Source organism: [Flexibacter] sp. ATCC 35103 (assembly GCF_001975985.1).
Taxonomy (GTDB): domain Bacteria; phylum Bacteroidota; class Bacteroidia; order Flavobacteriales; family Flavobacteriaceae; genus Flavobacterium.
Genome location: NZ_MTQF01000009.1, coordinates 57,672 through 115,342, shown reverse-complemented (window position 1 = coordinate 115,342; position 57,671 = coordinate 57,672). Strand labels below are relative to the sequence as shown.

24 protein-coding genes (2 of these 24 cut by a window edge) are annotated in these 57,671 nt (G+C 34.1%); 3 read left to right on the top strand and 21 right to left on the bottom strand.

The features are described 5' to 3' along the window. From BXU01_RS18345 to BXU01_RS18280, 14 genes are all read right to left on the bottom strand, one after another. Positions 1-71 carry the 5' portion of a fibronectin type III domain-containing protein gene (locus tag BXU01_RS18345; protein WP_083694519.1) on the bottom strand. Its footprint begins 3,028 nt before the window's first position, so 71 of the gene's 3,099 nt are visible here — the first part of the coding sequence; the start codon lies at positions 69-71; its stop codon lies beyond the left edge, outside the window. 3 nt (positions 72-74) lie between these two features. Beyond that, entirely contained in the window at positions 75-5,255 is a 5,181-nt protein-coding gene (locus BXU01_RS18340) for a T9SS type A sorting domain-containing protein (protein WP_083694521.1), read from the bottom strand. Between the two features lie 4 nt (positions 5,256-5,259). Then, on the bottom strand, positions 5,260-7,248 hold the full coding sequence (locus tag BXU01_RS18335; RefSeq protein ID WP_206196628.1) for a fibronectin type III domain-containing protein: 1,989 nt from the start codon (positions 7,246-7,248) through the stop codon (positions 5,260-5,262). Between the two features lie 468 nt (positions 7,249-7,716). After that, positions 7,717-8,727, bottom strand: coding sequence for an isoaspartyl peptidase/L-asparaginase family protein (locus tag BXU01_RS18330; RefSeq protein WP_083694527.1), 1,011 nt, complete (start codon positions 8,725-8,727; stop codon positions 7,717-7,719). 179 nt (positions 8,728-8,906) lie between these two features. Then, positions 8,907-9,815: an ROK family protein gene (locus BXU01_RS18325; protein WP_083694529.1), complete on the bottom strand. Its 909-nt coding sequence runs from the start codon at positions 9,813-9,815 to the stop codon at positions 8,907-8,909. Positions 9,816-9,995: 180 nt separating this feature from the next. Continuing rightward, positions 9,996-11,456 (bottom strand): glycoside hydrolase family 125 protein, encoded by a 1,461-nt coding sequence (locus BXU01_RS18320; protein WP_083694532.1) that lies wholly within the window; start codon positions 11,454-11,456, stop codon positions 9,996-9,998. Between the two features lie 4 nt (positions 11,457-11,460). Continuing rightward, a complete protein-coding gene (locus BXU01_RS18315) occupies positions 11,461-13,746 on the bottom strand; it encodes a GH92 family glycosyl hydrolase (protein ID WP_083694535.1) in 2,286 nt (761 codons plus the stop codon). 245 nt (positions 13,747-13,991) lie between these two features. After that, positions 13,992-16,256, bottom strand: coding sequence for a GH92 family glycosyl hydrolase (locus tag BXU01_RS18310; RefSeq protein WP_083694538.1), 2,265 nt, complete (start codon positions 16,254-16,256; stop codon positions 13,992-13,994). 228 nt (positions 16,257-16,484) lie between these two features. Further along, positions 16,485-18,473 (bottom strand): glycoside hydrolase family 2 protein, encoded by a 1,989-nt coding sequence (locus tag BXU01_RS18305; RefSeq protein WP_255373800.1) that lies wholly within the window; start codon positions 18,471-18,473, stop codon positions 16,485-16,487. 278 nt (positions 18,474-18,751) lie between these two features. Further along, complete coding sequence (locus tag BXU01_RS18300) at positions 18,752-20,269, bottom strand: SusD/RagB family nutrient-binding outer membrane lipoprotein (RefSeq protein ID WP_083694541.1); 1,518 nt, start codon at positions 20,267-20,269, stop codon at positions 18,752-18,754. An 11-nt stretch (positions 20,270-20,280) separates the two neighbouring features. Next, positions 20,281-23,370, bottom strand: coding sequence for a SusC/RagA family TonB-linked outer membrane protein (locus BXU01_RS18295; RefSeq protein ID WP_255373801.1), 3,090 nt, complete (start codon positions 23,368-23,370; stop codon positions 20,281-20,283). A 297-nt stretch (positions 23,371-23,667) separates the two neighbouring features. Beyond that, the gene (locus BXU01_RS18290; RefSeq protein ID WP_083694546.1) at positions 23,668-24,678 is read right to left on the bottom strand and encodes a LacI family DNA-binding transcriptional regulator; all 1,011 of its coding nucleotides are present in this window, start codon (positions 24,676-24,678) and stop codon (positions 23,668-23,670) included. 281 nt (positions 24,679-24,959) lie between these two features. Continuing rightward, complete coding sequence (locus BXU01_RS18285) at positions 24,960-25,928, bottom strand: type I phosphomannose isomerase catalytic subunit (RefSeq protein WP_083694574.1); 969 nt, start codon at positions 25,926-25,928, stop codon at positions 24,960-24,962. Between the two features lie 480 nt (positions 25,929-26,408). Beyond that, positions 26,409-28,511 carry a glycoside hydrolase family 97 protein gene (locus BXU01_RS18280; protein ID WP_083694548.1) on the bottom strand — a complete coding sequence of 701 codons (2,103 nt, stop codon included), beginning with the start codon at positions 28,509-28,511 and terminating at the stop codon, positions 26,409-26,411. Positions 28,512-29,236: 725 nt separating this feature from the next. Between BXU01_RS18280 and BXU01_RS18275 the strand changes: the two genes are divergently transcribed. Next, positions 29,237-30,205: a DUF6252 family protein gene (locus BXU01_RS18275; RefSeq protein WP_083694551.1), complete on the top strand. Its 969-nt coding sequence runs from the start codon at positions 29,237-29,239 to the stop codon at positions 30,203-30,205. A 514-nt stretch (positions 30,206-30,719) separates the two neighbouring features. On the opposite strand, the gene BXU01_RS18270 is transcribed toward BXU01_RS18275, so the two are convergent. The 7 genes from BXU01_RS18270 to BXU01_RS18240 form a co-directional block, all read right to left on the bottom strand. Continuing rightward, the gene (locus BXU01_RS18270) at positions 30,720-31,046 is read right to left on the bottom strand and encodes a hypothetical protein (RefSeq protein WP_083694553.1); all 327 of its coding nucleotides are present in this window, start codon (positions 31,044-31,046) and stop codon (positions 30,720-30,722) included. Positions 31,047-31,053: 7 nt separating this feature from the next. Next, complete coding sequence (locus BXU01_RS18265; protein WP_123774109.1) at positions 31,054-41,622, bottom strand: thrombospondin type 3 repeat-containing protein; 10,569 nt, start codon at positions 41,620-41,622, stop codon at positions 31,054-31,056. Positions 41,623-41,630: 8 nt separating this feature from the next. Continuing rightward, positions 41,631-42,344, bottom strand: a complete 714-nt coding sequence (locus BXU01_RS18260) for a hypothetical protein (RefSeq protein WP_083694559.1) — start codon at positions 42,342-42,344, stop codon at positions 41,631-41,633. A gap of 4 nt (positions 42,345-42,348) precedes the next feature. Further along, positions 42,349-46,074, bottom strand: a complete 3,726-nt coding sequence (locus tag BXU01_RS18255; RefSeq protein WP_083694562.1) for a hypothetical protein — start codon at positions 46,072-46,074, stop codon at positions 42,349-42,351. A gap of 123 nt (positions 46,075-46,197) precedes the next feature. Beyond that, a complete protein-coding gene (locus tag BXU01_RS18250; RefSeq protein WP_083694564.1) occupies positions 46,198-47,685 on the bottom strand; it encodes an immunoglobulin domain-containing protein in 1,488 nt (495 codons plus the stop codon). Between the two features lie 5 nt (positions 47,686-47,690). Further along, a complete protein-coding gene (locus tag BXU01_RS18245) occupies positions 47,691-53,321 on the bottom strand; it encodes a hypothetical protein (protein ID WP_083694566.1) in 5,631 nt (1,876 codons plus the stop codon). Further along, positions 53,318-53,920, bottom strand: coding sequence for a hypothetical protein (locus tag BXU01_RS18240; RefSeq protein ID WP_083694569.1), 603 nt, complete (start codon positions 53,918-53,920; stop codon positions 53,318-53,320). Before BXU01_RS18240 ends, BXU01_RS18245 begins: the two co-directional genes overlap by 4 nt. A 442-nt stretch (positions 53,921-54,362) precedes the next feature. Here BXU01_RS18240 and BXU01_RS18235 point away from each other — a divergent pair, with 442 nt between their 5' ends. After that, entirely contained in the window at positions 54,363-54,965 is a 603-nt protein-coding gene (locus BXU01_RS18235; protein ID WP_083694569.1) for a hypothetical protein, read from the top strand. Then, positions 54,962-57,671: the beginning of a hypothetical protein gene (locus BXU01_RS18230; RefSeq protein ID WP_083694566.1), read on the top strand. 2,921 nt of this gene lie beyond the right edge of the window; the window shows 2,710 of its 5,631 coding nt (coding positions 1-2,710); it begins with the start codon at positions 54,962-54,964; its stop codon lies beyond the right edge, outside the window. Before BXU01_RS18235 ends, BXU01_RS18230 begins: the two co-directional genes overlap by 4 nt.

Genomic DNA, 57,671 nt, shown 5'->3' with positions numbered 1-57,671 from the left:
AATTGTGAATATCCCGCTGCACTAAAAAGTAACAGAACTAATACATATATGTTCTTGAAAAGGTTCTTCATTTTTTAATAGATGATAATTTTTTTAACCAGTGTTTGTTGCCCTGTTTCTAATACTAAAACATACATTCCAGATCCTAATGTGGTCTCAAAATCTATTTCATACTTCTTTTTCCCGGATCCGTTTTTCTGGATCATTGTATTTTGTCCCGTTGTCGAGAACAGTCTTAGATTTACTGAGCTGTCTTTTTCTAAAGTAATGTGTGCTTTAAAATTACCATTACTTGGGTTTGGGGTTACGATAAAATCTACAATAAACTGCGATGTTGTACCTGTATTTGGTAAACCGCTTCGCTGCTCTACGGTAATATTTTTACTGTATACGGCATAACATTCTCCTTGCGTTTGCTCTAAACCAATAGAATAAACACCAGTGGCATCAAACTTAAGTGTGATGTATTTTTCTTTTTGTTCGACTACTTTCACGCCTTTCGGGATGACCCAATTGGTACTTTCGCCAAACGGATTACTGGTATTTATTAAAATAACTTCTTCGTCCAGATAGGCTTGTGAGCTCAATAAAAACTCAGAACTAATCGCTGTCTGGCTTGTTTTTATTACAATCTCGTCTTCGCCAATACATCCTAAACCTGAAGTTACTTTTACGTGATAGGTTCCGGCTTTTGATACATTTATTTTGGCTTCATTCGAAGTGAACCCGTTTGTAGAGGTCCAGCTGTATTGTGCTTTTGGATCTGCAATTGCAGCGTTTAAATCCATATTCTGATCGATACATAAGGTTCTGTCAGGACCTATATTAACTATAACAGCTTCGGGATCTTTTAAAACAAATCTCTTTTTATAGACACAACAATCCGGACAGGTAATAGCAACTTCATAATTTCCTGCTGTAAGATTGTTCAGGTCTTTGGTAGTGGCTCCCGTATTCCATAAATAGCTGTAAGGTAAATTTCCGCCTGTAACATTTAATACTATCGAGGCATCATTTCCTTTATAACAAGTAGGATTTTTGATGGTTTCTGTAGTAAATATTCCGTTAGGATCACCTACAAAAATACTTCCCTGAATGATACATCCTTTTGCATCGGTTGCCTTAACAAAGTAATTGTTTGTGGTAATGTTTTCTATTTTGGCTGTTGTCCCGCCATTCGTCCACTCATAGGTATAAGGCGGAGTTCCGCCTGAAACATGCGCTTCTGCCCAACCGTCATCTCCTGTTGTACAACCTACATCAAACTTGGTAAACGTTAACTGTAATTTTACAGGTTCCGGCATATCTTGTGTGACATCATTTTCCTTTACCAGAATATTATTAACATACGTTCCCAGTTTTATTCCATTTGCATCTTCAATATTCAGTGCATAGATTCCGTTAGATATATTTTCGGCTGTTTCATCATGATCGTTCCAGATAATCCAGGAATTACCAACTTGTTTTTTCCAGGTATAATAATAAGGTAATCCGTTATTTTTATTGGCTGCTAACTGAATTCCTCCTTTGACATGTGCTACTAAAATTCCGTCCTGAGATTCGTCTCTTTGATTGTCCTGCGGATTTGCATCTGTTTCATTTCCAAATTCATTGCTTGCGTTACACGAAATAGTACGAACGACCTCAAAAGTAACTTCAAGCGGATCCGGATCGTCTAAAGCAGTAACAGAGTTTGCAACGGTACAGCTTGTTTTGTTTGTTGCCGCATTATAATTTGCATCACGAACTGTTAAGCTGTACAATTCCTCGCCTACTCCGTTTAGGGAGATGGTGTAAACGCCATTATTAAAACTGGCTGTTGTGGTAGTTTGTACAATTCCTTTACTGTTTTTCCATTCAAACCAATAGGTGTTGTCCGGTAAAATAGTACCTCCGGTCACTTCTGCTACAATTTTTCCGTTAGTCGCTTTGTAAAAACTCGGATCAAGAACTTGCGTATATTTAATAGCTAATGGTGCAGCAGGTTCTGAAATAATAACAGTTGCCTGTGTGGTACATTTTTTAAAATCTGTAACATATACCGTATAGGTACCCACTTTTAGAACTGTATTTTTATCAATCTCTACTCCATTCGACCATTTATATTCATAAGGAAATGTTCCTCCTGTAACATTTGCAGTAGCCCAACCGTCGTTTCCTCCATTACAAAAAACATTTCCTTTAGTAATGGTTACAGACAATTTTGGTGGTTCCTGCATAAATTTTGTAACGTCAATTTCCTGAGTTAATACATTATTTACATAAGTTCCTAACCTGATTCCGTTTCTGTCTTCTACGTTAAGAGCATAATTTCCGTGAGAAAGATTTGATGCTGTTTCGCCTGTAATGTCAGCTAAAGCTATCCAGGTACCATCTTGTTGTTGCTTTTTCCAATAAAAATAATATGGTAATCCGTTATTTTTATCTGCTGCAAGCGGAGTTCCTCCTGAAACATGTGCCTTTAAAATTCCGTCTTGCGATTCATCACGCTGACCATCAGTTGGTGTTGTATCTTTACTATTGCCAAATTCGTTGCTTGTGTTACACGAAATATCACGAACAACCTCAAAAACAACTTTTAAAGGATCCGGTTCGTTTAGTGTCACTTTTGACTCTAATATGGAGCAATTAACGATTTGACTGGTTGCTTCGTCATAATTTTTATCTTTAATGGTTAAAAAATAATCATCAGCCGGAACTCCGTTTAAGGTAATCGTATAAATTCCGTTTTCTACTGCGGCAGTGACAGTTTGTACTGTTCCTGCTGTATTTTTCCATTCGTAATTGTATAATTTCCCATTATTCAATGCTGGATCAAATGGTGTTCCTCCGGTAATTTCTGCTATAATTCTACCATTGGTCGCACCTGAAAAAGTAGGGGTAAAAATTTCTTTATAGGAGATTTTTACAGGAGCTGTTGGTCCGTCAATGACAATACTGCCTTTTACAAAACAGCCATTATCATCTGTTACTTCAACAAAATATTCTCCTTTTACTAGCTTTGCTATTTTATTTTCGTCGATAGTTCCTCCATCTACGCCATACCATGTGTATTTATACGGTGCTTTTCCTTTTGTAACGCTTGCTATTGCCCAACCGTTATTGCCCTCATAACAGGAAACATCTCCTGAGGTAAATGCCAATACAAGTTGTGCAGGTTCTGCAATTTTTTCTATCGCTGGAATTGCTGTTACTAAATCTGTCGTATTATAAGTTCCCTGAACGATTCCGTTTGCATCTTCAACATTTAGCGAATAGTCTCCTTCGCTAAATTCATTAGCAGTAGCTGTTTTATAATCTTCTAACTTATCCCATAATTTTGTTACCGTATTGTATTTTGACCAAGTAAATTTATAAGGTAACCCGTTATTTGCAGGTGCTACAAACTGAATTCCTCCTTTTACGGTTGCCTTTATAATAGCGTCTGACGATTTATCACGATTTTTAACCGGATCTAAATTTGCCGTATTACAAGAAATTCCCTGAATAGTTTCTAATGTTATTTCGATGGGTTCCGGATCATCTAAAATAACCACCAAAGAAGGTATCGCAACAGGATCTAAAGTACAATTTCTTTGATCTTTAACGAATAAGGTATACGTATCTTCCGGTACATTATTTAAGGAAATCGTAACAATATTATTCAAAAATTGTGTGGATGTTTTACTGGCATCTATAACGTCATTTTTACTGTTTTTCCATTGGTACGAATACGAATTTCCGTTAATTAGAGTTCCTCCGGTAACTAAAGCTACAATTTTACCGTTTTCGGCTTTATTAAAAGTAGGATTAAATGGTGTAATTTTAACTAACTGAAGTGCACTATCAGGCTGACTAATAGTTTCTGGTAATACTTTCTCATTATCATCTGCATCCTTTGCTATACAACCTACAGTATCAGTAGAATTTTTTAATTTTCTCACTTTTACAGCATAAGTACCTAAACCAAGACCGGAGATTGTAGTTTTATCACCATTTAAAAAAGTAATCCAAGAACCTGCATTTGATGAATATTGATAGATACCATTATCAATACCTCCTGTAGCCACTATATCAATTGCCCCATCTTTACCACCAAAACAATTAATATCATTTTTTTTGGTAATAGAAAAATCAACCGGAGTAGGCGAGGTTATAATGAATTCCTTCTGGTGTTCAGGATCCATTACATACGTATTTGCACCCGTTTTGTTTGGCTCTTTGTACCAGCCTATCAATGCAATAAGATACTTTCCTTTTGGAAAATCAACCGGAATTTCGTATGTTAAATCATCTCCAATTGTAATTGATTCTCCATCTGGTGTTGAGTAAAATGTTTCTTGTGGTTGACCTGTATCAGGATCATAACTTTTAACAGAGCATCTTAAAGTTTCTCCTGTTACTAATTTTGAGCTAAATTTTATTATTGCCCTTCCATCCTGAGTATCAAAACATCTGGTTTGAACAGCATCGACTGAAGCAATATGCGGAGCTGATTTAGCATAAAGTAATTCGACTCTTGTACCAGTAGCATTTGCTCTTAAAGTGATTTTTTTACCAACTGCTTCAATAGCTAAAAAGTTTTTACACAATATATTCAATGAGTTTTTACCCTGATATTCAGCAGGCAAACTTCTCCAAACATCCCTATAAACCCATCTTATACCAACTCGAACCCTTTCTTGTTCTCCATCAATATGATACATCCAATTAAAATACTTTTGATCTATCCCGGTTATTGGCGGAACAACAATAGAACTTTCCGTACCAACTATATTATTGATAGCAACAGGATTAATTAAATCAATAACGGGATATACATCAACCTGAATATTTCCTGACTGATTTAAACCTAAATCTGAAAAATTAAAATATTGACTGTAATTATCTGTTGTTACTGAAATAGATGCATCGCTATATTGTACATCCTTACATCCTCCAGTTCCTCTATCTCGTTTTGTAGTCCTAATTTTAATTTCTTTTATTTTGTCATTTTCTTTAAAAGTTACAATAGCGGGAGCAAATGTTTGATCTGTTAATCCGTTTCCATTATTTGGATAAGATGCTGACCCCTGAACAATTGTTTTAGCAGCATTATTTTTATCTATAGATGCGACCCATTGTAAACCTCTCGTTACATTATTTCCACACGAGCTTCCATCAGCTCCTACTTGTCCGCTAATTTTTAATGCATAATTTGCGGTTCCGCTTAAATTTACCTGCGCAAAACCAAATCCTGAAACCAATAAAATTATCAATAAGTAAATCTTCTTCATAGGCTTAATATATAACGGTTAGGGTTTCTGCTTTTGCAGGACTATCACTTTCTAAATTAGGAACAAAATGGTATTCGAGTTCCTGATTGATGTTTAAATTTTTATCTTCTAAAGTCAAAACATTGCTGTTCAATTCCTTCCACAACGTTGGCGGAGTTCCTTTTGTATTTTTATAAATACTTACTCCCAAGACTTTGCCTTTGTTTTTTGCATAATCCCAGGTCAGGACTATTTTTTTATTTTCTCTGTCAGCCACTCCCTGCAAAAATGTAATGACTTTGACTGGTGTAAAATTCAAAACATTTACCGTTACGGTCGAATGATCTAATGACGACCAGAGATTGCTTTTGTCCTTAGCCAGAATAGCATATTGGTATATTTTTTTATTCTCTACCTTATCATCTGTAAATTCCTGAATGGTATCATTTATCTGTTTAATTTCCAGCCATTTTTCTTGTCCTTTCTCCCTCCTTCTTAAGCTATATCCTACGACATCTTCGCTATAACTGCGAATCCATTTAAGATGTACTTTGCCATCTTTATTATCGTAATCTTTAAAAATAGGTGCGGCAGGCGGAATTTTATCCGGTTTGTCTAAAGCCAATACATCAGACAAGTCCGAAATATTAAAACGCATATCCTCAGCAGCAAGTCTGTAATACACTTTGCTATTCGTCATTTTCAGGCTTACGCTGTCTTTATAATCAGTACCCACATACGATTGATGGTAGATATCTACAAACTCTTCTCCTTTATTATTGGCTTTTAAAATTCGATATCCTCTTAAATCTTTTTCAGTGTTTGCTTTCCATTTTAACCGAACGACTCCAAGGCTGTCTATTACACCTTCAAGACCTGTAGGCTTTGCCGGCGGAATAGAATCTACTGGCTGAACGAGCATACTTTGAGAGGTTAATCGCTGATTATTTTTGCCTACAACAGAGATGGTAAAATAATTCGAGGGATATAAATTTTCTTTATAATTGAGTTTTCTCTGGGATGGCGGAATAATTTTAGAAACTACTTTATAAGGTCCTTTATCATTATCTGCCAAATTAATTTCGTACCCCTGAATAAAACCTTCTGATGCTGCAGGATAATCCCATTCCAGATTAACTTCGTTGGTGTTTACAATATTATAATCTACCAGTCTTGCCGGCGTTACTATTGCTGCTACTCCTGTTGCCGTAATAGGTTTTGAAATTTCTCCTTTTTCTCCAAATGCTGTGATACCGTATACCCTGTATTGATATACTTTATCGTTTACACTCAGCGTATCAATATAATACATGCTTTTTGACGGATGTTCGTCTTTATCATTCAGGTTGACCAATGGCGTTGCGGCTATTGGGGCAAAATTGATTCCGTCTGAAGATTTCTCCACCATGTATGACGTATAAATTCTTTTAAAGGTTTGGTAGTCCCAGGAAAGCAGTACTTGTTTGTCGTCAGGAACTGCAATAAAATCAGTTGGTGCAGGAAGTGTACTATAATCTTTTAATCCTATCATATAAGAGGATTCCTTAACCTTTGGACTTTCGAAAACACTTACCTGATACGCATAAACTTCATTTTGCTTTACGTTGGTATCCACCAGTCCCCAACCTGCTTTTACTGCTCCGGTAAAACTCATATCTGCGGCGTATAAAGCAAATGTAAAACGCTGATCGAGTTCATCAGCCATATTTACTATTTTAGCCAGATCTCCTTCTTTAGCGGCAGTTACTTCAAAGCTTTCTCCGTAAATAGATTGCGCTATAATAGCGGCATTATTGTCTTTTTGTACCAGGTCCATCCATGAATCCAGCGGTTCAGGAAGTAATGGTTTTGGGGTAAGTACTATTTTTTCAGGTTTTTGTAAAACATTTCCATCACGTAATATGGTGGTTCTGGTTACTATAAATCCTTTTTTATTTGCTTTTTGCCATTCGCTAGGAGAGTTAACTGCCCAGCGTATCAAAATCTTATCTTTTTGTGCTCTTGCATTGACCATAACGGTAGCACGTTTAGTTTGAGAATATGATATCGAAATAAAGAATAATAATAAAAAAAGAAACTTGAATTTAGGCATTAAGATGTAATTTTTTCCATGTTAAAAAAACGCAAAAATAGTATTTTATATCAACTGACAAACAATTATTTATAAAATAAAAAGCATATTAATAGGACAAAATTCCGAAAGTGTTTTTTGATCAAAAAAGTCAATTTCGTAAACCTCATTATTCTAATTTTTTACACTTTTTATCTGTTTAAATTCTTACAAATTAGTTGTTGATAATTTATAAATTATACGATTACGGTTACTAAAATACAAATTTAGGATAAATCTTATATTTTAAACTATTTAAATATTTTATTTTCTAATTTTAACGTTTATAACTAAAACTAACCCCATAAAAAATGCACAAAAATCAAAAAGACCTTTGCGCATTCTAAAAAAACAATACTCTAATTAAGTATCTTATTTCAGGAAATAATCAGCATCGATTAATTTATTTCCTGTATCATCAAAAACGGCATAATTAAAACCGCCCTGAACACAATATGAACCGTATTCTCCGGCTTTGTTCAGGGCAATAAAACCTACCTGAATATCTTTTAAATCTTTATTTCTATTCTTAGTCAGCTTTACGATTCTGGCTACAGCTTCTTCACATGCTTTTTGAGGAGATTTGCCTTGTCGCATTAACTCCACTACTAAATGACAGCCTGTAATCCTGATGACCTCTTCGCCGTGACCTGTTGCTGTGGCAGCTCCAATTTCGTTATCGACGTACAAGCCTGCACCAATAATTGGGGAATCACCAACACGCCCGTGCATCTTGAAAGCCATTCCGCTTGTGGTACACGCGCCAGAAAGATTTCCGTTGGCATCCAGCGCAATCATTCCAATTGTATCATGGTTTTCGATATTGGCAATTGGTTTGTATTTGCTGTCTTTCAACCATTCTTTCCATTCTTTTTCAGATTCTTCGAGCAATAAGTTTTCTTTCTTGAATCCTTGTGATAAAGCAAATTGCAAAGCTCCGTCACCAACCAGCATTACATGAGGCGTTTTTTCCATTACAGCTCTCGCAACAGAGATGGGATGTTTTATATATTCTAAACAGGCAACAGAACCTATATTGGCATTTTCATCCATAATACAAGCGTCTAACGTTACACGACCATCTCTATCCGGACGTCCGCCATAACCTACGCTTCTTTCTTTTGGGTCGCCTTCGGGAATTTTAACTCCTGCTTCGACAGCATCCAGGGCGGTTCCTTTATTTTTTAGAACTTCCCATGCGGCTTCATTTGCCTGAATTCCAAATCGCCAGGTCGAAAGTACAATTGGCTTTTTGCCTTTTTTGGAAACCAGTATTTTTTCTTCTTCTGAATTTGAATCATTTGAATTAAATGATTGCAATGCCACAGCAACTGAAGCTATTGCTGCCGTTTTTATAAAATTTCTGCGATTTGAATGTGTCATATTAAAATATTTTTAAACCATATAAGTTATATAAGATCATTTAAGATGGCTGTTATAGTTACTCAAAATTAAATTATATAAGTAATATTTAGAACATTTCCAGGCATTTATATCTTTCTAAAAAATTAAAGCCAAATTTTCAAAAATTCTTTTACATGAACTTATATAACTTATATGGTTTATAACTTAGCTGTATAAAGCAAACTAACAGCGCCAATTAAAGCTGCCTCTTCATTATCTTTAGAAATAGAAACCGTAATTTCGATTCCGGCTTCTTTAATTTTTTTATGGAAAGCAGGCAGAAAAAATTCGCTTGCATTTGCAATTTTCCCTCCAATAACAAATCCGTCGGCATCAAATTTTTGTAACCACGGAATAACTATTGTGGCCAAATCTTCGCCCATTTCTTCAAATACTTTTACCGCATTTGCATCGCCGTCAACAGCCAGATTATAGATCTCTAATCCGTTGTTTGCATTTTTGCCCGTTAAATTTTTATAACGTCGTAAAAGTCCTCTCGCCGAAACATAATCTTCGGCAATACTTTCCTTAAAAGCAAGGTTATAAATTTCTCCATCTGCCGGCACTGATTCTCCGGCAGCAATTGAAACTCCTTTATCTATAAAACAAGCTCCAAGTCCGGTGCCCAATGTGATTGCCATTATTTTTTTAGACAAATTTTGAGCATCTTTATACACTTCTCCTTTTCCGAAACAAACAGCATCATTTTCAAACAGAATAGGAAAATTGCTTGTCAGGTTAAGCGTCCCCTGAAATAAATAACGAACATTAAGTCCGTAAAAATGTTCATATTTAGACTGGTCCTTTATCCAGCAAATTCCGTTTTCATAATCAAACGGACCGGGCATACAAACTGATAATCCTATTACATTTTCTACTTTAGAATTTTTGATCGAAGTACGGATTGCTTTTTCCCAAATAGACATTACCTCATCTACAGGCAAATTAGAGTCAAATGATTCTTTATGTAATGAAAGATCAACTACTTTCATGTTTTTAACATCTATAATAGCAGTGGTAATATGTGTGCCTCCAATATCAATTCCTACGGCATATTCTTTATTCATTCTTTGTTTTTTTGAATTGAACCATTAAGAGATTAAGAAATTTTAAGTTTGATTCTCATTTTTTAAATCCTTAAGAAACTAAGTCTGACTGCTTAATTTTTCTTAATTTCTTAAGGGTAATTTTTTCCTGATTTTAAAAAACTTAATTTTTACTGATTCTTTAACGGCAGATATTTTATTTTAAAGGTTTTTATCTTTTAAGATTTGGGGATAATGAATGCTGGTATGAACAATCATTTCTCCAAATAGTGTGTTGGCCCACGCAAACCATTTTCTGGTAAACTTTGTTACATCGTCTTTGTGGAAAGATTCGTGCATAAATCCTGTATCGGCGTTTGTTTTAATCAAATTGCTGATACAATGTTTTATTTCATTTTCATCTACACTGGTAATCGCTCTTAAAACAATACTCATTGGCCATATTGTATCTACTCCGGTGTGCGGACCTCCAACTCCTTCGCCCGCTTTTCCTTTATAGAAAAACGGATTATTTTCTGAAAGCACGACTTTTCTGGTATTCAGATAAAGCTGATTATCCGGCTCAATTGCGCCTAAATACGGTAATGATAATAACGAAGGAACATTAGCATCATCCATCATATGAAAACTTCCGTAACCATTGACTTCAAAAGCAATGATTTTTCCGAATTTTGGATGATCGATAATTCCGTTTTCTTCTAATCCTTTCTGAACTTGTCCTTGTAATTCTTTGGCTTTAGCTACTAAATTATCATCTTTTAATGCTGGCAAAGAGAAAATTTCCTGAAGATACCCAAGCACTTCAATCGCAAACATATTACTCGGAATTAAATACCCGAACAAAGTACTATCGTCACTTGGTCTAAAAGTCGAAACGATTAATCCGCATGGTTTTACAGGATATCCGTAACCTCCCAAAGGTACGCCATCTGTAGCCCAAGCTGTTACTCTCTGGAAGTTGTAAGGTCCTTTATCTGTCCAGCGTTGTTGTTCTTTGAAAGTTTGAATAACCAAAAGCATTGCTTCTTTCCACTTACTGTCAAACAAACTGATGTCTCCGGTTTCCTTCCAATAGCCATGCGCCAATCGTATTGGATAACACAAACTGTCAATTTCCCATTTGCGTTCGTGAATTCCAGGCTGCATTTTGGTCATATCATTTTTCCATTCGCTTACCTGATTAAAATCTTTATAAAAAGCGTTTGCATAAGGATCAAGTAAAATACATTTGGTTTGGCGATTGATAACCCCTTTTACCAATTCTGCCAATTTTTTATCTTCTTTGACAAACGGAATATAGGGCCAAATCTGCGCTGTACTATCACGCAACCACATCGCATCGATATCTCCTGTAATTACATATGTATCAGGTTTTCCGTCGATGATTTCAAAATCTACGGTTGTGTCTAATGTGTTTGGGAAACAGTTTTCAAACAACCACGCCAATTCCGGATTTGCAATTTGCTTTTTGATTCTTACGATTGCGGCCTCAACAGCTTTACTCGTAAATTTTCTTTCGGCTAAAGGTGGTCTTTTGGTAATAAAATCTTTTAAGGCGAAATTGAAAGTATCTGAATTCATCCCGAAAACATCGGTTTGAAGTGCTAATAATCCTGCTGAAAAAATCCCTGTGTTTTTTATAAATTTTCTACGTGATTGCATAGTATTATTTTGAAGTTGAATAAGAATATGGATAAGAACTTGCCGAAGTTCCTCTTTGTAAATTAGGTTTGCTAATCATGTCAAAATTTAACTCTCCACCTTTTAATACATCAAAATGATTGATGAAATTTTTGGTATGAATTGCATTGTTCCACTTTAAATCCTGAACATATTTATTGGTTTCAGAATTATTTGGTGCATTGATTACTAATTTTTTTCCGTTTTCTAATTGCAAGGTTAATTTCTTAAATAATGGTGCTCCAAGAACATATTCTTCTGTTCCGGGACAAACCGGATAAAATCCCATTGCTGAGAAAACATACCAGGCAGAAGTTTGTCCGTTATCCTCATCTCCGCAATATCCGTCCGGAGTTGGTTTATACAAACGGTTCATCACTTCACGAGACCAATATTGAGTTTTCCAGGGTTCACCAGCATAATTGTACAAATAAATCATGTGCTGAATGGGTTGATTTCCGTGAGCGTATTGTCCCATATTCATGATTTGCATTTCGCGGATTTCATGAATAACTGCACCATAATAACTATCATCAAAAATTGGCGGAGTGGAGAAAACTGCATCTAATTTTGCGGTGAATTTTTTCTCGCCGCCCATTAAATCAATCAAACCATGAACATCATGAAAAACACTCCAGCTATAGTGCCACGCATTTCCTTCGGTAAAAGCATCTCCCCATTTAAACGGATTGAAATCTTTTGGGAAACTTCCGTCTTTATTTCGACCGCTCATTAAACCAATTGAAGGATTATAAAGATTCTTATAATTCATCATTCGTTTTTCATATAAACTGATTTCTTTTTTAGGGCGATTTAAGGCTTTTGCCAATTTCCAGATCGAGAAATCATCGTAAGCATATTCTAATGTTCTGGCTGCATTTTCATTGATTTTTACATCATAAGGAACATAACCTAAAGTGTTGTAATACTCCACTCCTTTTCTCCCTACAGCTTCTAATGGACCTTCGTTATTGGCGCCATGCAATAAAGCTTCATACAATTTATTGATATCATATCCTCGCAATCCTTTGATATAAGCATCAGCAACTACAGAAGCAGAGTTATTCCCAACCATTACATCTCTGAATCCCGGGCTTGACCATTCCGGCAAGAAACCACCTTCTTTATAATCGTTGATTAATCCTTCCTGCATTTCTTTATTTATCGAAGGATAAACCAGATTTAACAAAGGATATAAGGCACGAAAAGTATCCCAAAATCCTGTTCCTGCAAACATATAACCCGGCAAAACTTGTCCATTATACGGACTGTAATGCACGATTTCTCCTTTTGCATTTACTTCATATTGCTTCTGCGGAAAACAAGCGGTACGATATAAACTGGAGTAAAACGTTTTTAGTTGTTCTTCGCTTCCACCTTCGGCAGATAATTTTCCTAAAACTTTATTCCATTCTTGTTTTGATTGCGCTACAGTTTCATTAAATGAAGAAGTTCCTAATTCGTTTTTTAAATTTAATTCTGCTTGTTCTGCGCTAATAAATGAAGAGGAAACTTTTACGTTTATGATTTCTCCTTTTTTAGTTTTAAAACCTACAACTGCACCAACATGATTGTCTTTTAATTCTAATTTGTCTTTTTCTAAAACTTTATCGTGCCAAGTATAATTAGTAGCAAATGGTTTATCGAATTGAAGTACAAAGTAGTTTTTGAAATTCTCTGGAACGCCGCCACTATTTCTAGTTGTATATCCTATAATTTTATTTTCTGATGGAATTATTTTAATGTAAGACCCTTTATCAAAAGCATCGATTACAATAGAAGATTGTTCATTTTCCGGAAACGTTATCTGAAAATGTGCTGCTCTTTCAGTTGCTGTAATTTCGGTCGTTACATCATAATCAGCAAGATATACGCTATAATAATACGGCTTAGAAACCTCTGCTTTGTGGCTGAACCAGCTTCCTCTTTCGTCTTCTGCAAAAGTTAGCTTACCGGTTACCGGCATGATCGAAAACTGTCCGTAATCGTTCATCCACGGCGATGGCTGATGTGTTTGTTTGAATCCTCTAATTTTTTCGGCAGTGTAAATATACGCCCAACCGTCGCCCATTTTCCCGGTTTGCGGTGTCCAGAAGTTCATTCCCCAAGGTCGGCAAATTGCAGGATACGTATTTCCGTTCGAAAGACTATGCAAAGATTGTGTTCCCATTAAAGGATTTACATATTCTACCGGATCTAAAGTTTTAACTTGTGCGTTTCCTGCAAAAAAACATTGCATTACCCCTAAAAAAATTAAACTCTTTATTTTCATATTTTTATTTTTATGCTTTACGCTTTAAGCTATAGGCTTTAAGCTAAAACTGTGGCTGAACTCTTCTTATTTCTTTAATCTAAATCTTGTTTGTCTAAGCTTTGTCAAAGTTTAAAACTTTGACAAAGCTACCGTGAGCCTAAAATCTTAAACTGTAAATCATACCTAACAGGTTTTAAAAACCTGTTAGGAAACTCAACGTTCCAATTTCTTAAATCTAAAATCTATATTCTAAAATCTTAAATCTAAATAGGTCTATCTTCTTTTTTCACTCCAAAAGTTGTCGATGGTTTACTTCCCATAAACAATTTTAATTCTCCACCTTTTACGATCATATCGTGTGTAATGTATGATTTTGTATAAGGTTTTCCGTTATATTCTGCTTTTTGAATATAGATATTTGTTTTGCTATTATCGATTGCGTTTACTGTAAACGAAATTCCTTCTTTATGATGAATCGTAGCTGAATTTACCAACGGACTTCCTAAAACGTAAATTCCGTTTGCCGGATTAACCGAATAGAATCCCATTGACGATAAAATATACCAAGCCGACATTTGTCCTAAATCTTCATTTCCGCATAATCCGTCCGGTTTTGTCGAGTAAAATTTATCATCGATTTCACGAATTAGTTTTGCCGTTTTCCAAGGTTGTCCTGCATAAGCATACAAATATGGAATATGGTGATTTGGCTCATTTCCTTGTGCATATTGACCAATTAATCCACTAATATCCGGTGAAATTTCTTCTCCTTCTACTTTATCTGTGATTAAGAAAAGGGAATCTAATTTGGCTAAAAATTTATCTTCGCTTCCAAATAATTCAATTAAACCATAAGGATCCTGAGGAACTAACCAAGTATATTGCCATGCATTTCCCTCGACATAATCGTCTTTACGATGCGCTGATGAAAGCGGATTAAATGGTGTTCTCCAATTTCCATCGGTCAATTTTCCTCTCATGAATGTGGTTTCTTTATCGAAATATAATTTGTACAAATTGGCTCTTTTGATGAAATAATTATAATCATCGGTTTTCCCTAAAGATTTTGCCATTTGTGCCACACAATAATCATCAATTGCATATTCTAAAGCATTACCAACAGATTCCAACATCTTATCAGCTGGAATATATTCTAGTTTCTGAACATAATCCATTCCGTCACGCGTTTGCATGGCTGTTTTTTTGATCGCTTCGTATGCCAATGCGGTATCGTAATCTCTATATCCTTTCATGTAAGCATCTACAATCACGGCGATTGAGTGATTTCCGTTCATCGTATTGGTTTCATTACCCATTAAATGCCAAACCGGTAATCTGCCTTGTTGTTCGTAGATTGCCAAAAATGATTTAACGATATCGTTGATTTTATTTGGTTGCGTAATTGTGTATAAAGGATGCAAACCACGATAAGTATCCCAAAGTGAGAAAGTGGTATAGTTTGTAAAATTTGCTTTTTCGTAAACTTTCTTGTCTGTTCCTCTATAATCTCCGTTTACATCATTGAAAATTGAAGGCGCAAACATGGTATGATACAAAGCAGTGTAAAAAACTTTCATGTTTTTATCATCTCCTTTGATCTGAATTTTATTTAGCTCTTTATTCCATTTTGAAGTCGCTTCTTTTGCTACAGCATTAAAATCCCAACCCGGAATCTCGGCTTTAATATTTGCAGAAGCGTTCTCATAACTTACCGGAGAAATCCCCACTTTTACTAAAACTTGTTTGTTTTTTAAAGTCTTGAAATCTAAAACTGCTTTCATTTTTAAACCTTCTCCTTCGTTTCCAGAAACAGCCGTTGTATTGTCGTAAAGTGCAATATTTGAAATTGGTTCCGAAAATTCGATCGTAAAGAAAATACGTTGATCAGCTGCCCAACCCGCAGAATATCTGTATCCTACAAGCGTTGTTTCGTTTAGCTTTTTGATGAAAGTTTTTACCGGTTTATCCCAACCAATTCCGTCAGCAAGATCTAGTAAAACGTGATTGTCTGTAGTAGAATTAAAAGTATATTTATGAAAACCTACTCTTTCGCTGGCGGTTAACTCAGCTTTGATTTTGTATTTATCTAATAAAACGCTGTAATATCCAGCTTTACTTACTTCGTTTTTATGAGAGAAATAAGAACCGTAACCCGTTGCCATATCTTCTTTTGTTCCTTTGGTTAGTGGCACTTTTCCAGAAACAGGAAGTAATAAAATATCATTTAAATCTCCAATTCCGGTTCCGCTTAAATGCGTGTGCGTGAATCCTAGAATTGTATTACTTGCATAGTTGTATCCGCTGCACCAATCCCAACCTTCAAAAACATTTACGGGACCTAATTGTACAGCTCCAAAAGGAACATTCGCGCCCACAAATACATGTCCGTGTCCTGCAGATCCAATAAACGGATTTACATATTGTGTATAATCTGTGCTAGTTTGTTTTACTTTCTTTTCCTGCGAAATTACCGCTAAACTGCTTAGCATAATTATAGCGAAAACAATGTTTTTGAATTTTGTAACCATTTTAATTATTTTTTATTTGATTTGTGTAAATGTTGCCCACGGATGACACGGGTTAAACTGATTTACACGGATATTTTTTTAATCTTTGAACTTAAATTTAACCGCAAAGTATGCAAGGATTTACGCAAAGGTCGCAAAGTAGACGCACTGCTGTGCGCCTCTACGGAAAACCTTTGTCTCTTTGAACCTTTGTTCCTAAAAACCTCAGAACCTCAGCAACTTAAAACCTTAGTACCTTGCTAAAACCTCATACAAGGAGTAAACTTTTAAAACCGGTTTTTCAATTTTTCCTTCGAATGTGATTGTTTTTTCTTCTCCGGGTTTTAAATCGAAATAATTGTCGCTCCATTTTCCGGTATATCCTTTTATGGAAACGTTTACATATTTGGCAAATTTTGATGCTTTTAAAACTACTTTATTTCCTTTTACTTCCCAAGTAATTTTTGGATCTTCGAGTGTTAAATTTATTGGGCGCGTCAAATCTATTTCAGGCGTTTTATCATCCCGATACGCTTCTTTCATCGCATACCAGGCTGCTTTTGGTTGTCTGTCATAATAATCGGTTACACTCCAGCTTGCTACTGGCCAGCAATCGTTAAGCTGCCAAACCAAAGTTCCCATATTATAAGGTGCTTTTGAACGGTGAATTCCTATAATATTTTTAAGCGAATAATATTGCAAGCATTGGGTGAGGTATGAATAATCCTCAACATTCATTTTCTTTATTTTGGTCGAATCAATAAAATAGCGATTCAAATACGAATCTAATTTCAGAAATCCTTTTCCGGCTTTTTGATGGGCCTGCAAAATATCCGAATATAAATAGCGGTCTTCCGGCAGTGTGAATTTTTCTATTGAAGAATAAGTTGGCATTGCCTGCATTCCGTATTCGCTCACAAAACGTCCTGTTTTTTTCTGTACGGCTTCTACATCTTCTAATCCCCACCAGGTTCCCCAATAATGGCTGTCACCTTCTGAAATACTGGCTTTTCTCGACCAATGAAATAATGGTGATGAGCTAATATAAGGACGTTTCGTATCAACTTCTTTTACCCATTTCGGGATACTGTCCTGAAACAAACGAACGTAATCTTTCCATAATCTGGTGGAATCCTGCTTAGACATTTTCATGCTTTTTTGCCATCCCCAATCTTTAAAGGCTTCATCAATTTCATTATTTCCGCACCATAAAACAATACTTTTATGATGGCGTAAACGTTTTACCTGATACTGAACTTCTTTTTTTACATTATCAAAAAAAGCATCATCTCCCGGTATCATTGTTCCGGCAAACATAAAATCCTGCCAGACGTAGATTCCGTATTTATCGCATAAGTCATAGAAATAATCGTCTTCATAAATTCCGCCGCCCCAAACACGAAGCATATTCATGTTGGCATCTTTGGCCATACCAATCACTTTTTCGTATTCTTTTTTGGTTACTCTGGATAAAAAAGCATCTGACGGAATATAATTGGCGCCTTTCATATAAACTGGTTTTCCATCAATCTTAAAATAAAATGATTTCCCCAGACTATCCGGTTGTTGTACCAATTCTATTTTTCGATCTAAAACGTATGGTTTCTCCGGAGTTTTTTCGTCGTAGGCTTCTAATCTTGGGGTTTTCCATATTCCGCAAGTGGTGAATTTTGGTCCCCAATCCCATCCAAAATGATATTGCGCTTTTCGTACATAAGCACGCGGATTGTCCGGAATCACAAATGGAAAATCTTTTTTGGCTAGGGAATCAACTACATTTTGTGCCGATTTAAAAACAATTACTAAATCATTATTTCCGGATTTAATGAGTTTTTTAACGTCTACGCGCCATTGACGGAACATGTTATCCGCTTTTAAAACCAATTGATTGTTGAGGTAAACGGTTGCATAAGTATCTAATCCGTCAAAAACCAGCTCTGCATTTTTCTTTTTTAATGTTGCTGCACCAATTTTAAAAGTGGTTTTATATTCCCAGTCTTTCTTTTCGATCCAGGCAACTTTTTTTTCATTGTCTCTGTAAAATGGATCCGGTATTACTTTATTATTCAATAAATCGGTGTGGATTTCTCCAGGCACGGTTGCAGGAAACCATTTATCAGTTTTTATTTCTCGATATTGCCAATCTTCTTTTATATCAATACTTTGAGCATTGATTACAAATGAGAAATTCGCAATACAAAGAGATATTACCCAATAAAAGTTTTTTATATATTTCATTTTTTATTTTTTTACTGCAAGTGATATTGTAACGCGGATGACACGGATTTAAACGGATTTTTAACCTCTGAATATAAAGAAAATTAGCCGCAAAGTGGGCAAAGCTTTGTCTCCCTAATCTTTACTCTTTCTTCTTTACTCTTTCTTCTTTCCTCTTTCCTCTTTCCTCTTTCCTCTTTCCTCTTTCCTCTTTCTTCTTCGAAACTCTGAATCTTTAAAAAATAAGCCGGGCGGTACAGGTATTCCTTCCCGACTTATTTTAACTAACCTAACCAAATTTATTGTTTATCCCACCAGATTCTGGTTGTCATTCTGTCTAATCCCTGACGACTTATTGCTTGTTGATAATTATCTGCATTTGTTAAAAGCTCAGACTGATCGTAGATTAATCTTCTCGGAATTGTTCCGTTTGTTTCTCCCGTAGGATCATTTACAGGAACTAAAACCGGATATCCTGTTCTTCTGTATTCTGAAAAAGCTTCAAAACCATTAAACAACAATACAATCCATTTTTGAGTGATAATCTGTTCGATTTTTTGAGCCTCAGTTCCAGCAATTTTAAAAGGATGAGCCGTCATATAAGTAGTGTATTCAGCAGGTGTAACCGCCGGTACTTTATCACCAAAAATAGTTAATACTTCCATCGCTGCTTTTACTCCGTTATCATAGTATTGTTGTGCACTTCCGCCAACGTTCCAGCCTTTTACAGCTGCTTCTGCCAATATATATTGAACCTCAGCATATGACATAATTAATGTTGGTGCATCTAAACGTAATACTGTAGAAGTATTTGGGTCTGAGAAAACTTTTTTGTCTCCGCCCGGAAAATCTTTAGCATCATTGGCAAGACCTTGTTGGTTTGCCGGATTGTTATCTCCGGTTGCTTCTAATTTAGCATAGATTCTTAAACGAGGATCGTTATTATTTTTTAACTGATCGATAAATGTTTTACTGAATTTTATGTTTGATTCTCCTCCGTTCAAATCATTTGTAACCCACGCAGAAGTAATAGGATTAGTTCTAACTCCTTGTGGACCTGAATCATGTTTTAAAACAAGACTGTCATCATTTGAAGCAAAAACACCTTTTGAAACTGCTTTTTCTACATATTCCTTAGCTTTGGCCGGATTTACTTTAGACAAACGCATGGCTACTCTAAGCATTACGGAATTGGCTAATTTTTTCCATTTGGCAACATCACTTTGGTAATATAAATCTGCTGCACCAACAAAACCTTTGTTCGCATCTAATGCTGTTCCGGCTTCGTCCAATTCTTTTAAAAGATCATTGTAAATCGCTTCCTGAGTGTCATATTTTGGAGTGAAAATATTTCCATTATATCCTTTTCCTGCTTCAAAATAAGGAACTTCTCCATAAGTATCCGTTAGTTTTTGAAACATTAAAACTTTCATGATTCTTAAAGCCTGAATTGCATTTGAATTTTCATCATTGTTTGGCAAAACCGACATTAACTGATAAATCTGGTTCAATCCTTTTCCATAAGATTCCCCAAAAAGGGCAGCTGAATATTCAGAAGAATAGGTATATTTTGAACCCGCTCCTCCTGGTGAAGAAAATTGCTGTACGATTTGTGCGGCATAAATATTATTTCCTCTTGTATTCGAAAAATCCTGACCGTCAACATAAATCTCAGCTAATGTAAACATCGATTTTACTGCAGGTTCTGTTAAGGCATTTGGATTCGTATTCATTTCTTCGAATCCTTTATCGCATGATGCTAATGTCATTGCACTAACAATTGCGACACAAAATATTTTAATATATCTATTTTTCATCTTTTTTATTATTAGAATTTGACATTAAGTGTTATACCATAATTTCTTGTCAAAGGCATAGAAGCTCTTTCAAGTCCCTGAGCATTGCTATTATTATAGTTTGACTCTGGATCGATATTAGGTACTTTGTCATAGATTGTCCATAAATTATGAGCAGAGAATGCTAAACTAATCGATTGGAAAGGTGTTTTTTCGATATACGATTTTGGAAAATTATAGCTAAAAGAAATGGCTCTTAACTTCACAAAATCAGCATCATATACAAAATTTGATGTTACATCGCTATAACTTCTCCAGTAATCATAAGCAGAAACAGTTGTGTTTACAGCATTTCCGTTTGTATCTGTTCCTGAAACAGCAACTCCGCCTTCACGACCAGCAAGCGAAGCTTCAGATAATCCGTAACGCATTCCTAATTGGTTTGTTGCAGAATAAATTTCTCCTCCAAATTTAGCATCTACAAAAACAGAAAGTGTGAAGTTTTTATAAGAGAAATCATTTGAAAGTCCCATTGAAGTTGGCGCAACACCTTGTCCTGCAATAATTAAGTTTCCTCTCAGGAATTTACCGCTTGGATCAAGTACAATGTTTCCGTTTGTATCTCTTAAATAATCATAAGCTTTGATTACACCAAAAGGCTGTCCTTTTTCTAATACGACAGAAGCTCTTGCATCTCTGTTATCGTCTAACAATTTTGTTGGAATTTTATCCGAAAGGTTGACAACTTCACTCTTGTTGTAAGCAAAATTATAACCAACACTCCAGCTAAAACTAGGTGTTTTTACTGCTTTTACATTTACGGCAAACTCAACACCCTGATTCAGGATTTCTCCCACATTGATTTTTGTAGTTCTGTAACCTGAAGCTTTAGAAATATCAGCATCAGCAATATCATTGGTTGTTCTTTTTTGGTAAAAAGTCAAATCTGTACTTAATCTGTTGTTGAAAAATGTATTTTCAAAACCAAATTCGATTGTACTTACATTATAAGGTTTTAAGAATTTGTTTGGAACTGTTTCTCCATTAACACCTAAAATTGGCTGACCTTGAGAATCAGTTTGTCCGTCTGGCGCAGTGTACGTTAATGATAAAGCATAAGCATCCGGCAAAGCTCCACCAACATTACCCCAACCAGCTCTAATTTTACCATAAGACATCCATTCCGGTAATTTAACTATTTCAGAATAAATAAAACTTGTACTCACAGATGGGTAAAAAGTACTGTTATTTGCCGGATCTAAAGTTGAAAACCAATCTTCACGACCTGTTAAACTAACATACAAGAAATCTTTATATCCTAAATCTGCTGAATAAAAAAGTGAATTTACTTCGCTTTCAGAAAATAATTTTTCTGTTTTTACAGGCTGAGTGTTTGCATAAAAATACTTGAACGGAACAATAAAGTTATTTCCTCTCATTTTAATACCACTCATTCTGTTATCCTGACGGTTTGCTCCAACAAAAGCATCCAAAGAAAGATTTTTAGCGATATCGCCTTTGTATCCTAAATAACCTGAAGCATTAAACTCAGAACGGTTTTGAACTGTGTTTTCATAAGCTCCACCCGGTGCATAGTTAATTCCGGTTGGTTCAATCTCTGTAAATTCATAATTAATATCATCAATCCCAATGACAGCTTTTGCGTAAATTTTATCGGTAATATTATAATTTACTTTTGCAGAACCTATAAAACGTTTTCTAAGATCGTTATTCAGGGTTTCCTGCGTTGCAAAGTAAGGATTTGTCTGATATACGTTTGATTGAAAATAATCTGCTTCTCCTCCATTTTCATCATATGCATTGTTGATCCATCTAATATCTGTTCCCGGAGTCATAAAAGTAACCGGAAAAGATGGGTTTCTTGGAGAGTCATTCAAATAAGGTCTGTTATGGCTTTTCTCAGAAATATACTGTGCGTTTGTCTCGATACTTACCTTTTTATTTGGTGCCGAATTTAAACTTAAAGTCACGTTATTTCTTCCAAAGTTAGTTCCGGGCAAAATAGATTCGTCTTTCGTATTTCCAAAAGATAACCTGAAATTAGTTGTTTCGTTTCCTCCGGAAATTGCTAAAGTATTACTGAAAGAATATCCGGTTCTGTAGAAGTTTTTAACATTATCCTGTCCGTAAGCCTGATATGGTCTTGTAATTCCATCGATACCAAGAGACGGAGTTCCATCATATTTATCTCCCCAGGCAAAATAGTAAGAATCTCCAAGTTCCTGTGCGTTTGCAAATCTTGTTGCAACACCATTTACAGGCGCTCCCGCTCCGTATTGATCTTGCCAGTGTAAAAGAGTTGCCGGTGTATTGAAGGTAGAATTTGTACTAAAATCTACTCCAATTCCTGTTCCGCTTTTTCCTTTTTTAGTCGTAATTAAGATAACACCATTTGATCCTCTGTATCCGTAAAGTGCAGAAGCGGCACTACCTTTAAGTACTGACATCGAAGCGATATCATCCGGATTAAAAGAGGACATTCCGTCTCCTTTATCAGCTCCTCCGTACATTCCTGCATTTCCTTGCTGGCTATTGTCTATCGGAATACCATCTACAACATACAAAGGCTGGTTAAGACCAGAAGCCGATGTTGCTCCACGAATTACAACACGGCTAGAACCTGAAGGTCCTGAAACCGGCGCAGAAACGTTAACTCCGGCAATTTTTCCCTGAAGGGCATTTCCTAAGTTGATTTCTTTATTCTTGGTCAGCTCATCTCCTTTTAATTCTCCAACTGCGTAACCTAAACTTTTCTTTTGTTTTTTAACACCAAATGAAGTTACTACAACATCTTTTAGTTCTTGTGTGTTTTCGATCAGGACAACGGCAACTCTGTTTTCATTTTCCTGAAGTACCACTAATTTTGATGCAAAACCAATAGATGATACGTTTAATGTAACCTTTCCTTCCGGAACATTCATTTTAAACCGGCCTTCCGCATCTGTAATTGCACTAAACGGTTTTCCCTGAACCTCTATCGATGCAGCAACAATTCCCTTGTTCTCTGCATCAGCCACTATGCCTGTTATTAATCGGTTTTGTGCAACAGCTCCTAAGCTGCTCAACAATACCATTCCTAACACTGCCAATATTCGTTTCATAAGCATTTTTTTTTGGTTATTTGTTTTGATTTTGTTTTAACGTGATTGTTTTTAAAAAATTAATAAAAAATTTGAACTCAATTTTAATACGGTATTCTAAGATCTCCATCTTTAAATACTATCCTTTTTATAGTAATATATTTGTACCCTGATTTCAAGAAATCGATATAGTAAACAGGTCAAAAAAATTACTGATTATTAGTTTGCTCTGTCTAAATTTTACTAAAACGATTTAGTAAAATGAGTAAAAAAAAACGAACGTTTCTTTTCTTTTTTATTTTGATTATTATCTTAAAATTAAATTGATTCTCTAACAATCAATTTACCTTTTTTAAGACTTTTTTCTACTTGAAATTTCTCCATATCTGTCATTTGGCTCATCAATAATTGTATCGATTTAACAGCAATATCTTCAATAGGCTGTGCTATAACACTAATTGCCGGTGTATGCAGTTTAAAGCTGTCATGATCATCAAAACTTATAACTGCAATATCTTCAGGAATCCTGATTTTCATTTGTTTAAAAGCCTGAAGACCTGCCAATCCCATATAATTTGTAAGAAATAAAACAGCATCAATATTTGGATTTTTTTCTAAAAAACCGGCTATTGTTGCAATTCTGGTTTCTTCATTGCTGTAGTAATCCATATGAAGCACAAGTGATTCATTATAAATTCCTGCTTCTTTTAGGGCGTCACGACAACCATCTTCTCTTAACTTCATCTGAATCATTTCTGATTCGTTATTGACAACTGCTATGTTTTTACGGCCTTTGTCAATTATAAATTTTGTAGCTGTATTAGACGCTTCATAATTATCCATTACAACATGACTTACTCTTTGTCCCGGAAAATACCTGTCGATTAAGACTACTGGTTTTTTCAGTTTTAAAAGAAGATCTATACTGTCTTCTAAATTTTCTGTTGGCGTGATAATAAAACCATCTACATTTGCCTGCAAAAGACTGTGTATCAATTCCTGAGAACGTCCGTCATCTCCTCCTGTACTACAGTAAAAAACTCTATAATCAATACTTTTAGCTTCATCTTCTATAACTCTGGCAAGATCTGCAAAGAACTGATTCGAAATATCTTCGACAATTAACCCAATAGATCTTGTCTTTCCGGTTCTAAGACTTGTAGCAATCATACTAGGTCTGTAATTAAGCTTTTCAGCAACTTGCTGCACTTTTTTAATCACAGCCGGGCTGATTCCCATTTTCTCGCCTTTATCATTAATGACAAAAGATACCGTTGATATAGATACTTGCGCCTCTGTGGCAATATCCTTAATAGTAATCTTTTTCATCTAAGGAGTTAATTTTTTATTAAGCTGTTATTAATTATATCACAAATATAAATAAAAATAGTTACTAAAACGATTTTGTAATTATTTTTTTAAACATATCATTTTTTTAAAGCTAATTACAAGCACAATCATCAGCAATTACAGGTAATTTTAATATTAATCGTTTTTTAAGACTTTACACCCTTATTCCCTTTTTAATATGAATAATCTGTTATTGAATATTAAAAAGTCGGAGAGTTTATAAAACAAAACCCTCCGACTCTTTTTATTTAGTTGAAAATTTAAGAAATATACACTTCTAAGATTGAGGCTGAACCTTCTAAAACATAACTGCGTATGTCAGCAGGAATCAAAACAGTATCTCCTTTTTTATATTGATAAGTCACATTTTCGTATCTAAGTTCAAAAGTACCTTCGATACACATATATACCGTAAAGGTTTCTCCGTTTTTACTTCCTTCAATCTTCCCGTCAAGCGGAATAAAATTGGTTGTAAAATAGGGGCAATCTACAATTACGTTAGATTGATTTACCTCTTTATCGTATTTTTTATGGGTATCTACTTTATTGTAATTGATAGCATCAAGTGCTAAATCTACGTGTAATTCTCTTTTATTTCCCTGAGCATCTACCCTGTCAAAATCATATAAACGATATGTAATATCAGATGTTTGCTGAATTTCTGCAACAACTAATCCTGCACCAATTGCATGAACAGTTCCGGTTTCTAAAAAGAAAACATCTCCAGCTTTCGCCTTTACATCATCAAGAATAGAAACTAAACTTTTATTATTTAGATTCTCCAGATATTCTTCTTTGCTTGAATCTTCTTTAAATCCTACAATAATCCTTGCATCCTGATCAGCCTGCATTACGTACCACATTTCTGTCTTTCCAAAAGAATTATGACGTTCCTTTGCCAGTTTATCATTTGGGTGAACTTGTATCGACAAATCTTCACGCGCATCAAGATATTTAAACAATAAAGGAAACTGATTCCCAAATCGCTCGTAAACTTTGGTTCCTAAAATTTCATTTGGTGATTCATTAATTAATTCTGTTAATGATTTTCCTTTTAATTCTCCGTTGGCAACTACGCTCACATCACCTTCTACAGTAGACAATTCCCAGCTTTCGCCGGTAATTTTAGACGTGATAGGTTTATTAAGAACTGTTTGTAATTTTTCGCCACCCCAGATTCTGTCTTTCAGAATTGGTTCAAATTGTAAAGGATAAATTTTTATGCTCATTTTTTTTATGTTTTTTAAATTAATATCTATTTTGTTTTTTGCCACGAATTACACGAATTTTCGCGAATTACTTTGACTCATTTAAATAATAAACGTGTTTAATCTGTTACTAATTTTTTCTCTCGCATATTTGGCAGATTAAGCAGATTTTTTTCAAACAACAATAAAAAATCCGTTTTTATCCGTGTTTCGCTTTAGTGAATCCGTGTCATACGCGTGCCATTTCTCAAACTTTTTTCTCTCGCAGATTTAGCAGATCAAGCAGATTTTTTTCAAACAGCAATAAAAAATCCTTTTTTATCCGTGTTTTCGCTTTAGCGAATCAGTGTCATCCGCGTGCCATTTCTCAAACTTTTTCTCTCGCAGATTTGGCAGATTAAGCAGATTTTTTTTAAACAATACTAGAAGAGAAAATCCCGTTTTTATCTGTGTTTTCGCTTTAGCGAATCAGTGTCATCCGCGTGCCATTTCTCAAAGAATTTATTTTATAGAAATAGCCACACCACCGCTTGAAGCTAATTTTTGTTTTAGTTTTGTTTTACTGTTTACAGTGACTTTTCGAATATTGTAGGATTGCGGATTGGTTTTGTAATCAGCCGTTTTTCCATCTTCATAAATTGTTGCTGTATATGATTTTCCTGCAGGTAAAAAACTAAAATCAATTGTAGCAATACGTGCATTTTCATCCGTGATTCCGCCTATAAACCATTCTTGTTTTCCCTTGGTCTTTCTGGCAATCGTAATATAATCACCTGGCTCAGCTTCCAGAATATAAGTTTCATCCCAATCGAGTGCAACATCTTTTATAAACTGAAATGCATCATTAAAACGCATATAATTCTCCGGTAAATCGGCAGCCATTTGCAACGGACTGTACATAGTAACATACAATGCCAATTGTTTGACAAGGGTTGTGCTCAGCTTATTCTTTTTAGATCCATAAACCGATAAATCTCCCTGAAAAATCCCCGGTGTATAATCCATCGGTCCGCCCATTAATCGTGTAAAAGGCAGAATTGTAGTGTGATCCGGATGAATTCCTTCCATAGATTCAAACTCAGTTCCGCGTGCTGATTCCTGCGCAAACCAGTTAGGATATGTTCTGTGCAAACCCGTAGGTCTAACGGCTTCATGAGAATCTACCATGATTTTGTGTTTAGCAGCTTCTTTGGCTACATATGTATAATGATTTACCATTTGCTGTCCGTCATGATGTTCTCCTCTCGGGATAATTGGTCCTACATATCCCGTTTTTACAGCGTTGTAATTATTATCGACCATGAAATTTAAAGCAGCATTTAATTGTCGCTCATATTCTGATGTGGAAGATGTTGTTTCATGATGCATAATAATTTTCACGTTCTTTTTACTGGCATAATCACTAAGATCTTTTACATCAAAATCCGGATACGCTTTTGTAAAACTATAAATGCGTTCTTTTTTAAAGGCCGTATTGTCTTCCCAACCCTCATTCCATCCTTCGACCAAAACAGCATCAAAACCATTTGTTGCTGCAAAATCTATATACTCTTTTACATGTTTGGTATTTGCTCCGTGCGTATTATTTGGTTTTAATTTAGAGAAATCCGTTGCTCCAATAACCACATCCTGATTGTCTGAATATGCCCATGTAGAACCTCCACCGGTAAAATATTCCCACCAAACCCCAATGTATTTTACAGGTTTAATCCAGGAAGTATCTTCAAAATCACAAGGATCGTTTAAATTTAAAATCATTTTTGAGGCCAGAATGTTTCTTGCATCATCACTTACAACAATCGTTCTCCAGGGCGTAAAACTCCCCGTTTGAATATATCCTTTATTACCAACTGCATCCGGAACAAGATGAGAACTTAGCGAAAAAGTTTTATCATCGACATTCAGGCACATTGCAGGATAGTTTTTCAGTGCTGCTTCGTGAATATTGATATAAAGATTATCATTTGTTTTAATCATCAAAGGCGTTTGAGTGGCAAGATTTTTAGTGGTCGATTGTGCTGCAAGCGGAACATGTGTAGCGTTGTAAACCAAAGCCTGCATCTGGGATATTTTTGATGTTGTATAACTGTATTCGTTTGTATCGTAATCTCCCGGAATCCAGAAAAGTTTATGATCTCCGGTTAAGTTAAACTCTGTTGTTTCTTCCTGAATGATAAAGTGGCGCAAATTATCCTGTACCGGAAATTCATACCTAAAACCCAAACCATCATTAAACAAACGGAAATAAATCGAAAGTTTTCGTTTGCTTTTTTCCTGTACAAGATCAGCACGTAATTCATTGTAGTGATTTTGTATTTCTTTTTGTTCGCCTAAAACGGGTTTCCATGTATTGTTTTCTGACTGAAACTTTGTTGCTGCTATCTCAAAATCTTTATTCAGCAAGATGTCAGACTTTATAACAAAGCCCAATTTGCTTTCTTTAAGCACTTCTTTATTCTTATAATTAAGGGAATAAATTGGCGTTCCTGATGCATTTAAACGAAATGTCAAAGTCAAATTTCCATCAGGAGATTTAAGTTCCTGTGCATTTATAAATGCAGTAGAAATAATACTTAGAAAGAACGTTAAGAATATATTTTTCATAATAATAGAAAGTTTCAAGAATTGCTAAATCGATTTAGCAAACATAATAAAATTTATGAAATGGAATAACCCAAAGGAGAAAAAATCGGGAATTATGGTTTTTTCTCTTTTAAATAGTCAAAAAAATTAGACAAATAATATCTTCCATTTTAAATGAAAAACTTCTGATAACAGATTTATTTAATTCATTATTCCTTTATATTTTGAGAATCGGCAATTAGAATTTCATTAAGTTCACTTAACAATTCAAATTCATCCAAAGGAAACATTCAACATAATGCTATATATAGTATTTACCTATTTGCTTTTCCCCTTTCAGGCAATCCAACTTTTAATTTAATTCATAGTGCGATGCACTACGCTACTGCTTTTTAAGCTTTCAGCTTATTTGGTAAAGACTTTAAAAACTTTTGTTTAGAAATCAGGGTATTGCTGTTTATATCTGATTGATAAAAAATTTGTTTTTATCATCTAATAAGGTCGAAAAAACATGAAACAAAAAAAGACTTCCCAATTAAGAAAGTCTTTTTTTATTTAAGCAGCGTAAATTTGGCTTAAGCCATAAACAAAGTCGCTTTATTATAATTCGAATAATAAATTATAACTAAAATTTGAATGGTTCTTTTAAAGATAGCTAATGTCTTATTTTGTCACTTTTAAAACTTATTAAGGATTTTTTAATGAGTTTTTATTTGTTAATTGCGAGTTAATTTTAATAAAAAATTATGAAAAAAAGATATGTTTTATTTATCTCAATCCTAAGTTTGGGATTATTTTCTGGCTCATGCAGCAAAGATGAATCCGGTAGAGAAGAAGTTGATGTAATTGACAAAGTAGTGGAATCGGGAAAATTGCAATTTGATGTTGATGGAAAAACTTTTGTTTCTACAACTGTACAGGCAATAGTAAGTGTAAGTTCAATTGCAGAGGCTAGTTATATTTCGATTAGTGGACTAAGTTCAACAAATGGAGGTTTCGTTCAAATTACTGTACCTTCTTCTAAAGTAGGGACTTATACCTTAAAAAAGAATTTAAGTGGGGCAAAAAGTAATTTAACACTAGCTTATAGTCCAACATCTGCTGAATACAGTGCTTTTATAGGTCTTGCAGAAGAAGATGCTATTAGTGAGTTTAATGCTTTTGATTATAAAGATACTGCCAGTATAATTATATCATCTATAGATACAAAGACGAAAAAAATATCCGGAACATTCCAGTTTACAGGAATAAGATCTAATTCGAATAACAAATTAGAAAATAAAATTATTACTAAAGGTTCTTTTAAAGATATTTCTTTTACTAACGCTATTCCTATTGTAAATAACAATACTTTTTCTGCAAAATTAGATGATACAGAATATGTTAGTGCCAATGTAACTTCTAGTTCAATTATGGGAAAAATAGCTATTGCTGCTATAAGAGGAGGTGTTGAAAGCATTATAGTGAATTTACCGGGTACTGTTAAACCAGGTACCTATGATATTAGTATTGAAAAGTCATATGATTATAGCTTAATGTATATCAAGAATGCTACTGAAAAAGGGGTTTTTAATGCAGACTCCGGAACTATTGTTATTTTAAGTCACGATACTACTAAAAAAACAATTAGCGGAACTTTTAGTGCTTCTTTTAAATCTTTTCTGACGACAGAGAAACATGAAGTTAATAAGGGAGCTTTTACTATTTCTTATTAATTGCAATTCCATAAACAATAAAAAGTTTCCCGTAAAAGAGTTGCTTTTATTGGATTATCTTCGTGATAATCTCGCATTATATAAAACACAAGACCTCGCAGAAAATGCGAGGTTTTTTTTATGCCTTATCGATAGACTTTACGTATTTATTTTTCTAGACCAATAGATAAACCACACCAAAGCTATGTTACATAACAAGTCATTATAGTGCAAGCCGTTCCGGTACGCTTCGCCTTTCACTATAAACTCATTATGTAAAATATCTCAGTTCCTTAAGACCTCTACAAACCCCGACGCTGCTGCCCACGCACTACGAACCTTTATTATTTTGCTCAATCGCCGCAAAGGGCTATGCATTTTTTTGAAATAATGCCAGAACATTTTCTTTTTAATTGAAATATAAGATTGGCATTCTTTCAAAAAAAAAGCAACCCATTTCTAGGTTGCTTTTTTTTGTATGCGCTTTGTGGCTTATCGTTGCGGGCGCAAAGTCAGAGACGTTTGCGCAGCCGTGCTACAGACTTTGCGGAGCGGGGTTAATTTTTTCTAAAAATCCATTTAGAAGAAGTTCCTCGAATTTAAAATCTTCTAATTCATCTGTAAAATCTATAAGAGTATAAATGTTTCCTTCGTTTTTATCTATGATAAGAGGTAGATTACCAGCCAATGCATAAGAATTGTTATCATTGATTAAATATTCAAATGAGTTATAGATAAAAAACATAAAATCATGAAAATCATAAAAATAATCATCATTGATTTTTAATTTTACCCCTACTTCTTTTTCCATTTCTAATAAAACGGTGTTTATTCTATTATATGCAATTTCTTTATTAATCATATTTCGTTTAATTTGTTGGTAAAAATTTCAAATTTTTGTAATCACTAATATTAGCCGCTTTCCCTGTCTGTCCATCCAGATATTTTATTGCTCCTTTTTGGTTAACAACATTAAAAACGTGACCTCCATATTTACCTTCTCCATATATTATTCCTCTTTTACCAATTGCCAATTCTTCTAATTTTGAGACATTGGTATTTACAAATTTCGTACCGTAATGTTTTTCTAAAACAGATATTGATACAGGTCCACTTGTATATTCTCCTAATGGAGTAAGTGCTTTTGGCATAGCAGTACTTTTTACTCCCTGTAATGCTAAATCTGTTGAAATTACACAATTAGTACAATTCATACTCCCTAATTTAGCACCATCAATTGAGCGATTTATGTTAGCTATACTTCCTGCAACAGGCTTAGTAGTTACTCCTTTTTCTGCTGCTTCAACAGCAGGTTTTAGAAGTTTATCTGCATTTTTTAAAGTTACTACAGTTAGTTTTGATTGAACAAATTTAGTAGCAGATTGATATAATTTAGTTCCTGCAATATATGCTCCAACTAATTCGCCACCCATGAAATCTACAATAAAGCCACTTCCACTAAAACCACTCCTTGCGTCATTAAAAATCTTATAGTTTTTACTGTCAGCATAATTAGTTACGTTATCATCTTTTGCCATTAACTTAACATTCGGGTCGAAGCTGTCAGTGTCATATCTGGTGTATTCCAAACCTTCCAACTCTCTACCGTCTATTACCCTATTCTCACTAAATGCATAAGAACTATTGTGAGGGTATTGTCTAAATAATGGGTCAATGGCAAAGAACCTTCCAACTCTCGGATCATGCATCCTAAAAGTATAGTTCATCGAGTTCCCGTCACCGCCTTTTATCTCATTATCCTTCTCCTGACCTTGGAAGCCATAACGATATGATTCTGAGCTGCCATATCTGGTTGGCACTTGCATCCCGAAAGGGTAATAATCAGAATAACTAAGAACGTCTGGCATGAAAATGTTTCCTGCCAAAAGGCTTCGATCTGTAATTACAGATAACACATTGCCTAAATGATTCGACAACTCATATTGTTTGTCTCCTACAAAACGATACGCAATTACAGGAGAACCAGCCACCGCAGCTTTACCTTCGCCCTGCGCTAATCCTTCGCAAACATCGCCAATTCCATTTTTGTTGGCATCTTCTTGTAATGGGTTGTATATTGTTGGGCAATTATCGCATACGTCGCCTATGCCGTCTCCATCTGTATCGATTTGGTCAGCGTTAGCAGTAAATTTACAATTATCACAGGCATCTCCCACACCATCTCCGTCGCTGTCAAGCTGGTCAAAGTTAGGGATATATTTACAATTGTCACACGCGTCACCAATATTATCACCATCAGTGTCTTCCTGCAATGGGTTAAATACATAAGGGCAATTGTCTTTTATATCGAGTATGCCATCTCCATCGCTGTCATCAGCTCTTGAACCACAATAGGTCTGCGAGAAAATATCACTACTCAATTTAGCCTCTTGTCCTGTCGTAGCGGTTGCTTTTATGCCACTTCCTTCATCAAAACCAAAATAATTAGTTTGTATATCCTCTGGTTCCTGACCATTATCTACTCTGAAACTAAAATCACATATTTCGGCTTTAATAGCATTATATTTCTCGGTTTTACCAGGACGATGGGTAATAGAGGTATGTCCTACAGAGTTTTGCGGTAGTATAATATGAAGATCCTCAGAACCTCTTCTCATCCCTATATTATTAACTCCATCGTGATCTAAAGTGAGATTACTGGTGGTCTTGTATTCATTGCCGTTCAGGGTTATGGTAACAATATATTCGTCAGTATTTATGTCGTTTACTATTTGTACTTTTAAATCCCATTCGTCTTCCGGAATAGGTGGCGAAATAATTTCATAGCGAGTCGTGGTTTGATAACTTCTAAAACTAAATTTAGATTTTTCATATCTATGATGGTCCCTTCGGTATTTTATAAGTGAGACTACGGGCTTATAACCCATATCTGTTTTATTAACTGATACTAAAACTGAACTTAAGTAAGAATATGCACGATCTCCCGGCCATGATTCTCCTTCTTGGTTTTTACCATGTAAGGCCGCTATCAGACCATCAGCACTCGTACTTTTAGAGTCAATTTTCAAGTGTCCTGTAAGGGTTATCGATTCGGTTTTAGAAGTCTCGTTTTTAAATAAATTAATGGTGTTTTCCGGTTTTTCTGTCCATTTTGCACTGGCATCTTCTGTACTAAAATTTAAACCGGATTGATTGGTATTAATCTCCTTGTCTTGCGTTAGGGGACTTTGAAGAGTTCCTGAGAGTCTTACTCCTGATTTAAGAATACTTTGCACATTATCTGCAGTGATTTCCTTTCGTCCTTTTTCGACTCCTAAACGGCTGCTGCCATAAATATCCTGTTCTACCAGATAATATTTAAGCACAGTTCCTTGTTTTACCATTTCGTAGGTGCTCAGGACATTGCCTTGTGCATCACGCTGGTAATAGGTTGTTGTGGCATTAGTACCACTGGTAACTGTTTTGGCAACTCTGTTGCCCAGACCATCGTACTCAAAGCTTATTACGACTCCGTTATTTTTGGTTACCTTTTTTACTTTTCCGTCTACGCGCCATTCAATTTTTAAACCCTCTTGTCTGTCTGCGATTAATTGCCCTATATCGTCATAACCATAATTATCAGCAGTCTGGTTGTCTATATCAAGGGAAGTATCGTTGAGGTTTTTGGGATCGTTGGTAAAGACGCCATTAGGCACAGCATCATTTACATGGCGCAATTTATTGGTACCGTTGGTATAATTATACGTTAACTGATCCATGAGTGTAATTACTCCGTTAGGCAATGATGCCCAGCGATTTAGAAAAGTAAGGTTTCCGTTGCGGTCATAGCTATAATTTGACTTGTACCCGGTTGTTGGGGCATTTGTAGTTAAATTTTGATTGTACGAAATAGATTGGGATGTCATTTCTTTTATCCTGTTTAACTGATCGTACTTGTAATAATTAAACTGTGTCGAAATTGGTTTTTGCTGGTTATCCAATAATGATGTTACCATTTCTTTAATGTTTCCATTGTAGAGATTGGCATTTTGCTCCAGTTTATCGTTTTTGCTAAAACTAAAGATTGTATTGTCTCTGGTATTAAATCTTGATTGATAATCGCCTTTGTAGTAATTCAGGGCAAAGCCAAAGGCATCCTGAGCGACATTTAAGCCATCTTTACCAGCATCGTATTGTGAGCCAATTCTCTCTGAGTTCACTGCTTTTAGCCAGCCTTGCAGGGTATAGATATAATCAAGACCCTGTACTTTTTTGTCACCAATTTCTACACGTGCCAATGGTCCGTGATCATAATAGAGATAATTCGCTTCTTTCTCCCAGATTACATTATCCTTGCTGGTATATACTTGTTGTATCCTGTTGTCTGCATCATATTCATAACGATGTATAAACTGGTCTTTGGCACTATTGGGCTGATAGGTAACTTTATTTACATTGCCGCTTATCAGGTCATAATCGTAGACTACTTTTTTAAGTTCTTGTTTAAGCTGGGTTAGTTTAGTATTATTATTTGTATGATATATTAACTCTTTTACGTTTCCGTGTACATCATAATCGTATACGATTGCATTGCTATAGTTATCGTATGCTTTTACCTGGGTTATTTCGGCTGTTAAAGTATCGTAATACAATACTGCGGTTACTCTTTTATGGCAATTATCAACACCATAAGCTGTAAACCATTCGCTGGTATTTGCAATTGGAGTATCATATACGGTTTTGGTAATTTGATCCAGTGCTATGGTAAGGTTATAAGGATACAAATCTAAAACAGCATCAACTGGCACAAGATTTACAGTATTTGTAAAAATCAGTCTTCCGTTGTCATTAATAGTCAATGCAATACCACTTTTAACTATAAATTGTCCTGCTTCGGTAATCCTGCCCAAGCCATCATAACGGGTGTAACTAAAACGTTTCGTCTTTATTTGTTCTGCATTTTGAGAGGCTACAACTCTTCCTAATGCATCGTATGCAAATCGGGTTATTTTTCCGTCAGGTGTATTTTGCCACACTAATTGGTTTAATGAATTGTAACGGTATTGTGTCTGCATCGTATGTTTTGGTGCTACATCGATGCCATTGACTTGTGTTAAATCCTCTTTTTCAGTATTGGTTTCGCGAACTTCGTTTATCGCTGCATCAGAATTTGGCAATAATCTTTGTACACCTTGTGGCGGAACAGTCTGAACTAGATTTCCTGCCTGATCATAATAATACAAGGTATATTGATATTCTTTGTCCCAGGAAGTCTGCGTTAGCGTTTCATTTACTCCCTCGAGTGAAGCCTGAAGATAATGTTGCTTAAATTCTTCTTTTTTTCTGGCATAAAAAGCCTGTTCAATTTGTTGTTTGTTCGATTCTTTTACAGTATTTGCATATATTTCGCAAGGTGTCCTGGTTTCAGAAGTAGTAACTTTCAGGCTAAATGTTGGTGCCATAAGTGCCGGTACACATAGATTATTATTTACTACATAGTTGTCTGCATATTGGTTCCATTTTAAAAGTTCCTCGGTTTCTGCTGTTTTCTGTTCTGATATATAACTGGCATATAAATCAATTATTGACGCGGTTTTTGTATTACCATATCTCAGTTTGGTTGCACAAAACTCTGCAATTGTTACAAAAAGCGGGTTTTGTATTGTTGTTATTTGCAGCTTGGTTAAATAAGCAATATAATCAGTGCTGACATATCCAAAATTAGCCTCACAGAAAAAATTAGCGTCTTTAGTTAATTTTTCAGGGACTTCATAATTAGCCACTTTAGCAATTATTGCTGTCTTAAACTCATTCCATTTATCACCACAGATAATTGGAGGAACAGTTGGAGGAACGCAGAATGTATTACAGTTTGTAACTGCCGGAGTTGCGGTTAGTCTTGATTTTAAAATAGTTTTTTGTGCATTCAGAATAGTAATTACATTACCTTCATCATTGACATAGCTTGAACTTATAATATTGTCATTCGTATTGCTATACGAACTTTTTAATAGGTTTTTTGTCGTATAAGCCGTTAAAAAATCACATATTGACCCAACACCTGTATGGGTAGGGCTAATCAATACAGCATTGTTTATGTATATGTCATTTAAGGTAAAAGTTTCGTTATTATTATTTGTATAATTAATGGAACAATACTGAGATTCTGTAATCTCAATATTATTAAATTTTTTGACTGCCAGATTATCAGGATTTGATATTATGATATAAGCCTCTAAAACATTCTTATTATTGTAAAAATTTATGTAAGTACTTCCTCTACCTATTTTAACTATAAATTTAAAAAGTTCGATATCGTCGATATAGGGATTTTCAAATACTTTAATTTTATTCCAATAATTTCTAAATGCCTGAAAATTCTCAATCAATTTAGAATTATTAATAAAACGAGTCATTTTAACCGCATTGGGGTTATTAAAAGAGTTTTGTAATGAATTTAATGTCTCGTTTGTTATTGCTTCATTTAAAGCTTCTTTTAAATTTTCTTCATATATATATTCTTTATCACCGCTGTTACATACATTTATTTTTGGAGGTGAAACTTCTCCACACAAATCACCAAAACCGTCACCATCATGATCCCATTCTCCACAAGGCGAACAACAACTAAAATAAAGAGGATTTTTATTACCAGTGGTGATTATTGAAGTGATTTGTCTTTTTGAGAAAAGACCTGGTTTTCTAACCGTTAGCTTTAAAATATTGTATTGGTTATTTTGCAAGTCGCCTATGGCAATATTGATAATAGGATCTACTCCTAAGCTATAACCTTCAAAGTGTATTACAAGACGGTTTTGATCATTGACAGTAATACTAATGCCGTTGGTATTATTTTTCCATTTTACAACATCACCTTGTTTAATGCCAAAATAGGTATAGAGATAACCGTTTGTAAAAGCAGTATTGGTGGTAAGATCTACTTCATTATTGCGAATTATTCTACTGTTTTGCAGATTGAATACAAGGCTTTTAAAAGCACTATTAAATTTCTCTTTTTTATCACAGGGTGCAATCGCTAATTCGTCGCATCCATTAATATTTGCTTTGGTAGTACCTTCGATAATTATTTCTTCGGGAGAAGTGCAATTATCTGTACCACTTTTTCTTTTTACAATGGCCAGAATCTGGAATTTATATACTTTATCGATTGTACTATATTCAGGTAAAGCATAAATATTTTTGAAACCAATAATATCTTCCCAATTTACAGACACATTTGTACCACAGGCATTTTTATAATTTTTATTTATAAATCTCAACTGAATAGGAGTTGCAATATCATTGTTCATGTAGGTAAAACCAATATTAAGATTACCCGAAGCATCCTGAGTAGCTTTAATTTTTGGGGTTTCACCAGCGGTTTCTAAGTTAAAATCTGAGTTTATTTGTGCATTGAACAAGTACTTAGTTAAATAGGGCATACTCGAAGTCTTTAAGCCATTTATCAATAGTCCCTGTTTTTGAATCGTAGGATCGAGTAATCCGTTTAAGAAAAATTCTAAATCGATTGCTCCCGGGCATTTGCCAGTTTCCAGATACATTCCGGTTTCGGCAGTTGCTTTGGCTGCAGCCATAACCTGTGTATCTGTAAGTGCTGAGTCAAAACCATAATCTGCTGGAACGAATCTTTTTTCTTTGGTTGCATAAAAAGAAGAGGTCACATCTGAACATGCCAGCTCAATTCCTCTACTGGCAGGAGTTGTATTAGGGAGTGCAGGAATCTGTGGAATAGTATTTATTAATCTGGTAAGATTTTCATAATTGTTTGGCCTTGCAACTGTATACTTTTTGAATAGGGTAAAAAATGTATCTGAGCTTTCGGGATTACCAATACAATCATTATAATTATTTTTTTGAGAGGCATAAATATGAGAGAATACTGTTCTGGTTTTTTGTTTAACAGCGGTATAATTTGTTCTGAAATTCAGCCATATTTTTTGTTTTAAATAAATATCACTCATGCTGTTAATGTCACTTAACAACTTAGTATTTGTTTTATTTATAAATTCTTCATAGTCAGAATCAGCTGCAATCCCATTAGAATAAACAGCCAAATAATAGGCAACCTGAAGCATGGTCATGTTTTTACCATTTGGCAAAGCGATACCGTCATAATTTAGATTTAAAGCTTCTCTCATTAAATCTTTACGAAGCTTAAAATCAGTATCTGTTTCTATAAAATTTGCTGAGTTATAAAAGGGATCACTATCATTACTTTGAGAATCAACATTTAAAAGTTTCGATATTATTCCATTAGATGTAAATATGGTATTATCACTAATTGTTTCGGTTTCGGCATCATAATAATCCATGTTGCTTAATGTTTCGTCAAACCCATCTGAATTATAGCCTGCACCGTTTATTTTACTACATAAAGCTGCATTATAAATATAATACTGGTATTCCGGATGAAAAGGTAAAAGAGCATTTGCCCAGCTCGGCCTCCATAGATGAATAAAATCAGATACATATCGTAAATCCTCAGGTTGTATCAAAAATATATTTGGATCATTACGAGTAGGATCCTGATCTTCCGGTTTTAATATCATCCCCTCTTTTATACTGGGACTGTAAATACCTTCTCCCACCAACTCTACTCTAACCTTAGAAATAACCCCGTCTTCTTCATAAGATTTAAATGGTTTTCGCCAGCTGTAATTAGATATTTTTATTTCCTCATCTTTATTCGTTTCCGGATTAATCTGGGTCACTACAATATATCCACCATATAATAATTGGTTATTATCATTAAAGATACTTAAAGGATCTATTTCTGTATTATTTACAAAATCTTCGCTGGTATGATTATCTTCCAGACCTTGTACGGAGCCATATTGCCCATGCGGACTAACATCTTCCAGAAGCGAATCCAGATTAAGACTGCAAATATTAATTGGTTGTTTACACATTTCCCTACATTCAGAGAGGTGTTTTCTAAATTCAAATTTAAATCCGGCTACTTTAGCCACTATTTCTTTTTGATCGATCTCAGGATTTACAAATTGTGAACCGTTATGTGTAAAAGTGGTTACAAAAAATGCATTCAGGTTTTTAAGCATATATTGTTTTTCGGCTGTATTTATATAAGATTCTCTTGCGGTAATATTACCCAGATCATCTTCATCAACCGATAATTTCGATTGAAAAGCTTCACATTCAGCAACGGTTAAATTATCACATACCAATGATTGTTCGCAACTTTTGCAGGTTACATTACAATCATCAGCAGTAACATCTGCTTGTAACGATGACAGATCGGGCAGGCATATTTTGTTTGCGATTAATTGGTCTATATAATCATCGGCATATTGATTTAATGCATCCTGATTTATCCTAAGATTTTTACTTAAAGAATAAGATCCTATCTTTAGGAAATTACCTAAATATTCTCCTTTATATTCCTTATTTGTTACACTTAAAGAGGTTGCATTAAAAGAGTTGTCGTTATATACGCCAATTTTTGAAACTAATGAATCAGTTCCCGTAAGTAATTCATTTGCACAATCATCCTTCAAGCTTAGGGATAAATCATAAACAAATGGATATTGTTTTGTGTTTAAACAATTATCAGTGTAGGAACCTTTGGTTTTATTAAATGTGTAATTAAATTTTATTTCACCTTCTTTTTCAACGTTCACTGAAGTATTCAATTGAATACCATCTTTCTTTATATCATTATTGCCAGATGCGTATTTATCATTATTGGCCAGTAAATTGGTGGTTGTAATTGCATGTAAACCAGTATTTGCTTCATCATCCAGGCACATTAATATATCATTATTATCTCCTGCAAGTGCAGTTGCCACTGTTCTTCCTTGTGGATCAAGGTAACTTACACTAATTTGTTTATTGGGATCAACAACGATGTTCTTCTTGTATCGGGCAAAATCCCCTACTTTATAGCCAAAAAGTCTGTTTAGTTCTTTTTGTTCAGGTTGTCCATAAAAATATTGCATTTCATGCCCTTTACCAATTTGATGGTCTAATCCTACGCCTCCTTTTTTCTTGATTCTGCCAGTATTGTCGGGAGTATATTCTATCTGCGAAAAAGGAAATCCGTTGGCATCCGGAACTAAATCCTGGTAATTTTCCTGACGCAGATTATTTGAGGAATAGTATTTACTTGCACCGGCAATATTCGACATTTCGAAAGCAGATTCAGAATCGCAATTCAAAACTGTTGGACTATCCCAGTCAAAATCATTGTGGGTGTAAATTGAGTTTTTAGAATTTTTATTCAGATCACTATAAAAGCGAATTCCGGAAGCTTCAATAGGAGCTGGTAACACTTCGATCGCAGCTCTCCCTTGATTATCATAGATTACTTCACCAACAATGGCTTTATTGTTAGAGTTTATCCTGGTTACGGTTTGGCGGTTGCGTAAACTTCCGTCAAAATAACTTACCACTTCCTTCTTTTTTCCGTCTTCGGCAAAAGAAGATTGGTATTGCCAGTTTTTTCCGGATTCATGTGTCTGATCTATTTCGACTATATGCGACCAGTCACTAACGAGTTTAAAAGAACCGGTCAGTCCAGAAGACCAGGTTCCATAAAAAAATTTGTCTGTGTTGTCAAGAAATCGACCTATAGGCCTTACACGATATATCAAATAACCATTAGAATACACAAGAGGAATTCTATAAATAGTATTTCTGGTTTGAATTCTTGTACTGTTTAATTTAAAATCCTGCTCTGTTAAAGGTATTTGACTGGTAGAGAGTTTTCCGCCATTTATATTATAATTGTCAATCCAGCTCCATTCAAGTTCGTATTCTACTGCCGGAGATTTGATGTCTCTGGTCCAGTTAATTACTAGTTCTTCAGCACCGTCACTAACTTTAGAAACTTGCAATTCGTTTGTACCATTGTATTTTATAAATTTATGAGACAACGGAAAAACAGACGTTGATTCTGTAGCACTCACTTGCATGTTGTAATACCTGTATGTATTGAATTTTAATTCTAAATAAACTGAAGAATTAGAAACTGTTATAAGTGCATCATTGGAATTATAATATTTTATTGATTCTACTTTTACATCTGCTTTATGTATTCCCGGTAATTGATATACAGCATAATCATTTAGTTGCGCTCCTTTGGTTATATTATCATGCTTTATCTTTAGGGTTATCAAAAAAGGATTCGCATATGTTTTTTCCTGATTCTTGCTATCCTTATAAGTAGTGAGTATATTTCCGGCCGTGCCATATGGTGTAATTTTTAATAAAATTTCACTATAATATACATCAGACTGAGTATCATTATATCCAAAATGAATTGATACCGCGGGATTAATAGAGGCAAAAACATTGTGCTTATCTAAGTCTGTAAATTTTGGATCTGTAATATGAAGAATTGGCAGACTATTTAGCTGACTTCCTACTTTTCGATCTCCTAAAAACTCTTCTTGTTGCCCAAATGAAAACAATGAAAACAGTGTAAATACAAATGTTATTAAATACTTGTTGATATGCATGTCGATTTTTATTTATTGGAAATGTTTCTTTGGTCAATTATTTCATATTTTTTTAATGGCTCAGACAAAATGATTTGCTTTTTGGCCGTTAAAAAATAAGTCGCACTATTAAAAATTGCAGCGTTCACCGGATTTCGGTTATAATTTGTATTGGTAATTTCTAATCTTGGATAATGTGAATCCGGGCTTCGATAATCTTTTGAAAAATTGATTGCCGTGTTGTAATAAAACGTTTGTTTTTGCAAAAAATAATCCTTGGATATCTGGACAATAATTTTCGAATAAGAAAGACCGGAATATGGTTTTGCATCAAGAGTTATTTCCCAGTATGATTTATAATCAACAAATTTTTCTACTTCACATAAATTCAATAATGCTCTCATATCAAAATCATTAAAAGAACTTTCAATTGGATCTGAAATTTCAATTATCTTTTCATCATGATTTATTTTGAGAAATACCGTTTTAGAATTAAGAGTTTCAGTGTTTCCAATTTTTGTGTACATTTCATTTTTTACATTTTTATAAAAAGCACCTTTATAACTTTGTTCTGATTTCTTAGCATCAAAATCTTTATACAATGCATAATTAGATTTATATTGTAATGGCAGAGAAGTACTATATTGCTTGCTGAATTTTTGAAAAACTTCGTTTACAGTCTGTGTATGGGCCAGACAACTAGTGAACAGAACCCATACAAAAATTATTTTTTTATAAATCATGCTATTAAGGTTTTATATTGATTGCACTCCCGGAGCGTGTTTCCTGAATTGTCCTGATCCCGTTTTCTGTTTCTTTCTTAACCCGAACCAAACCGCCCTCATTATCATACTCATAAAAAGTTCCATAATTGTTTTCGTCCAACTCAGCCATTAGTTTAAATGTTTCAGGATCATATACAAATGACTTTATACTTCCCTGTAGTGGATGAATCCTAATGTCATCAAAATAAACAGGAACTCCGGAACTACTGTTTTCCAACTGAATTCCTATGGTAATCGTATTAATAGGGATTTTGAATTTTTGTACTACGCGTTGCCAGCCATCTATTATATTTCCGGAAGCTTTTACAGATAATGAATCAATTTTATGGGATTTTATATCCAAAGCTTCTTTATTATTATAAAAAACAATTTTAATGACCGGGTTTTCATAGGTTTTAACCTGGGCAAAAAGTTCTTCTTTTACCCATGCACTTAATAAGTATTCTTTACCAGGCTCTGGTTTAAAAGAAAGACAATCATCACAAAAATCTTTTTTGGCAGATGTACCGCAAACTATTTCAGAATCAGCGAGTTTATCTGAAAAATAGGTGTTATCAGAACCCAATAAACTAAAATTAGGATGTCCGAAATAAGTTCCTGAATCAAATTGATTGATATCTGATTTAGGGAATATGGTATCGGGATAATCAAATAGATATTTTAATGATTTAGCCAGATGCGTTGTTACAGTATTGGTTAGAATACCCTGAGTAAGATTAGGATCGGAATCTTTATTGGTATAGAAATTTTCATCTACATAAAATCCCTTTTCAATACCTACAACATATAAATGTGGTAAATTAGGATTACTTCCCGGAGCATTATTAAACCCTCTCATGATTGTTTTTAACCCGGAAACGTCAGCAGTCTGGCAACCATCTGTTATCATAATAACTACATCTGGTTTCATAGAATAACTTAGGGCGCCTTCAAGACCACTTCTCCAATAATCTGAAGAAGCACTTATACCTTTTATTTTTCCGTTTCTTAGTCCTAAACCATCAATCCAGTTGTTAAATTGATTTATAACTAATGGGGTATTGGTTAATTTTATTGGTTTAATAAAATCAATTCTTGTATTTTCATCACTATCAGACATTCCTGTTAAGGAAACATAAATATTAGATCCCATCGTATCATTCGTTGCAGCCTGTTGTAGAACAAATGCCTTTAATTGTTTTTTTATCTTATTGAATTCGGTGGTAGCAATAGAACCCGATTCATCTAATACAAGAGCAATATGTGACACACATGATAACTCAGTAACACAGAAATTGATATTTTGAATATATCCATCCTGATATGAACCATTGCTAAATTTTGCAGCAACTGTAATTTTTGTAAGAGCATCTTCATAGTTGCTTAAGTCAATACTAACAACAGATGCTAAAGCTGATTTAGGTATCTGAACATCGTTTCCTGTTTCGTTTTCCGAAAAAGAAAAACTTACTTCGGTCTTGGTATTGGTAAAATTGTATATTTTAGTTTTTAAATGAGTTGTATAAGGAGATAAAGCTGCTATTTCTTTTTTTGCATATATATTTACATCACTGCCATTGGGAGTACTTCCTAATTTATTGATTAGTGTAATAAATAAACGATGTATTTCTGGGGTATAAATATTGGTTTTAGTACAAGAAATGAGGTGAGTGCAATCTTCTACAGTGATTTCTTTAGAAAATATTGTTCCACAATCTTGCGGTCTTTCCGGTTTTAATTTTATTACATATTCACCTGGGAGTTCTGGTATAAACGTATATAATCCTGTGGTATTTGTTATTGTATTTACAACTATACTAGCTGCGTTTGTACTGGACCAGTTGTAATTTTGAATTTTATCCTGATGTTCGAAAATAAAATTAACAGCTTCTTTAGTGCAATGTCTATCAATTACTTTAACAGGTTTTGTAAACGTGGCCGAACATCCGGAAGCATCTGTAACGATAAGGGTTATTATATAATCTTCTTCTGCTATAAATTTATACGAATACACCCCACTAGTATTCGCACTATTAGTATTTATGATTTTTCCTGCAACTGTTGCAACAGACCAGCTATAGATTAAGTTGGTAGCCGTAGTTTCGAATATAAATGTACTTTCCAGATTGGTGTATGATTTTTCAGCAAGTGATTTCATTGTTCCCGATATTGATGTACAGTTAACAATGTTTAATATAATTGGTTCTCGCTCTAATATTAAAGGAGACATATTAGGATTACTATTGTGATACGATTTACAGGTATACGATCCGTTATCAGCAGATTTTAAATCAGGAATTGTATAGGTTCTATTAATTGCTCCAATAATTTCTGTTCCATTTTTTAACCATTGGTATGTATCTTCAGGAGTAAACCTCTCATCTTCATACATTGTTAAAGTTACTGAGCCTCCAATTGATGAAGTAATAGTTTTTGCAGCATCTGTTTTTGTTTGAGGAGAGAATTCTGTTTTTGTTCTATATAACGTAAGCTGATTTGCAAGATCTATAAATCGAAAATTATTAGATCTTATGTCTAATGAATATAAATTTTTAAAAACAGGTAATATTCCTTCAAATAAATTATTATTTAGACTTAAAAAATCAACTGACAGTTTTGTTATTTCTTCAGGAATAGTACCACTTAGTTCGTTATAATCTATAGACATCCAACGTACTTTTTTCAACAACCCTAACTCCGGTGGAATTGGACCAGTCAATTTATTATTAGTTAAATAAAAATTAATAACGCTTTTTAGTTTTCCTAATTCTGCGGGTATAGAACCCGTTAATTGATTATTTATTAAATTAAAGTAGGTAAGATTTGAAAGTTGTCCTATTTCTGGAGGTAGTGAATCTGTTAATTGGTTATACGCAAAATTTATTGAAATTAGTTTTTGAAGGTCTCCAATTTGTGGTGGAATATGTCCGCTAAATTGGTTTTTCTGTGCATACAAATAAGTTAAATTGCTCAATTTGTTAATTTCTGGCGATAGTTCTCCACTTAATTGATTCTCGTTGATAGATAAATTTACAAGCGATTTTAAGTTGTAAAAACCTTGCGGTAAGGAACCACTTAATTTATTTGAAAGAAATCCTAATATTTCAAGATTTACAAGCTCTCCTATTTCTTGCGGTATAGAACCCGTTAATTGACCATAGCTTAGATTCAATCGTTTTAAATATTTTAATTGTCCTATTTCTGTAGGTATAAATCCATTTATATTGTTGGTACTAAAGGATAAATCAACAACATGACCGTTATCAACAATAAGTCCGTACCACCCTGTTTTTGTTGTATTGTTCCATGAAGTAACGGGGGTCGAAAAATCCCAACCGGTATTATTTTTCCATTTTGAACCATTTGTGCTTTCATATAATGCTTTTAGAGCTTCTTTTTCACTTTGTGAAACGTCAATAATGTTTGCAGTAGATTTTAAGAGTTGTTTTGGTTGTATCCTTTGCAAAAGTTCCTCCTCACTTTTTTTCATTTGTATGTATTGCGCTTTATACATTTCCCGCATACGGTCAATCTCACGAGTAAGATCATCTGCTGTATTCAGGCCTCTCGTTTGTAGAAAAAGTGTTTCTCTGTTTACATCAAAACCAATTTCCTGATCGCTATAATCTTGTGCAAAAGCAGACAATGAACCAAGCAATATGCAAAGTATAATAATCCAATTTTTTTTTATTTTAAAATCGTTTGCCATATGTATTTATATGTTATTTGTTCCTTGATTTTGGACAAAAGGAGTATGAAACTATCTATAAAATAGTTCTATAATTAAATTTTTATTCAGCCAGTAAATTTTACTGATTTAGAAGAAGATCAACTAATTGATTACTTTGATTGTTCCTGTTATTGGTTCGCAATTATTTACATATAATATAATTGGCTCTCTCTCTAACACTAGTGGAGACATGTCAGGATTATTAGTATGATAGGATCTACAGGTATATGTACCTGAATCTGTAAGTTTTAAGTTGGAAATAGTGTAAGTTCTTGAAATTGCTCCTGAGATTAAAGAATTACCTTTATACCATTGAAAAGTATCATCAAGTGTAAACCTGTCATCTTCACACATTGTTAAAGTTGTAGAATTACCAACAATAGAATATATTGTTTTTGCGGTGTCTGTTTTAGCTTGAGATGAATAAATGAAATCATCTTTCATTTTTGTTTTAAATGAGGAGAATTGACTAGAAAAATCAATAAATCGGAACTGATTTGAGCTTATATCTAAAAAATATGAAACTGAAAGGTATGGTATTGTACCTTCGAGCAAATTGCTGTTCAGGAATATATATTTCGCAGATATTTCCTGAGGAATGTTACCGCTCAATTGATTGTCTTCTAATGATAACATTTCTAAATTTTTCAGCACTCCTATTTCAGGAGGAATTACGCCAGTCAATTTATTATTACTTAGAAATATATTGGCCAGATTTTTTAGCCGCCCTATTTCTGGTGGTATAGAACCTGTTAATTGGTTATCTGATAAAGAAAGATGACCAAGCTTTTGAAGATTTCCTATTTGTAATGGAATATCTCCACTAAGTTGGTTTAAGTAGAAAGATATTACTCCTATATCTGTAAGTCTATTTATTTTTGATGAAACCTCACCTGTAAGCATATTTTTACTTAAAGCAAAAAAACTAAGAGATATTAAGTCGTAAAGACTTTGAGGGATGCCTCCACTTAATTTATTATCACTTAATGATAAAAATTCAAGATTAGTCAATTTTCCTATTTCTTCAGGAATAGAGCCATTTATATTATTTATTTCTATACTTAATACTTTTAAATATTCTAATTGGCCTATTTCTGATGGTATCAATCCATCTAAATTGTTATAATCCAAATTTAAATATACAACATGGCCATTATCGACAATAATTCCGTTCCATCCCGTTTGTGTCTGATTGTCATATGTAGTAACTGGAGTCGAAAAATCCCAACCTGTGTTGTTTCTCCAATTTGTTCCGTTTGTACTGTCATATAGTGCTTTTAGGGCAGCTTTTTCGCTTTGTGAGACGTCCATAACACTCGTAATCGATTTTAGAAGTCTCTTAGATTTTATTCTTTGCAAAATTTCGCTCTCAATTTTTTTCATTTCTATGTATTGAGCTTTATGCATTTCCCGCATACGACCTATCTGACGATCAATATCTGCAGAAGATGTAATCAAAGCTTTTTTTAAGTAAAGTGTTTGTTTTGCAGCATCAAATCCTATTTCCTGATCAGTCAGATCTTGAGAAAATCCCGTCGCTGTAATTAGAAAAATTATAATGCTAAAAACTACTGTATAAATTGATTTCATAAGGCTTAATTATTTTCGTTTACTACTCCGGCTGTAACACACGAAACAACTTGTTTTTTTATAACTGCTTTTTTATTCGGGGCGACCTTTAAACTTTTTCTGCCAGTATGTGATTGTTTATCAGTTATACTAACATCATTAGTTTTTAATTGTCCCTGAAAATCAAAATGCGAAGTAGCGCCACAGTTCGACATATTATAATCTTCAAAACCGTCTGATGCCAGTTCTGTGTATTTTGTATTTGAGGCTACGGCTACCGGAAACCGATTGTTATAACCATATAAAGCCGAAGAATAACGTTTTAAAGCATCTCTGTTTTCAATTTCCTGTCCTGCAGGATTGTATTGTGTAACTTGTGATGCAAATGTCCATTTATCATAATTTGCTCCTGTTGTTATTTTCCATGTATTATTTGCAAATACATAGAATGGATAAAAGTCAGTATAGAATCCCGTTTTTCGTGGTGTTGGATCAGTTGTATAATTTCTTCCTGTTAAGTAAGCGTATGACTTATTAGCTCGCCAGTTTCCTAAAACATTATATACATATGGATTGTATGAGTTTTTGATAATATCCTCTTCTTCAGACTTATTATCTGTTTTTTCATATTCATAGGTTAAAACACCACCTGTAAAAGTCATTTTAGGTAAGTTACATTCGCATTGTGCTGGCCACACATTATTATACTGTACTGCAGATGCATTAACAATTCTATTGCCTGATGAAGAAGACATAAATGGATTACTTCCTATATTTCCTCTTGCTGATATTATACTATTACTATTATCATAATTATATAATGGATTTGTCATGGAGGTCACACTTGCCATAGATGCCATTTGCAGGTTTCGATATCCGGAACGAATTACTTTTATTCTCGCTGTATTTACAACATCATTTTTAATAAGGAGTCCTGTTTCGCCAATAAGCTGGAAATTAGAAGCTGTTAATTTTACCACCCAGCCTTTCATCATTGTTTTGCTTTTGCCGTCTGGTGCAATACCATTGATCCACAATTCATCACCATCAATTAGATAATCAGATTCGATATGATTACCTACAAATTGGTATTGATTATTGCCTGTTTTAATAATGTCCCATTCCAGTCCAATATTTTTAGCTGTCTGCCCCATTCCATCATAACTCCAGTAAGCAGGAAAATTAAAATCAAAATATTTGTCATTATATTCATTGACTGTTTCTGTTAATAATACATCACCTGTTTCTGCATCCCAGGCAAGATTTTTTGTGCTAACTTTTGCACCCAGATCATACGCCACTTTTTCTGAAAGTATGGCTGTAGTGTGAATTACTTTAGTCGTCACCGCAGTTCTAATCTGGCTTTCATGCTTTGAAATGCTTGGGATTGGTGACGGAACCACTAGTACATAAACAGTGATTGGTATGGTTGCCGTATTTACATGAATACCCTTGGTAGAGCTTGTACTTTTATTTTCTCTAAAATCATTTATGATATCATAATCAACACCAACTAACTTAGACGCTATTATTCCTTTTGAATCTATTGTTGGTACAGTATTATTTAATTTGCTTTGATTGTTTTCTTCATTTTGAATTACCGTATTATAATTGTAATCAACTCCTGAGATGTACTCTTTTTGCCCTTCACCATATACTCTTTGGTTTTTCATTTTGCCATCCATATCATTTGTATGAATAGAAAATCCTTGTGATAATGTAATATATTCCCTTACACTTAAATTAAGTAGATTCCCTAATAATGATGTCTTCTCATAGGCTGATGACAGAGTTGTGCGGTCAACGATTGTTGGGAAATCTTTTGAGGTATAAAATTCTGTAACAACAGATCCCGTTGCATGCTTTTTTACTGTAGCGGTTATTTCTTTTTTATCATTGTACTTGTTTCTTGGCAAATTAGTAACTGTTACTCTGCTGTAAGTAACTTTTGGTGCCGGAAAGAAAGATTCTCCAAAAGGTTCTTCTACATAATTATCAGTATCCGGACCTAATAGCAATTCTCTTCTTTTTTGATCGTAATAAGGTTTTACAAACGGATTTTCTTTGCATCCCAAGGGTTCATAAGTCGCTACGCCCGAAGATTTTCCGTTTTCCGTTTCATATAAATATTTTTGCCCATAAGACTGTCGGTAAGCATCGTTATCCTTATGATCTGTCATTATATCCCATTGGTCATGAATTTGAATATCTTTTACCCTGCTTCCGCCACCTATTTTTCTTTCGTCAGGCTGTAAGAGTCGAATCCAGGATTTATTACTTACAAATTTGCTTGCAATACCATCTTTCTCTAATTTAGCATTCGGGCTTTCAAAAATTTCTACAAGTCTCGGTATCGAACCTATAAGTTGTATCACGATATCTTTTAAATTATCGGTATCTTCTTCATTGTTCATATCATACATAAGCCTGTTTAGGTTATGTCTTCCAAAATTCCAACCTGCTTTTATTATAGGATTTACTTCGTGTGCATTGGGATTAAATCCATCTCCTTTACCAACATACTCAACAGGTATAGCAACATATTGTTTGCCATTTACTTCCAGAAAACCGAAGTTAGTATTGGCACTTTTATCTATATTCATATATCCCGTTACATAGTCATACTTATCAGTTCCGTCAATGCCTGGTGTAGGATTAGGATTAACCATATTTAGCAAAAACCGAAAATATAATGGGTTGCTTTCATCACCAATAGATTTGATATACTTATTATAGAAAATCTTTGGAATTTGTGGATTATTAATCGATAATTGCTCGTCTATCTTTTGATCTAATGCGACATATATATATTTTCCCAAATTTCTTTTCTGAATTTTATTTTCAGGATCGACATTTGCAGCAGTTAACTCTTCTTTCGTCCCACTTCCTACTATTTTAAACATTTGCATTGCTGCTTTATCCTGTACATATCCATAATCATCTGCTTCGTAATTTAATTCCATCTGACCTCCGGAAGGCAAGCGAATAGATTTTAATAACCAGGCACTTGCGTTTAAATCTGCATTTTCTCTGTTACTTTGATCAACAAATGGGTATTCAGGATTAGATAGTTTTGATGTGCTTTCCGGTCCCAGTTTATCATTTATAGGTTTGTAATTTCCCCAAACATCATAAGCTTTCATGTTATAAGGAGGATTATTAATTTTATCCTTTTCAATACTGTAACCTGGAGTATTTTCGACTAAAATTTTAGGAGCGTAACCAAAAACATAAGGAGTAAATTTTCCCATGTTTGAATTTTTATAGGTAAAATAAACTTTACTAAGTGTTAGTTTCCCTTCTTGGTTTATACTATTGTCGATACCTTGGCACAGGCTGTAATTATATTCAAAGTGTGCCTCTTTTATAGGGATTGCATTTTCTCCTTTTTCAATAAACTCCGGTTTTGCAAATAATGAAATTTTGTCTAATTTGTACATTTTAGAATTTTCTCCCCGCCCGCCATTCTCATCAATAACGCCATATGCATCATTACGTTCTGAAATAAAGAAGATCGCAACATGAGTTTTTGTTACAATTTTTTTAATGTAATGAAGCTCTTTTTCTCCATAGATATAATTTCCTTTATTGTCTTTTTTGCTTGATCGCAATCCTTCATCATAGTTTGCCTGGTTTTTAAGAAACGGAACTCTCCATTTGTAAAGATGTGCTGCATCAGGAGTTTTATTCTCGTATTCAAACTTAGTATACGTTCCTAAATCATCATCTGTAGGGCCATCATTTGTTAAGTCCTGATAGTCTGATGATAAAACTGAACTAAGTAAATATGAGTGTGCATATGCTGGTGTAGTTACACGGTTAAAATATTGGTCTCCGTCTTTAATATTCTGGACAGAATTGTCAACATTAGGGACGTAGGTAACCAATCCGTTTTTGAAATTGACTTTCTCATTAGGATTCTTTTTATCACTAACATCAAATGTTGTTTCTTTCTTTGTGGTATTATAAGCAGCTTTGCCATAAATATAGCGCTCACCTCCTTCTTTAGTAATCCGTATTTCTGCAGTGTGATGGTCTTTTGCAAAAAGACTGGTCTGGTTTTTTGAACCATATTTTTTTGCTTCGGCCTTCGTTAATTTTTGTATAGACTGATTTCTTGATAATCGGGAAGATTCTCTTTTAATTATTCCGGTATTAGTAATAATACTGGTATTTTTATAATAATTTAAACTAGTGCTCTTCGAGAATTTCCCGCCATTTATTTCTAATTTTACCGGATAATAACCCCCTGATTTAGTAGTAAGTAATTCCAGCTCTTTATCAACATGTGAGCCTCCAATATTTTTAAAAAATACTTTTTCATAATCTGGTCGGTTTCCACTTTTTTTCTCTTTAAATCTGCCTAAAGCAGGATTTGAGTTTTCCCACAAAGTACTATAGCTTTTTCCTATGGTTTGTGTAGCATCAAAACCTGAATGCACACCACCGCCTACACCCATTTCTATACCTAATGTACCTCCATTGCTGTCATCGTGCATTTCGTTATCATATACATAACCCACTTGTGATTTATAAGGACGATATATTCCTGAAATACCTTGTCCCTGAATACTATATAAGTCATAAGTATTGTTCGTTAAAGGTAATGATGTAGTATTTTTATTGAATGTTCGGTCTTTTTCTCTGTTAAAATCTAAAATATCTGATTTTCCGGCATTATAAGTATTTTCAAAACCATACGCCTTCTCCATTTTATATTTCTCAGAATCTTTAATTCCCTGGCTTGTTCTATATCCGGCAAATTTGGCGCCTACTTCAAGACCCCAAAGTTCTCCACCAACGTTCATACTAAACATATAGTTAGAAGACACCATACCCACACGCTTTGTTGGAGTGAATGATGAATTTATTATAGAAAGAGACCCGGATGTTAGCGGAATCGAGCCAAGACTGTTACCCGTTACTTTATCAGATTTACTTATTCTGGTTGACAAAGTTGTACTTTCTAATCCTTTTCTGCTATTGTAGCTCACGCCCAGATTAGCTCCCAAATTAAAATTCCCAGAATCTGTTTCACCTATTTTCATATGATAAGAAAGGCTGGGTGATACTGAAACTCCTTCTGATGCTGATGATTCCAGATTCATGCCAACGCTTAAATTTTTGGCTATTTCAAAACTCATCCCTCCACTTAGCGAAGCACCAAATCCTTCATAGTTATTGTATTTAATATTAATACCAGTACTTGCTTTTGCTTCTTTAAGTCCAAAACCAGCTATATGAGTACTATAGTTTGAACCAACTGTAACATAGGGTTTCATATTATTTTCGTAAATCATCTCGTCTCCATTAAAATCATCAGGTATGCCTCGTACTTGTCTGTTGATCTGTCCTACATTTAAATCCCAGCCTAATCCTACCCATGATGCTTCCTGATCCATGGTTACGCCAGAATTATAAGCCAGGTTTAGAGGATATCCTCCAACATCCATTATCGGAATATTGTAATTGAAATCTCCGCTAGTTAAATCGACCATATCAGAGGTTCCTATTGGAGTAAAGGATTCAAACTCTGGTTGAGACGGACCACCTGTCAATGCATAGATTTGCATTGGTTGAAATGTCTCTAAAAGAATCATCATGGCTAAATAAATAGCAACAGTTTTTTTTAACTTATTTTTTTTTTGCGGCATCATAAGGCTATTTGAGTGTAGGGATCTTTAAATTTAAATTTTAGTATTCCTTTTCTAAAAAGGTAGTCGCTGTAGACTAATTGTATTGTATCATTGGGATTGATTCCGGAGAAAAACAATAAAACTTTTTGATAAGGTGCTATTTTGTAATTGCGTTCGAATAAGACTCCCGAACATGTGATAGTATCTTTTTTTGAAGTGACGACGTAAAAATCTTTTTTAAGTCCAAAAGACATGTATTTTACGGCGTCAGTATAATCCATTCCTGTAAAATTCTTTAGAAGTAAATCCTTTTCCTGGTCTTGTTGGAATGTAAACTCTAAAACTCGTTCTCTTTTATTTTTTTCATAAAGAGAATCAACAAGCGTTAAGTTTTCTTTTCCCAGATCTTTTAATAAATAGTATTGAATAGGAACTTCGGTAGCAGTAAAACCAATGTCATCAACATTTTGCGTATAAGAACGAGATTTCCAACCTATTTTTTCAAGATTAAAATAACGGTCTCTAATTTCCGAATCTTTGGGGCTATTACTTTTCTCTCTTTGACAAGAAAAAAAGGTTAAAGACAAGAGAACATAAAATAATCTTGTGAAATTTTTCATTGCTTGTATTTTATGTATTTAAGTAATCATATGCTAAATCTATCAGACTAATAGTTGATAATTGTTTTTTTAAGGATTGAGAAATTTTTATATGTATTATACAGAAGTAATTAATTTAACAAGAAAAATATATTTGTTTTTAGATTTAAAACATTTGTATACTACAGTTAAATATTTATTAATTTATTGCAAATCTAATTTTTATTTTTGCAAATATAAANNTTTATATTTGCAAAAATAAAAATTAGATTTGCAATAAATTAATAAATATTTAACTGTAGTATACAAATGTTTTAAATCTAAAAACAAATATATTTTTCTTGTTAAATTAATTACTTCTGTATAATACATATAAAAATTTCTCAATCCTTAAAAAAACAATTATCAACTATTAGTCTGATAGATTTAGCATATGATTACTTAAATACATAAAATACAAGCAATGAAAAATTTCACAAGATTATTTTATGTTCTCTTGTCTTTAACCTTTTTTTCTTGTCAAAGAGAGAAAAGTAATAGCCCCAAAGATTCGGAAATTAGAGACCGTTATTTTAATCTTGAAAAAATAGGTTGGAAATCTCGTTCTTATACGCAAAATGTTGATGACATTGGTTTTACTGCTACCGAAGTTCCTATTCAATACTATTTATTAAAAGATCTGGGAAAAGAAAACTTAACGCTTGTTGATTCTCTTTATGAAAAAAATAAAAGAGAACGAGTTTTAGAGTTTACATTCCAACAAGACCAGGAAAAGGATTTACTTCTAAAGAATTTTACAGGAATGGATTATACTGACGCCGTAAAATACATGTCTTTTGGACTTAAAAAAGATTTTTACGTCGTCACTTCAAAAAAAGATACTATCACATGTTCGGGAGTCTTATTCGAACGCAATTACAAAATAGCACCTTATCAAAAAGTTTTATTGTTTTTCTCCGGAATCAATCCCAATGATACAATACAATTAGTCTACAGCGACTACCTTTTTAGAAAAGGAATACTAAAATTTAAATTTAAAGATCCCTACACTCAAATAGCCTTATGATGCCGCAAAAAAAAAATAAGTTAAAAAAAACTGTTGCTATTTATTTAGCCATGATGATTCTTTTAGAGACATTTCAACCAATGCAAATCTATGCATTGACAGGTGGTCCGTCTCAACCAGAGTTTGAATCCTTTACTCCAATAGGAACCTCTGATATGGTCGATTTAACTAGCGGAGATTTCAATTACAATATTCCGATAATGGATGTTGGAGGATATCCTCTAAACCTGGCTTATAATTCTGGCGTAACCATGGATCAGGAAGCATCATGGGTAGGATTAGGCTGGGATTTAAATGTAGGACAGATCAACAGACAAGTACGAGGCATACCTGATGATTTTAATGGAGACGAGATGATTTACGAAAATAATATGAAACCCTATGTTACAGTTGGTTCAAACTATAGTACTCATATAGCTGGTTTTGGACTTAAAGAAGCAAAAGCAAGTACTGGTATTAATATTAAATACAATAACTATGAAGGATTTGGTGCTTCGCTAAGTGGAGGGATGAGTTTTGAAATAGCCAAAAATTTAAGCGTTGGCATGAATCTGGAATCATCAGCATCAGAAGGAGTTTCAGTATCACCCAGCCTTTCTTATCATATGAAAATAGGTGAAACAGATTCTGGGAATTTTAATTTGGGAGCTAATCTGGGCGTGAGCTACAATAGCAGAAAAGGATTAGAAAGTACAACTTTGTCAACCAGAATAAGTAAATCTGATAAAGTAACGGGTAACAGTCTTGGCTCGATTCCGCTAACATCCGGGTCTCTTTCTATAATAAATTCATCATTCACTCCAACAAAGCGTGTGGGTATGGTGTCTTCTAACTATATGTTTAGTATGAACGTTGGTGGAGAACTTTGGGGTCTTGAAGTAGGCGCCAAATTTGCCGGATATAGAACAAGCCAGGGAATTAAAGATTCTGAGAAATATAAAATGGAGAAGGCGTATGGTTTTGAAAATACTTATAATGCCGGAAAATCAGATATTTTAGATTTTAACAGAGAAAAAGACCGAACATTCAATAAAAATACTACATCATTACCTTTAACGAACAATACTTATGACTTATATAGTATTCAGGGACAAGGTATTTCAGGAATATATCGTCCTTATAAATCACAAGTGGGTTATGTATATGATAACGAAATGCACGATGACAGCAATGGAGGTACATTAGGTATAGAAATGGGTGTAGGCGGTGGTGTGCATTCAGGTTTTGATGCTACACAAACCATAGGAAAAAGCTATAGTACTTTGTGGGAAAACTCAAATCCTGCTTTAGGCAGATTTAAAGAGAAAAAAAGTGGAAACCGACCAGATTATGAAAAAGTATTTTTTAAAAATATTGGAGGCTCACATGTTGATAAAGAGCTGGAATTACTTACTACTAAATCAGGGGGTTATTATCCGGTAAAATTAGAAATAAATGGCGGGAAATTCTCGAAGAGCACTAGTTTAAATTATTATAAAAATACCAGTATTATTACTAATACCGGAATAATTAAAAGAGAATCTTCCCGATTATCAAGAAATCAGTCTATACAAAAATTAACGAAGGCCGAAGCAAAAAAATATGGTTCAAAAAACCAGACCAGTCTTTTTGCAAAAGACCATCACACTGCAGAAATACGGATTACTAAAGAAGGAGGTGAGCGCTATATTTATGGCAAAGCTGCTTATAATACCACAAAGAAAGAAACAACATTTGATGTTAGTGATAAAAAGAATCCTAATGAGAAAGTCAATTTCAAAAACGGATTGGTTACCTACGTCCCTAATGTTGACAATTCTGTCCAGAATATTAAAGACGGAGACCAATATTTTAACCGTGTAACTACACCAGCATATGCACACTCATATTTACTTAGTTCAGTTTTATCATCAGACTATCAGGACTTAACAAATGATGGCCCTACAGATGATGATTTAGGAACGTATACTAAGTTTGAATACGAGAATAAAACTCCTGATGCAGCACATCTTTACAAATGGAGAGTTCCGTTTCTTAAAAACCAGGCAAACTATGATGAAGGATTGCGATCAAGCAAAAAAGACAATAAAGGAAATTATATCTATGGAGAAAAAGAGCTTCATTACATTAAAAAAATTGTAACAAAAACTCATGTTGCGATCTTCTTTATTTCAGAACGTAATGATGCATATGGCGTTATTGATGAGAATGGCGGGCGGGGAGAAAATTCTAAAATGTACAAATTAGACAAAATTTCATTATTTGCAAAACCGGAGTTTATTGAAAAAGGAGAAAATGCAATCCCTATAAAAGAGGCACACTTTGAATATAATTACAGCCTGTGCCAAGGTATCGACAATAGTATAAACCAAGAAGGGAAACTAACACTTAGTAAAGTTTATTTTACCTATAAAAATTCAAACATGGGAAAATTTACTCCTTATGTTTTTGGTTACGCTCCTAAAATTTTAGTCGAAAATACTCCAGGTTACAGTATTGAAAAGGATAAAATTAATAATCCTCCTTATAACATGAAAGCTTATGATGTTTGGGGAAATTACAAACCTATAAATGATAAACTGGGACCGGAAAGCACATCAAAACTATCTAATCCTGAATACCCATTTGTTGATCAAAGTAACAGAGAAAATGCAGATTTAAACGCAAGTGCCTGGTTATTAAAATCTATTCGCTTGCCTTCCGGAGGTCAGATGGAATTAAATTACG

Coding starts and splice junctions, on each gene's coding strand:
- BXU01_RS18335 (WP_206196628.1), bottom strand. CDS start 7,248: ATGGTCAATGCAAGAGCACAAAAAGATAAGATTTTGATACGCTGGGCA.
- BXU01_RS18325 (WP_083694529.1), bottom strand. CDS start 9,815: ATGAATAAAGAATATGCCGTAGGAATTGATATTGGAGGCACACATATT.
- BXU01_RS18305 (WP_255373800.1), bottom strand. CDS start 18,473: ATGAAATATATAAAAAACTTTTATTGGGTAATATCTCTTTGTATTGCG.
- BXU01_RS18290 (WP_083694546.1), bottom strand. CDS start 24,678: ATGAAAAAGATTACTATTAAGGATATTGCCACAGAGGCGCAAGTATCT.
- BXU01_RS18300 (WP_083694541.1), bottom strand. CDS start 20,269: ATGAAAAATAGATATATTAAAATATTTTGTGTCGCAATTGTTAGTGCA.
- BXU01_RS18285 (WP_083694574.1), bottom strand. CDS start 25,928: ATGAGCATAAAAATTTATCCTTTACAATTTGAACCAATTCTGAAAGAC.
- BXU01_RS18250 (WP_083694564.1), bottom strand. CDS start 47,685: ATGAAATCAATTTATACAGTAGTTTTTAGCATTATAATTTTTCTAATT.
- BXU01_RS18270 (WP_083694553.1), bottom strand. CDS start 31,046: ATGATTAATAAAGAAATTGCATATAATAGAATAAACACCGTTTTATTA.
- BXU01_RS18265 (WP_123774109.1), bottom strand. CDS start 41,622: ATGCATATCAACAAGTATTTAATAACATTTGTATTTACACTGTTTTCA.
- BXU01_RS18330 (WP_083694527.1), bottom strand. CDS start 8,727: ATGACACATTCAAATCGCAGAAATTTTATAAAAACGGCAGCAATAGCT.
- BXU01_RS18235 (WP_083694569.1), top strand. CDS start 54,363: ATGAAAAATTTCACAAGATTATTTTATGTTCTCTTGTCTTTAACCTTT.
- BXU01_RS18280 (WP_083694548.1), bottom strand. CDS start 28,511: ATGAAAAATATATTCTTAACGTTCTTTCTAAGTATTATTTCTACTGCA.
- BXU01_RS18340 (WP_083694521.1), bottom strand. CDS start 5,255: ATGAAGAAGATTTACTTATTGATAATTTTATTGGTTTCAGGATTTGGT.
- BXU01_RS18320 (WP_083694532.1), bottom strand. CDS start 11,456: ATGCAATCACGTAGAAAATTTATAAAAAACACAGGGATTTTTTCAGCA.
- BXU01_RS18310 (WP_083694538.1), bottom strand. CDS start 16,256: ATGGTTACAAAATTCAAAAACATTGTTTTCGCTATAATTATGCTAAGC.
- BXU01_RS18295 (WP_255373801.1), bottom strand. CDS start 23,370: ATGAAACGAATATTGGCAGTGTTAGGAATGGTATTGTTGAGCAGCTTA.
- BXU01_RS18260 (WP_083694559.1), bottom strand. CDS start 42,344: ATGATTTATAAAAAAATAATTTTTGTATGGGTTCTGTTCACTAGTTGT.
- BXU01_RS18240 (WP_083694569.1), bottom strand. CDS start 53,920: ATGAAAAATTTCACAAGATTATTTTATGTTCTCTTGTCTTTAACCTTT.
- BXU01_RS18245 (WP_083694566.1), bottom strand. CDS start 53,321: ATGATGCCGCAAAAAAAAAATAAGTTAAAAAAAACTGTTGCTATTTAT.
- BXU01_RS18255 (WP_083694562.1), bottom strand. CDS start 46,074: ATGGCAAACGATTTTAAAATAAAAAAAAATTGGATTATTATACTTTGC.
- BXU01_RS18275 (WP_083694551.1), top strand. CDS start 29,237: ATGAAAAAAAGATATGTTTTATTTATCTCAATCCTAAGTTTGGGATTA.
- BXU01_RS18315 (WP_083694535.1), bottom strand. CDS start 13,746: ATGAAAATAAAGAGTTTAATTTTTTTAGGGGTAATGCAATGTTTTTTT.